This is a genomic window from Streptomyces lichenis (assembly GCF_023218175.1).
In the GTDB taxonomy this organism is placed as follows: Bacteria; Actinomycetota; Actinomycetes; order Streptomycetales; family Streptomycetaceae; genus Streptomyces; species Streptomyces lichenis.
The window spans coordinates 227,352-285,022 of the sequence record NZ_JALPTH010000006.1 but is presented as its reverse complement, the minus strand read 5'-3'; the positions used below and the strand labels follow the sequence as shown (position 1 = coordinate 285,022).

General features: G+C 72.8%; 39 protein-coding genes and 1 pseudogene. 23 read left to right on the top strand and 17 right to left on the bottom strand.

Going from position 1 to position 57,671, the window contains the following annotated elements; translation table 11 throughout:
* Nucleotides 1-62: 62 nt before the first annotated feature.
* From M1O15_RS09150 to M1O15_RS09135, 4 genes are all read right to left on the bottom strand, one after another.
* Nucleotides 63-953, bottom strand: coding sequence for a CopD family protein (locus M1O15_RS09150; protein WP_372499406.1), 891 nt, complete (start codon nt 951-953; stop codon nt 63-65).
* 80 nt (nt 954-1,033) lie between these two features.
* On the bottom strand, nt 1,034-1,258 hold the full coding sequence (locus tag M1O15_RS09145) for an EF-hand domain-containing protein (protein ID WP_248632767.1): 225 nt from the start codon (nt 1,256-1,258) through the stop codon (nt 1,034-1,036).
* Nucleotides 1,259-1,663: 405 nt separating this feature from the next.
* Nucleotides 1,664-2,203 (bottom strand): ATP-binding protein, encoded by a 540-nt coding sequence (locus tag M1O15_RS09140; protein WP_248632766.1) that lies wholly within the window; start codon nt 2,201-2,203, stop codon nt 1,664-1,666.
* 274 nt (nt 2,204-2,477) lie between these two features.
* Nucleotides 2,478-3,245 (bottom strand): enoyl-CoA hydratase/isomerase family protein, encoded by a 768-nt coding sequence (locus M1O15_RS09135; protein WP_248632765.1) that lies wholly within the window; start codon nt 3,243-3,245, stop codon nt 2,478-2,480.
* Between the two features lie 212 nt (nt 3,246-3,457).
* Here M1O15_RS09135 and M1O15_RS09130 point away from each other — a divergent pair, with 212 nt between their 5' ends.
* A complete protein-coding gene (locus M1O15_RS09130; protein WP_248632764.1) occupies nt 3,458-3,673 on the top strand; it encodes a hypothetical protein in 216 nt (71 codons plus the stop codon).
* Nucleotides 3,673-3,906, top strand: coding sequence for a hypothetical protein (locus tag M1O15_RS09125; RefSeq protein WP_248632763.1), 234 nt, complete (start codon nt 3,673-3,675; stop codon nt 3,904-3,906). The genes M1O15_RS09130 and M1O15_RS09125 overlap by 1 nt, the downstream gene beginning before the upstream one ends.
* A gap of 120 nt (nt 3,907-4,026) precedes the next feature.
* Here the strand turns inward: M1O15_RS09125 and M1O15_RS09120 are convergent, their stop codons facing one another.
* Nucleotides 4,027-5,280 (bottom strand): L,D-transpeptidase, encoded by a 1,254-nt coding sequence (locus M1O15_RS09120; protein WP_248632762.1) that lies wholly within the window; start codon nt 5,278-5,280, stop codon nt 4,027-4,029.
* Nucleotides 5,281-5,570: 290 nt separating this feature from the next.
* Nucleotides 5,571-6,794 (bottom strand): L,D-transpeptidase, encoded by a 1,224-nt coding sequence (locus M1O15_RS09115; protein WP_372499405.1) that lies wholly within the window; start codon nt 6,792-6,794, stop codon nt 5,571-5,573.
* A gap of 304 nt (nt 6,795-7,098) precedes the next feature.
* Between M1O15_RS09115 and glgX the strand changes: the two genes are divergently transcribed.
* The 6 genes from glgX to M1O15_RS09085 all read left to right on the top strand — a co-directional run bounded on the left by glgX (nt 7,099) and on the right by M1O15_RS09085 (nt 17,808).
* The gene (gene glgX, locus M1O15_RS09110; protein WP_248632792.1) at nt 7,099-9,288 is read left to right on the top strand and encodes a glycogen debranching protein GlgX; all 2,190 of its coding nucleotides are present in this window, start codon (nt 7,099-7,101) and stop codon (nt 9,286-9,288) included.
* A 115-nt stretch (nt 9,289-9,403) separates the two neighbouring features.
* Nucleotides 9,404-11,248, top strand: a complete 1,845-nt coding sequence (locus M1O15_RS09105; protein ID WP_248632761.1) for an ABC transporter ATP-binding protein — start codon at nt 9,404-9,406, stop codon at nt 11,246-11,248.
* Nucleotides 11,245-13,158, top strand: a complete 1,914-nt coding sequence (locus M1O15_RS09100; RefSeq protein WP_248632760.1) for an ABC transporter ATP-binding protein — start codon at nt 11,245-11,247, stop codon at nt 13,156-13,158. The genes M1O15_RS09105 and M1O15_RS09100 overlap by 4 nt, the downstream gene beginning before the upstream one ends.
* Nucleotides 13,159-13,517: 359 nt before the next feature.
* Nucleotides 13,518-14,030, top strand: a complete 513-nt coding sequence (locus M1O15_RS09095; protein WP_248632759.1) for a hypothetical protein — start codon at nt 13,518-13,520, stop codon at nt 14,028-14,030.
* Nucleotides 14,031-14,262: 232 nt separating this feature from the next.
* Nucleotides 14,263-14,958, top strand: a complete 696-nt coding sequence (locus tag M1O15_RS09090) for a hypothetical protein (protein WP_248632758.1) — start codon at nt 14,263-14,265, stop codon at nt 14,956-14,958.
* Between the two features lie 813 nt (nt 14,959-15,771).
* Entirely contained in the window at nt 15,772-17,808 is a 2,037-nt protein-coding gene (locus tag M1O15_RS09085) for a M4 family metallopeptidase (RefSeq protein ID WP_248632757.1), read from the top strand.
* An 87-nt stretch (nt 17,809-17,895) separates the two neighbouring features.
* Here M1O15_RS09085 and glgP read toward each other — a convergent pair whose 3' ends face one another.
* The gene (gene glgP / locus M1O15_RS09080; RefSeq protein ID WP_248632756.1) at nt 17,896-20,532 is read right to left on the bottom strand and encodes an alpha-glucan family phosphorylase; all 2,637 of its coding nucleotides are present in this window, start codon (nt 20,530-20,532) and stop codon (nt 17,896-17,898) included.
* 610 nt (nt 20,533-21,142) lie between these two features.
* Here glgP and M1O15_RS09075 point away from each other — a divergent pair.
* From M1O15_RS09075 to M1O15_RS09050, 6 genes and pseudogenes are all read left to right on the top strand, one after another.
* Nucleotides 21,143-23,137, top strand: a complete 1,995-nt coding sequence (locus M1O15_RS09075) for an alpha-1,4-glucan--maltose-1-phosphate maltosyltransferase (RefSeq protein WP_248632755.1) — start codon at nt 21,143-21,145, stop codon at nt 23,135-23,137.
* A pseudogene (gene treS, locus M1O15_RS09070) lies at nt 23,134-24,825 on the top strand (maltose alpha-D-glucosyltransferase); the annotation flags it as partial. The gene M1O15_RS09075 and the pseudogene treS, both read left to right, overlap by 4 nt.
* 483 nt (nt 24,826-25,308) lie before the next feature.
* Nucleotides 25,309-26,697, top strand: a complete 1,389-nt coding sequence (locus M1O15_RS09065; RefSeq protein ID WP_248632754.1) for a maltokinase N-terminal cap-like domain-containing protein — start codon at nt 25,309-25,311, stop codon at nt 26,695-26,697.
* A 73-nt stretch (nt 26,698-26,770) separates the two neighbouring features.
* The gene (gene glgB, locus M1O15_RS09060; protein WP_248632753.1) at nt 26,771-29,149 is read left to right on the top strand and encodes a 1,4-alpha-glucan branching enzyme; all 2,379 of its coding nucleotides are present in this window, start codon (nt 26,771-26,773) and stop codon (nt 29,147-29,149) included.
* A gap of 128 nt (nt 29,150-29,277) precedes the next feature.
* Nucleotides 29,278-30,687, top strand: coding sequence for an SWIM zinc finger family protein (locus M1O15_RS09055; RefSeq protein WP_248632752.1), 1,410 nt, complete (start codon nt 29,278-29,280; stop codon nt 30,685-30,687).
* Nucleotides 30,684-33,416, top strand: coding sequence for a DUF6493 family protein (locus tag M1O15_RS09050; protein ID WP_248632751.1), 2,733 nt, complete (start codon nt 30,684-30,686; stop codon nt 33,414-33,416). The genes M1O15_RS09055 and M1O15_RS09050 overlap by 4 nt, the downstream gene beginning before the upstream one ends.
* A gap of 123 nt (nt 33,417-33,539) precedes the next feature.
* Here the strand turns inward: M1O15_RS09050 and M1O15_RS09045 are convergent, their stop codons facing one another.
* The 4 genes from M1O15_RS09045 to M1O15_RS09030 form a co-directional block, all read right to left on the bottom strand.
* The gene (locus M1O15_RS09045; RefSeq protein ID WP_248632750.1) at nt 33,540-35,828 is read right to left on the bottom strand and encodes a HelD family protein; all 2,289 of its coding nucleotides are present in this window, start codon (nt 35,826-35,828) and stop codon (nt 33,540-33,542) included.
* A gap of 350 nt (nt 35,829-36,178) precedes the next feature.
* Nucleotides 36,179-36,565, bottom strand: coding sequence for a hypothetical protein (locus tag M1O15_RS09040; protein ID WP_248632749.1), 387 nt, complete (start codon nt 36,563-36,565; stop codon nt 36,179-36,181).
* A 91-nt stretch (nt 36,566-36,656) separates the two neighbouring features.
* Complete coding sequence (locus tag M1O15_RS09035) at nt 36,657-37,664, bottom strand: phosphotransferase family protein (RefSeq protein ID WP_248632748.1); 1,008 nt, start codon at nt 37,662-37,664, stop codon at nt 36,657-36,659.
* 75 nt (nt 37,665-37,739) lie between these two features.
* On the bottom strand, nt 37,740-39,413 hold the full coding sequence (locus M1O15_RS09030; RefSeq protein WP_248632747.1) for an MFS transporter: 1,674 nt from the start codon (nt 39,411-39,413) through the stop codon (nt 37,740-37,742).
* A gap of 167 nt (nt 39,414-39,580) precedes the next feature.
* Here M1O15_RS09030 and M1O15_RS09025 point away from each other — a divergent pair, with 167 nt between their 5' ends.
* Entirely contained in the window at nt 39,581-40,183 is a 603-nt protein-coding gene (locus M1O15_RS09025; RefSeq protein ID WP_248632746.1) for a TetR/AcrR family transcriptional regulator, read from the top strand.
* A gap of 482 nt (nt 40,184-40,665) precedes the next feature.
* Here the strand turns inward: M1O15_RS09025 and M1O15_RS09020 are convergent, their stop codons facing one another.
* Nucleotides 40,666-42,030: a cation:dicarboxylate symporter family transporter gene (locus M1O15_RS09020; protein WP_248632745.1), complete on the bottom strand. Its 1,365-nt coding sequence runs from the start codon at nt 42,028-42,030 to the stop codon at nt 40,666-40,668.
* Between the two features lie 130 nt (nt 42,031-42,160).
* Between M1O15_RS09020 and M1O15_RS09015 the strand changes: the two genes are divergently transcribed.
* The 3 genes from M1O15_RS09015 (at nt 42,161) to M1O15_RS09005 (ending at nt 45,404) form a co-directional block, all read left to right on the top strand.
* Entirely contained in the window at nt 42,161-43,861 is a 1,701-nt protein-coding gene (locus M1O15_RS09015; protein WP_248632744.1) for a sensor histidine kinase, read from the top strand.
* Nucleotides 43,858-44,562 (top strand): response regulator, encoded by a 705-nt coding sequence (locus tag M1O15_RS09010; protein WP_248632743.1) that lies wholly within the window; start codon nt 43,858-43,860, stop codon nt 44,560-44,562. Before M1O15_RS09015 ends, M1O15_RS09010 begins: the two co-directional genes overlap by 4 nt.
* A 155-nt stretch (nt 44,563-44,717) precedes the next feature.
* Nucleotides 44,718-45,404 (top strand): helix-turn-helix domain-containing protein, encoded by a 687-nt coding sequence (locus M1O15_RS09005; protein ID WP_248632742.1) that lies wholly within the window; start codon nt 44,718-44,720, stop codon nt 45,402-45,404.
* Nucleotides 45,405-46,481: 1,077 nt separating this feature from the next.
* Here the strand turns inward: M1O15_RS09005 and M1O15_RS09000 are convergent.
* Nucleotides 46,482-47,507, bottom strand: a complete 1,026-nt coding sequence (locus M1O15_RS09000) for an ATP-dependent 6-phosphofructokinase (RefSeq protein ID WP_248632741.1) — start codon at nt 47,505-47,507, stop codon at nt 46,482-46,484.
* Nucleotides 47,508-47,908: 401 nt separating this feature from the next.
* Here M1O15_RS09000 and pta point away from each other — a divergent pair, with 401 nt between their 5' ends.
* The 4 genes from pta to M1O15_RS08980 all read left to right on the top strand — a co-directional run bounded on the left by pta (nt 47,909) and on the right by M1O15_RS08980 (nt 53,504).
* Entirely contained in the window at nt 47,909-49,981 is a 2,073-nt protein-coding gene (gene pta, locus M1O15_RS08995) for a phosphate acetyltransferase (protein WP_248632740.1), read from the top strand.
* A 56-nt stretch (nt 49,982-50,037) separates the two neighbouring features.
* The gene (locus tag M1O15_RS08990; RefSeq protein WP_248632739.1) at nt 50,038-51,303 is read left to right on the top strand and encodes an acetate kinase; all 1,266 of its coding nucleotides are present in this window, start codon (nt 50,038-50,040) and stop codon (nt 51,301-51,303) included.
* A 136-nt stretch (nt 51,304-51,439) separates the two neighbouring features.
* Nucleotides 51,440-52,870 (top strand): pyruvate kinase, encoded by a 1,431-nt coding sequence (gene pyk, locus M1O15_RS08985; RefSeq protein WP_248632738.1) that lies wholly within the window; start codon nt 51,440-51,442, stop codon nt 52,868-52,870.
* Between the two features lie 130 nt (nt 52,871-53,000).
* The gene (locus M1O15_RS08980; protein ID WP_248632737.1) at nt 53,001-53,504 is read left to right on the top strand and encodes a hypothetical protein; all 504 of its coding nucleotides are present in this window, start codon (nt 53,001-53,003) and stop codon (nt 53,502-53,504) included.
* A 69-nt stretch (nt 53,505-53,573) separates the two neighbouring features.
* Here M1O15_RS08980 and M1O15_RS08975 read toward each other — a convergent pair whose 3' ends face one another.
* Nucleotides 53,574-54,038 carry a MarR family winged helix-turn-helix transcriptional regulator gene (locus M1O15_RS08975; protein ID WP_248632736.1) on the bottom strand — a complete coding sequence of 155 codons (465 nt, stop codon included), beginning with the start codon at nt 54,036-54,038 and terminating at the stop codon, nt 53,574-53,576.
* A gap of 82 nt (nt 54,039-54,120) precedes the next feature.
* Here M1O15_RS08975 and M1O15_RS08970 point away from each other — a divergent pair, with 82 nt between their 5' ends.
* Nucleotides 54,121-54,489 (top strand): VOC family protein, encoded by a 369-nt coding sequence (locus M1O15_RS08970; protein WP_248632735.1) that lies wholly within the window; start codon nt 54,121-54,123, stop codon nt 54,487-54,489.
* Between the two features lie 195 nt (nt 54,490-54,684).
* On the opposite strand, the gene M1O15_RS08965 is transcribed toward M1O15_RS08970, so the two are convergent.
* From M1O15_RS08965 to M1O15_RS08955, 3 genes are all read right to left on the bottom strand, one after another.
* Nucleotides 54,685-56,034 carry a prolipoprotein diacylglyceryl transferase gene (locus M1O15_RS08965; protein ID WP_372499409.1) on the bottom strand — a complete coding sequence of 450 codons (1,350 nt, stop codon included), beginning with the start codon at nt 56,032-56,034 and terminating at the stop codon, nt 54,685-54,687.
* Nucleotides 56,024-56,560, bottom strand: a complete 537-nt coding sequence (locus M1O15_RS08960) for a DUF6114 domain-containing protein (RefSeq protein WP_248632733.1) — start codon at nt 56,558-56,560, stop codon at nt 56,024-56,026. The genes M1O15_RS08965 and M1O15_RS08960 overlap by 11 nt, the downstream gene beginning before the upstream one ends.
* Before the next feature lie 100 nt (nt 56,561-56,660).
* On the bottom strand, nt 56,661-57,305 hold the full coding sequence (locus tag M1O15_RS08955) for a DUF6230 family protein (RefSeq protein WP_248632732.1): 645 nt from the start codon (nt 57,303-57,305) through the stop codon (nt 56,661-56,663).
* Nucleotides 57,306-57,671 lie beyond the last annotated feature (366 nt).

The window sequence follows — 57,671 nt, the reverse complement described above, 5'->3', positions numbered from 1 at the left end:
CCAGTTTCAGATCCCCGTAAGCCCTGTCAGGGTTTCTTCAACCCCACCGGTCACCTGGGACCTCAGCGCAGGCTGAGCCAGTGCGGGTCGGGCACCACGGTGAGCACCGCCGAGACCGCCACGACGGCCGCCAGCGCCACCAGTTCGGCGCGGGCCGGGGCGGCGGCGCCGTCCGGGTCGCGGTGGCGGCGCAGCCGGCGGTGGGCGGCCAGGGCGTAGGCGCTGACCACGGCCATCAGCAGCAGCTTGGCCATCAGCACCCGGCCGTAGGCGGTGGAGAACACCACGTCGGCGGGGAGCCTGCGCAGGGTGGAGCAGAGGCCGGTGGCGGCCAGCGCGGCGTACAGCCAGCCGGCGAGCCGGGCGTACCGGGTGAACATCCGCCACCGCCCGTCGCCGTCCGGGCGCAGCCGCAGGGTGCGCAGTACGTACAGCAGCCCGCCCACCCAGAGCGAGGCGGCGGTCAGATGGACGACGGTGAGCGCGGCCCCGTACTCGGGGGTGTACGCCTCGGGGTGGGCGCGCCAGGCCTCGGCGACGACCACCAGGGCCAGCGGCGCCACCGCCCAGGCCGGCCGGCGCGGTCCGGCAGCGGCGGCGGCCAGGGCGAAGCCGTTGGCGGTGGCGAGCAGCAGCCCGCCTTCCCGCGTGCTGTACGCGGCCATGAGGTCCAGGCGGCTGACCTGGGCCAGTACGGCGATCTGGCCGAAGCAGGCGGCGGCTCCGAGGAGCGCGGCCCCTCGTCCCCAGGGGTGGGGCAGCGGCCCGGGGCCGGCGATCCGGGCCCCAGCGAGTTCGCCGAGGTGGACGGCGAGGGTGGCGAAGACGGCGGCTCGCAGCAGGGTGGTGGCGCCGCCGCCGGGGATGCTCAGCTCACCGGTGCCGTACCCGGCGAGGGCCGCCCCACCGTAAGCCAGGGCGGCCACCGCGAGCAGGGCGCCGAGGACCGGCACCCTCCGGGCGCCCCGCCGGCGCTCCGGCCGCCGCCGGGTGCGGGCGGCGTGCCGGGGCCGGGCGGGCGCTGGCAAAGCGGTCAGGCCTGGCCGGACTTGTCGAGATGCGCCCAGAACTCGTCAAAGCTGAGCTGGCCGTCCTTGTCGCCGTCCCGGGTGTTGATGACGGCCTGGGCGACCGTCTCGGTGACGTTGAAGTCGCCGAGCTGGGCCATGACGCTCTTGTACTCGGCGGCCGTGATGTAGCCGTCGCCGTCCACGTCGTACCGCTCGAACGCCCTGCGGGCCGCCTCGATGTCCGCCACTGGGTCCCACCCTTCTTGGTGCCTGACTGATGACGGTCAGATTATCGGCCCTCCTCCGCGCCCCACGCCGGACCCCTCCCTCACCCCACCCCGCCCTCCACCATCGAGGATTCAATCCTCCACCTCCATATTTATTCACAGATTACAAGGTCAGTGACCGACCTCACCTGCGATCCACCTCCCCTTCGCCCCTTTTATCCCTCAATCCACCCCTTCGCCGCTTGGCAACCGGGGCGCCCCTCTGCCATAGTCGGAGCCACGACCCCCTCTGACCCGGGCCAGGTCGACGACGTACGTGGAAACACCCCTTATGTCCACGACGTACCACGCAGAAGCCCCCGCGGCGCCGCACTCCGGCGCGACGGGGGCTTCTGGGGTTCGTACAGGCCGCTGCGGGCCGCCGGCTCAGCGCTCGGAAGTCCCGCCCCCCGGCCGTCCCCCCTGATCCCCCACCCGCATCTCGAACCAGGTGGTCTTGCCGCGCGGCAGCAGATCCACGCCCCAGCGGTCGGAGAGCGTGTCCACCAGGAACAGCCCCCGGCCGCTGATGTCCGTCTCCCGCACCGGGAGCAGGCAGGGCAGCCCGCGCGAGGGGTCGCGGACCTCCACCCTGATCGAGCCGCGACGGCGATGCATCCGCAGCCCGAAGACCCGGGCGCCGGTGTGGCGCACCGCGTTGCCGACGAGTTCGGAGACGAGCAGCACCGCGTGCTCGGTGGTCTGCGCGCCCAGCGACCACTCGCAGAACACCGCGTGCTGGGCGAGCAGCCGGGCGGTACGCGCCGACTCGGGCAGGGACGGCAGCTCCACCTCGGCGTCCGCCGGGCTGCCGAAGGCCTCGACCGCCGCGAGCGCCCCCTCGTCGTCGGCGGCCGGCACCCACTGGGCGGCGGTCACCCCGCCACTCCGCCGTGGTTGCCGCTCCGCGCCCTCCAGCCCCGCCATGCCCCCATCATGGCCGCCCGCCCGGCCCCACGGGGCCGTTCCACCGGATTGGGCGGCCGCCGCCACCGGCCCCCAGCACCCCCGCCCCGGCCGGCCGCCCCACCTCCCTCCCTCCCCACCACCCCCCTGAACTGCGGCAACACCCCGCAGCCCGGCGTGACTCGGATGCCCGGGCGGGCGACCGGCCCCCGGCAGCCTTAAGCCCCCGTCAAGGCGCCAAACCACCCGCACGGATGACGCCCGCCGCCCCCACCCTCCAGCAACAACCCCTACATCACACGAACTTGGCCTTGCCCGGCCCCTCCTCCACAAAGCTCCGCATCCCGATCTCGCGGTCCTCGGTGGCGAACAGCCCGGCGAACCAGTTGCGTTCGATGGTGAGCCCGGTGTCGATGTCGGTCTCCAGCCCGGCGTCCACGGCCTCCTTGGCGGCACGCAGCGCGATCGCCGGCCCCTTGGCCAGCTTCGCCGCCCAGGCGTGCGCCTGCTCGTACACCTCGCCGGCCGGGACGACCCGGTCCACCAGCCCGATCGCCAGCGCCTCCTCGGCCCTCACCTGGCGGCCGGTGAAGATCAGGTCCTTGGCGCGCGAAGGCCCGACAAGCCGGGCCAGGCGCTGGGTGCCGCCCGCGCCGGGGATGAGCCCGAGCAGGATCTCCGGCTGCCCCAGCTTGGCGTTGTCGGCGGCGATCCGGATGTCGGCGCAGAGCGCCAGCTCGCAGCCGCCGCCGAGCGCGTACCCGGTGACGGCCGCCACGACGGGCTTGGGGATGCGGGCGACGGCGGTGAACGAGTCCTGGAGCGCCTTGGCCCGCAGCACCATCGCCGCGTGGTCCATGTTCTGCATCTCCTTGATGTCCGCCCCGGCCGCGAACACCTTCTCCCCGCCGTAGATCACCACGGCCCGCACATCGTCCCGCCGACCCGCCTCCTCGGCGAGCTCCTTCAGCCGGTCCTGGGTCGCCACATCGAGCGCGTTCATCGGCGGACGGTCCAGTCGGATGGTGCCGACACCTTCGGAGACTTCAAGCGTTGCGGTCATACCCGGCAGATTAGCCCCCGGGTTAGCCGGCGTTAACAGCGCCACCAGACCACACGGCGGTGCCACTCATGGCAGCGACGCCCCTGGTCCGACCCAGGGGCCTTCTCGTGCCGGTCCTCCTCCGATCCGGTGTACGAGCGCGGACTTGCGCTCCTCAGCCAGACCGTGACGGCTAAGGTCACGAACCCACCGACCACCAGGAGGTACGAGCCTTGGCAGCGACCCTGACGCCCTACGAGATCATCGAGGAGCTTCCGACCGACGCGGAGTTCCGGGCCTTCACGGACGGTCTGCGTGAGCGGCTGCTCGAAGCGGCCGAGGACCTGAACCTCAAGCCGGTCGAAGAGTTCGTCCAGCGGTACAGCGACATGATCACCGAGCGGCTTGACGCCGGGAAGGCCTCGACAGCGGACGGGGGCGGCGCCTGATGGCGACCTACACGATCCGCTACACCAACCGGGCGGAAGCGAAACGGGACCAGGTCCTGGCGGGGCCGCGTCGTACGGCGTTCCTGTCGGCGATCGACGGCTTACGGCAGGACCCGCGCCAAGGCGCCACCGACCTCGGTGACAACTCGTGGGCGAAGAAGTTCTCCGGCGGCCAGATCGTCTACGTCATCGCGGACAGGTACATCACCGTCAGCGTGATCGACATCCGCTGAGGCGCCCCACCCGCCCCCACCCCCTCCGGACACACACGGGCCCGGTGCCGTCTCACACGGCACCGGGCCCGCCCGTACACAACTCCCCACAGCCGTACGACTCCGTACAGCCGGCGGCTGCTACGCCTTCCACTCCGACCAGGACATGTTCCAGCCGTTCAGGCCGTTGTCCGGGGCGATCTCCTTGTCCTTGGAGTTCTTCACGATGATCACGTCACCGATCAGCGAGTTGTCGTAGAACCACGCGGACGGCATCCCCGGGTCCCCGCCGCCCCGGACGTCCCGCAGCCCGACGCAGCCGTGGCTGACGTTGGAGGACCCGAAGGTGTCGGCCGACGCCCAGTAGTTGCCGTGCACGAAGGTGCCCGACTGGGACAGCCGCATGGCGTGCGGCACGTCCTTGATGTCGTATTCGCCGCCGAAGCCCACGGTGGCGCCGTTCATCCGGGTCACCTTGTACTTCTCGCTGATCACCATCTGGCCGTTGTACGTGGTGGTGGAGGGCGCGCCCGCGGTGATCGGGACGTTCTTCAGCAGCTTGCCGTCCCGCACCACCTTCATGGTGTGGGCGCCGGCGTCCACCGTGGACACCTGGCTGCGGCCGATGGTGAAGCGGATGGTCTTCGCCTGCTCGCCGTAGACCCCCGGGCGCCCCTCGACGCCGTCCAGGTCCAGCCGGACCGTCACCTTGGTGCCGGCGGCCCAGTACTTCTCCGGCCGGAAGTCGAGCCGGTCGTTGCCGAACCAGTGGCCCTCGATCGGCACCGACGGCTGGGCGGTCACCTTGACCGCCTTCTCCACGGCGGCCGGGTCGGTGATCCCCCGGTTGAACTTGATCGACACCGGCATGCCGACGCCGACCGTGGAGCCGTCCTCGGGCGTGTAGGTCCCGATGAAGGTGTTCTGCGGCACCAGCGTGGTGAAGACGGTGTCCTTGGCGGACTCCCGCCCGGACTCGTCCTTGGCCACCGCGTGCACCTTGTACTTGGTGGACGCCGCCAGATGCCGTACGGGGGTCCAGCTGGCGCCGTCCCCGGCGAGCTTCCCCTCGACCTTGTTGCCCTTGGAGTCGGCGACCTCGACCTCGGTCAGCTTCCCCTGCTCGGCGGTGACCTTCAGCGCCCCGCTGGTGGCGACCGACTCGGCACCGTCCTTGGGGGACACGGTGACCACGGCGTCGGAGGGGCCGTCGGCCACCTGCCCCGCCTGGCCTTTGCCCTTGCCGCCCTCCCCGCCGGTCCCGGCGCCGGAGTCAGAACCCCCGCACGCCGTCACCAGCAGCAGCAATGCCCCCAGCAGCACCGCGAGCAGTCCTCTGCCCGTACGCCCCGCACCCGCCCCGGCCGACGCACCGGATATCGGCGACCCGTTCACTTCGGTGTTCTCCCCTCGCACGGCCCGATCCCAGGGCCCGCACTCCCCCAGCGCTCAGAATTGCGCGCTCGGCGATAGATAATCACACCGGGAGCGACGCGAAGAGTGCACGCATGTCACCGTTCAGTCCCGAATGTGTCCGCGCCGAGCGGAGATCATGCGCGCAGGCCGCGGAGGCGGCTCCAGGCGCCCGTCACCGCAGGCGGGGGCCGCAGGGGCCGCCCCACCCCAACGTCCAGCAACCAAGGGACGGCCCCCGCCCACCACTCCCCCCCCATCCCCCCACCCCCTCACCTCAGGGCCGACCCCGCCCTCCACCTCCCCCAGTCCAGGTTCCAGCCGTTCAGCCCGTTCCCCGGATCGACCGTCCGGTCCGCCGAGTTGACCACCTCCACCACGTCCCCGACCAGCGTGCGGTCGAAGAACCAGCCGCCCGGGGCGTCGGCGCTGCCGCCCTTCACGTCCCGCAGCCCCACACAGCCATGGCTCACGTTCGAGGAGCCGAACACATCCGGCCGCGCCCAGTAGTTGCCGTGCAGAAAGGTGCCCGAGTCGGTGAGCCGCATCGCGTGCGGCACGTCCTTGATGTCGTACTCGCCCTTGCCGTCCGCGTCGGTGAAGCCGACCGTCGCCCCGTTCATCCGGGTCACCTCGTACATCTCGGTGACCACCATCTTCCCGTTGTACGTGGTGCTCTTCGCCGCCCCCGCGGTGATCGGCACGGTGGCGAGCAGCTCGCCGTCCCGCCGCACCTCCATGGTGTGCGCCCTGGCGTCCACCCGGGAGACCTGGTGGCGGCCCACCGTGAAGGCGATCCGCTTGTCCTGGATGCCGTACACCCCCGGCGCCCCCTCGACGTCCCGCAGCCGGACGTCCACCGAGACCTTCGTCCCGGGCCGCCAGAACTCCCTGGGCCGGATGTCCAGCCGGTCGTCGCCGAACCAGTGCCCGGCCGTCTCCACCGCCGGGTCGGCGGTCACCCGGATGGCCCGCTCCACGGCCGCCCGGTCGCGGACCGGATGGCTGAAGGAGAAGGACACGATCATGCCGGTGCCGACGGTCGAGCGGTGCTCGGGCTTCCCGTAACCGATGAAGCGGTGCTCGGGCACGGCGGTGGCGAACGAGGTGTGCCGGGCCGAGCGGCGGCCGTGCCCGTCCAGCGCCACCGCCTCCACCCGGTACGTGGCCGAGGTGGCCAGCCGGGTGCCGCGCGCGGGCCGCCAGCGCAGCCCGTCCTCGCTGACCGAGCCGGCCACCGGCTCCACCCGGGCGTCGGCCACCTTCACCACCCGCACCCGCTCCAGGCGCCCACTGGGCACCCGTACCTCCAGCCGGTCGTCCGGGGCGACACCGGTGGCCCGGTCGGCGGGAACCACCCGGATGGCGTCATCCGGCCCCCGCCCCTTCGCCCCGCCGGCCCCCAGGTCCCAGCCGCCGTCGGTGGTGCAACCGGCCAGTGCCACGGCGGCGACCAGCAGCCACGCCCTCGGCACCCTCGTCCACAGTCGTCTCATGCCCGGCCAACGACGACCCTCCGGCACGGGAAACGTGACCTCCACGGATGTTGGGAGCCCTGGCCGCCCGGGAATGAACACAGAGCAAACCCCGACCGGCGGGGGCGTACGTGGAGCACATCGCACGAACAACAACCGGAACAGGCGGGTGCGGGAGGCGCGGCAGGGACGCCGCGCCTCTCGCGCACGTCCGACCGGACGAGCCGCGGGAGGCCGGCAGGTGTCGAGCGCAGCCGAACAGCAGGCAGTGCAGCGTGCGGGAGCAGGGCCCGCCCCCGCGGCGGCGCGGCTCCTCGGGCCGGACATGACCGTGGCGGACGCGACCGCGGCCCGCACCGGTGCCTCGCCGACCCCGGTGTGGCCCGGGGCGCCCACCCCCCTCGGCGCCCGCTTCCGCGCCGGCCCGCGCGGCGCCGAGGGCACCAACTTCGCGCTCTGGGCCGGGGGCGCGGAGGCCGTCGAGCTGTGCCTGTTCGGCCCGGACGGCACCGAGACCCGGCTGCCGCTGACCGAGCTGACCCACCAGATCTGGCACGGCTTCGTACCCGGGGTGCGGCCCGGCCAGCGGTACGGCTACCGGGTGCACGGCCGCTGGGACCCCTGGACCGGGGCCCGCTGGAACCCGGCGAAGCTGCTGCTCGACCCGTACGCGCGGGCGGTGGACGGCGACTTCCGGCTGCCGCCGGAGGTATACGGGCATGTCCGCGACTGGCCCGACCAGCCGGTGGCGGACACCGTACGCGACACCCGGGACTCCGCCCCTCACGTCCCCAAGGGCGTCGTCGTCCACGATGACGACGACTGGTCCGACGACCGCCGCCCGAAGACCCCTTGGGCCGACTCGGTCATCTACGAACTCCACGTCCGCGGCTTCACCAAACGCCACCCCGGCATCCCCGAGCACCTGCGCGGCACCTACGCGGGCCTGGCCCACCCCGCCGCCATCGACCATCTCACCACCCTCGGCGTGACCGCCGTCGAACTGCTCCCCGTGCACCAGTTCGCCCACGAGGACCACCTCCTCCGCCGCGGCCTGAAGAACCACTGGGGCTACAACTCCATCGGCTACTTCGCCCCGCACGCCGCCTACAGCGCCTCCGGCACCACCGGCGGGCAGGTCGGCGAGTTCAAGCGGATGGTGAAGGCGCTGCACGCGGCCGGGATCGAGGTCATCCTCGACGTGGTCTACAACCACACCGCCGAGGCCGGCGAACTGGGCCCGATGCTCTCACTGCGCGGCATCGACAACCGCGGCTACTACCGCCTCCAGGGCGACGCCCGCCGCTACGCCGACTACACCGGCTGCGGCAACACCCTGCACGTCGTCCAACCCCACGTCCTGCGCCTCATCACCGACTCGCTCCGCTACTGGGTGACCGAGATGGGCGTGGACGGCTTCCGCTTCGACCTCGCCGCGGCCCTGGCCCGCTCCATGCACGACGTCGACATGCTCTCCCCCTTCCTCGCCGTCATCGCCCAGGACCCGGTACTCCGCCGTGTGAAACTCATCGCCGAACCCTGGGACGTGGGCAGCGGCGGCTACCAGGTCGGCGCCTTCCCACCCCTGTGGGCCGAGTGGAACGACCGCTACCGGGACGCGGTACGGGACTTCTGGCGCGGCGCGCTGCCCGACGTACGCGACCTCGGCTACCGCCTCTCCGGCTCCAGCGACCTGTACGCCTGGGGCGGCCGCCGCCCGTACGCCTCGGTCAACTTCGTCACCGCGCACGACGGTTTCACCCTGCGCGACCTGGTCTCCTATGAGCAGAAGCACAACGAGGCCAATGGCGAGGGCAACCGGGACGGCACCGACGACAACCGCTCCTGGAACTGCGGCACCGAGGGCGAGACGGACGACCCCGCTATCAACACCCTCCGCAACCGCCAGATCCGCAACCACCTCACCACCCTCCTCCTCTCCACCGGCGTCCCGATGCTGGTCGCCGGCGACGAGATGGGCCGCACCCAGAACGGCAACAACAACGCCTACTGCCAGGACAACGAGATCGGCTGGCTGGACTGGTCGCTCCCCGACGACCCCGGCCGCCGCGCCCTCCTCGACCTCACCACCCGCCTCCTCACCCTCCGCCACACCCACCCCGTACTCCGCCGCCGCGTCCACTTCTCCGGCCGCCCGCAAGCGGTGGACGGCCTACGGGACCTGGCCTGGTTCACCCCGCACGGCACCGAGATGACCGACGCCGACTGGTGGGCGCCCACCGCCACCCTCGCCATGTACCTCTCCGGCCGCGACATCCCCGGCCGCGACGCCACCGGCGCACCCGTCACCGACGACAGCTTCCTCGCCATCCTCCACGCCGGCGCCGACCCCACCCCTTTCCACCTCCCCGGCACCCCCTGGGCCCGCTCCTACGAGCTGATCGTCGACACCTCCGCCGAAGACCAGTCCACCGCCCCCGCCACCCTCCACCCCGCCGACCACCCCCTCACCACCCCACCCCGCTCGGTCCTGCTCCTCAAGGTGCACGGCTGAGTCGCGAGGCCACCGCGCAAGGCCCGCGGTACCGCGTCCTTCTCGCGGGCCCGTCCCCCGCCCCGGCCGAAAACCACATGAGGCCTGTCAGCCGCAAACCGTAGGCTCGGTGCTGATGGCCACCTCACACTCCCCCACCGCGCCCAAGGCCGCCAAGCGGTCCGCCGTCCGTTCACTGCTGCGGCTGTGGCCGTACCTCCGCCCGGTGCGGGCGCGGATCGGCGTCGCGGCGGTGGTCGCGGTGGCGGCCTCGTTGCTCAGCCTGGTCATTCCGCTGGTGCTCAAGTGGCTGGTGGACGGGCCGGTGGCGGACGGGGATCCGGGCGGGGTCTGGCTGGGCGCGCTGGTGGTGCTGGTGCTGGGCATCGCCGAGGCGCTGCTGTTCGGGTTGCGCCGGTGGCTGGTGGCCCGGCCGCTGGCGTCGGTCGAGGCGTCGATGCGCGGTGCGCTGTACGCGCGGTTGCAGCGGCTGCCGATCACGTTCCACGACCGCTGGGCGTCGGGGCAGTTGCTGTCCCGGGCGACCACCGATCTCGCGCTGATCCGGCTGTTCTTCGCCTTCCCCATGACGTTCCTGTTCGTCAACGGGGTGACCATCCTGATCGGTTGCGTCCTGCTGCTGGCGCAGGACTGGGTGCTGGGGGTGGTGGTGCTGCTGCCCGCGGTGCCGCTGGTCATCGCCTCGTCGATGTTCGAGACCCGGTACTCCACGGTGGCACGCCGGGCGCAGGACCAGGTGGGCGATCTGACCACGCTGGTGGAGGAGAGCGTCCTCGGCATCCGGGTGATCAAGGGCTTCGGCCGACACCGCAGCCAGGCCGAGACGTTCCGGGCGCTGGCCGGGCGGCTGCGGGGCACCGAGTTGCGCAAGGCCAGGCTGCTGGCATGGATCTGGACGATCATCACCCTGATCCCCGAACTGGCGATCGGCGCGGCCCTGGTGCTGGGCTCGCTGCGGGTGGCCGACGGCGGGCTGTCGGCGGGCACCCTGGTGGCGTTCCTGTCCCTCGCCCTGGCGCTGCGCTGGCCGGTCGAGTCGATCGGCTTCCTGCTGGCGATCAGTCAGGACACGGCGACCGCGGCGGACCGCTTCTTCGAGGTGATGGACGAGCCCGAGGAGGACGCCGGGGACGCGGCGGCCAGGGACCGGCCGGCCGGGGGAGGAAGGACCGACGGCGGCGGGCTGCGCTTCGACAACGTCGTCTTCCGGTATCCGGACGCCCCCGCGGACGCCCCACCCGTGCTGGCCGGAGTCGATCTGCACATCCGCCCGGGCGAGACCATGGCGCTGGTCGGCGCGACCGGCTCGGGCAAGACCACGCTGACCGCGCTGGTACCCCGGCTGCACGAGGTCTCCGGCGGGCGGGTGCTGCTGGACGGCGAGGACATCACCGCGATGGACCGGGAGCGGCTGCGCGCCCTGGTGGCGGTGGCCTTCGAGGAGCCCACGCTCTTCTCGGCGACCGTCGCGGAGAACGTGCTGATGGGCGCGGCGGAGGGCGCGGGCGAGGCGGAGTTGCGGCGGGCGCTGGAGGTGGCGCAGGCCGGTTTCGTCCACGAGCTGCCGCAGGGCGCCGCGACCGAGGTCGGCGAGCAGGGGCTGAGCCTGTCGGGCGGTCAGCGGCAGCGACTCGCGCTGGCCCGGGCGGTGGTGGGCAGGCCGTCGTTCCTGGTGCTGGACGATCCGCTCTCCGCGCTGGACGTGCACACCGAGGCGCTGGTGGAGGCCGCGCTGCGGGAGGTGCTGCGGGACACCACCGCGCTGGTGGTGGCGCACCGCCCCTCCACCGTACTGCTGGCCGACCGGGTGGCGCTGCTCTCCGGCGGCCGGATCGCGGCGGTCGGCACCCACCAGGAACTGCTGCGGGAGAGCGTGGAGTACGCCTGGCTGATGTCGGGCGCGGAGTCGGCGGACGCGGCCGAGGCCGCCGGCGGGGTGCGGACGGAGGGCGTGCGATGACGGATACGACGACGGGGCCGGGTACGGAAGCGAGTACGGGTCCGGGCGCGGGCGCCGGCGTGGTGGACGAGCAAGCGGTCCGGCCGGCCGAACCCACCCGGGTCCAGGTCCCCGGTGACGACTTCGACCGGGACGAGCTGCCGGTGGCCAAGGGGGCGACCGGCCGGCTGCTGCGGTCGCTGCTGGCCCCGCGGCGCCGCTGGGTGGTGCTGTCCGCACTGCTCCTGCTGATCCAGCAGGCCGCCGTGCAGGCGGGGCCACTGCTGGTGGCGTACGCCATCGACCGGGCCGTACCGGCGCTGCGGGCCGACGACAGCGGGCCGCTGGTACTGGTGGCGGTCGGCTTCGCGCTCTGCGCGGTGACGGGCGCCGGGTTCCACTACGCCTTCATCCGAGCCGCCGCCCGGGTCAGCCAGGACGTACTGCTGGACCTGCGCGGGCGGATCTTCCGGCACGCCCAGGCGCTGAGCGTGGACTTCCACGAGCGCTACACCTCGGGGCGGCTGATCTCCCGCTCGACCGCGGACGTGGAGTCGCTGCGCGAGCTGCTCGCCGAGGGGCTGCAGGAACTCCTGGGTGTGGTCCTCTCCTTCGCCTACATCTCGGCCATGCTGCTCTGGCTGGACCTGGGCATCGGCGCGGTCGCGGTGGCCTCCTTCATCCCGCTGTACCTGTTGGTGCAGCTCTACCGGCGGCGGGCGGAGGTGGCCTTCAGCGCCCGCTCGACGGCGATCGCCTCGGTCATCGTGCGGCTGGCGGAGACGGTCAACGGGATCCGGCCGGTGAAGGCGTTCCGCCGGGAGCGCGCCGACGAGGAACGCTTCGGGCGGCTGAACCGGGGCCATGAGCGGCGCAACGGGGACGCCATCCTGGAGATGGCCCGCTATGTGGTCGGCTCCCGGCTGACCGCCAACACCGCGGTGGCCGGGATGGTGCTGTGGGGCGCCTGGCGGGTCGCGGACGGCACCCTGGCGCTCGGGGTGCTGGCGGCGGCGGTGCTCTACATCCGCCGGCTGTACGACCCGATCGACCGGCTGGGGATGTTCCTCAACTCCTGGGAGTCGGCGGCGGCCTCGCTGGCCAAGATCGCCGGCCTGCTGGCCCAGACGCCCTCCGTGCCGGAGCCGGCCTCGCCGCGCGAGCTGCCGCCCCTCCCGGCCGAGGCCCCCGGCCGCGAGATCGTCTTCGAGGCCGCCGGCTTCGCCTACCGCACCGGCGGTGAGGTGCTGCCCCGCTTCGGTCTGACCGTCCCGGCCGGCCAGACGGTGGCCGTGGTCGGCTCCACCGGCGCCGGCAAGTCCACCCTGGCGAAGCTGCTGGCCCGCTTCTACGACCCGACCGGCGGGCGGGTGCTGCTGGACGGCGTCGACCTGCGGGACCTGTCGGTGCCCGAACTGCGGCGCGGGGTGGTGATGGTGACCCAGGAGGCGTTCCTGTTCTCCGGCACGGTCGCCGAGAACATCGCCATCGGCCGGCCCGACGCCACCCGCGAGGAGATCGAGCAGGCCGCCAAGGCCATCGGCGCGCACGACTTCATCATCTCCCTCCCGGACGGCTACGACACCGACGTACGCAAACGGGGCGGCCGGATCTCCGCCGGCCAGCGCCAACTGGTCGCCTTCGCCCGGGCCCTGCTCGCCGACCCCGGCGTGCTGATCCTGGACGAGGCGACCAGCTCCCTGGACATCCCCGGCGAACGGGCGGTGCAGCGGGCCATGGACACCGTGCTGCACGGCCGCACCGCCCTGGTGATCGCCCACCGCCTCTCCACCGTCGAGATCGCCGACCGGGTGCTGGTGATGGAGCACGGCCGCATCATCGAGGACGGCGCCCCCGCCGACCTCATCGCCGCCACCGACGGCCACTTCGCCGGCCTGCACCGCGCCTGGCGGGAGAGCGTGGTGGGCTGACACGGCCACGCAGGACGCGGCTTCGTCCGAGTCCTGCCCGGCGCGGTGTGCTTCGATGAACTGCGGCCGTACACACGGGTCGCGTGCGGGCTTCTTGAGGCGTTCAACGCCATGTGCGGGCCCGCCTCACAGGCGGGCCCGCGCTGAGATGAAGCACCCGGGGTGCGTGCCACATGTCAACTCGGGACACCAGGGATTCACTCTTAAATCTCGGGCAACTCCTTCCGTTCGGCAGGTCGTGCTTCAAGAGGGAAATCCCTTACACCATAAGAGATTTGATTCTTTTTTGAGTGCAGAATCAAGCTTGCGACTGCTCCTGCGCTGGAGGCATGCCACCCATCACGCGAAGTACCACTCACATGAGCCGTTACCTTCGCGTCAAAGCGACAGGGGAAGTGATGGTTCACAAGACGTACTTGCTGTCCAGCGCACGACAGCTCGACGAGTTGGCGCGCTACGACGCCCGGCTGGTGAGCGAGGCGGTCGAGGGCGTGCGAGCCGCTCAACTCCATCTGGAGCAGGTGACGCTGCGTGCAGACGCGTCACAGAGAGCCCTCACTGCCGTGCGTAAGCGGTTGCACGACCTGACCCCAGCCGCGGGCGGCGAGCAGGACGAGCTGTTCCGCACCCCCCCGAAGGGTGACGAAGCAGAGGCGGCCAGGACGACGTTCGCCGTCGCCATCCGGGACTTCGTGCGCTCCCAGAAGCGCACTACACGGAGCGACATCATCCGGCATGTGCAGGAGCTCCACCCCGGTTCCAAGACCACGAGCATCAGCTCCGAGGTCGCCCGCCTGGCGCGCAGAGGGCGCCTGGTCCGGCTCCAACGGGGCGTGTATGTGATCGGCGACGACCGGCCGGAGAAGGACTGAGCGGAGCGACCCCGGACGAGCCGGGAAATGCGAGCACCGCCGGCTTCGCCCGCCGACGGTGCTCAATGCGCCGAACAAGCTCTCAGCCAGAGACTTCCACTTACTCCGCGCGTCGTCACTATAGCGAGGCGTACGACGGCGACTCTTCCCCATAGTTCCTCGATCGAGAAACAGGACTGATGTTCCCCTTGCCAGTTGCCACGCCCCCGTGCCGAAACCCTCGAGGTGTCGCATGACGACTCACAACACCAGGGAAGGCGGCGCCGAGCGTGTTCTTCCGACCAACCGCACCGCTTTCCCGCATCAGCTGACCATTCTCTCCGCCGCCGTCCGGCTGAGCGGCCCCGAGCTGTTGACGATCAGGAGTTCACAGGTCGCCACCGAGGTGGACCTGGGTGCGGAGACGGTCACCGAGTGCCTGCGCTTCTTCGGGACCGTGGGCCTCGTGACGGGCGCGCGGGGCCGGTACGCGGCCACTGTCGCCGGCATCACGTGGGCAGAGGTGCACCACGTGGACACCACCCGAGGGCGACTCGCGTTGCACGGACTGTTCAGGAACCACTGGTCGGCCAAGGCCGCCCTCACGGCGCTGACCGACGGGCCGGTGAGTTCGGAGGCGCTGGCCCAGTATCTGGGGGACGGGCTTCCGGGGGCGCCTCGGCGCGCCTCGTTCCTGGTGGACTGGCTGGTGGAGGCACTGGTCATCCACCGCGACCGCTTCGGCCGAGTGCACGCACCGGCCAACGGAGAGATGCCGGACTCGCTCACCCTCCCACCGCTGACCACCAGAGAGCCCGTACGCGACGACAACTTCCTGCTCGGGATGAGCACACAGGACCTCAAGCACCTCAGTCACGCGAGGTACGTGTCACTGCTCGACACCTTCGTCACGATGCTGGACGAAGTGTCCACGGACAGCCCCCACTGACACGGCGGCCGCTGCAACTCCGTCTCACCATCTCGCAGTCGTCAGCCGCTTCTCCCTGCCGGTCGGCCCGGATGAACCGCGTCAGGCGGTCCACTCCCGCATCCGACCGCCAAGCGCCGCGTGCCACCGGAAACGCACCGAGCCGAGCGGGAGAAGCCCGTATCAGAAGGTTCACACCCATGAAGCCCGACACTCCACCTGGAGCGCATCCGCGCGCCTGGGTGACCATCGTCGCCGCCGCCGTATCCGGGGTTCTTCGAGCCGTCGTCGGATGGCTGCTCCGATCCTTCGGCGGCGAAGGGGGTCCTCTCCGCTAGAGCGTCCACACCCCTGCGGCGCGTGCAGAACCACCTCTCTTGATGCCGGTCCGGGCACCGCCCCGGGCCGGCATCGCGGTTCGCGCCGGCACGCCGACGCGTCCGGAACGTATGCCTCCGGGTGCGGGATCCGGCCAGCCGTGGAGGTGCGGAACGATCACCTCCGAGGGGGTGTGGTAGCGGGCGGAGGGGACGGCCGGTGCGGCGGAGGGGCCTGGAGTGACGGGTGACGTGGTGTCGGGGCGGGGTGGGCGGCCACACCGCTGAAACGTTCGCTTAACGAACACGAGGCTGCGGGCAACGGACGAATTTTGGCCAAGTTCTTGACGCGCTCCTGACAGGGATGGCGGACGGCTGCCACTCTTTCGCCGTTCCACGCACCACCCGTTCGACCCGCGTTCGCCTGTTCGTCCACGGGTCGTCGAACGGGTCCGCTCCGCCCGGGCCGGCCACCCCAGCCGCGCTCGGTAACCCCCCATCGCACGAAGGAGTCCGCGTGAGACCCACGCCAAGCCGTCGCGCCACCGCGACGGGCGCTCTGATCGCCGCCGCGGCCATGCTCGCCGTCGGTGTCCAGACCGGATCCGCCACCGCCGAGGCGCCCCAGGCCGCGCCGAAGGCGCAGGTCGCCGGCAACGCCGACCCGGGCGCACTGCCCGCCGTCCTCTCACCGGCCCAGCGCGCCGCGCTGATCAAGGCCGCCGACGCCGACAAGGCGGAGACGGCCAAGGAGCTGAAGCTCGGAGCCCAGGAGAAGCTGGTCGTCCGGGACGTGGTCCAGGACCGCGACGGCACCACCCACACCCGCTACGAGCGCACCTACGCCGGGCTCCCGGTGCTCGGTGGCGACCTGGTCGTCAGCGAGAGCAAGGCCGGCCGCACCGAGGGCGTCTCCAAGGCGTCCCGGGCCGAGCTGAAGAACGTCGACACCACCGCGGACATCGCCCCGGCGGCCGCCGAGAAGCAGGCCGTGGGCGCCGCCAAGGCGGAGGGCTCCAAGGCCAAGGAGGCCTCCCAGGCCCCGCGCAAGGTGGTCTGGCTGGCCCAGGGCAAGCCGGTGCTGGCGTACGAGACCGTGGTCGGCGGCCTCCAGCACGACGGCACCCCGAACGAGCTGCACGTGGTCACCGACGCGGCCACCGGCGCCAAGCTGTTCGAGTGGCAGGGCGTGCACGAGGGCACCGGCAACACCCAGTACAGCGGCCAGGTCACCCTGGGGACGAGCGGCAGCGGCTCCTCGTACAGCCTGACCGACACCGGGCGCGGCAACCACAAGACGTACAACCTCAACCGGAGCACCTCCGGCAGCGGGACGCTGTTCACCGGCCCGGACGACGTCTGGGGCGACGGCACCCCGCAGAACGCGGAGACCGCCGGCGCGGACGCCCACTACGGCGCGGCCCTCACCTGGGACTACTACAAGAACGTGCACGGCCGCTCCGGCATCCGCGGTGACGGCGTCGGCGCGACCTCCCGGGTCCACTACGGCAACAACTACGTCAACGCGTTCTGGCAGGACAGCTGCTTCTGCATGACGTACGGCGACGGCGACGGCAACGTCAAGCCGCTGACCTCGATCGACGTGGCCGCGCACGAGATGACGCACGGCGTCACCTCGGTCACCGCCAAGCTGGTCTACAGCGGCGAGTCCGGCGGCCTCAACGAGGCGACCTCGGACATCTTCGCCGCCGCGGTCGAGTTCAACGCCAACAACGCCCAGGACAAGGGCGACTACCTGGTCGGCGAGAAGATCGACATCCGCGGCAACGGCACGCCGCTGCGCTACATGGACAAGCCGAGTAAGGACGGCTCGTCCAAGGACGCCTGGTACTCGGGCATCGGCAACATCGACGTCCACTACTCCTCCGGCCCGGCGAACCACTGGTTCTACCTGCTCTCCGAGGGCAGCGGCGCCAAGACCATCAACGGCGTCAACTACGACTCGCCGACCTCCGACGGCCTGCCCGTCACCGGCATCGGCCGCGACAAGGCGGCGCTGATCTGGTACAAGGCGCTGACCACCAAGTTCAACTCCACCACCAACTACGCGGGCGCCCGTACCGGCACCGTCGCGGTCGCCACCGAGCTGTACGGCGCGGGCAGCGCCGAGGTGAAGGCCGTGGAGAGCGCCTGGGCCGGCATCGCGGTCGGCGGACGCCCCGGCGGCGGCGACCCGGGCACCGGCAAGGTGTTCGAGAACTCCGCGGACGTGTCCATCCCGGACAACGGCGCGGCCGTCACCTCGGCGGTCAACGTCACCGGCATCGCGGGCAACGCGCCCTCCGCCCTCAAGGTGGACGTGGACATCGTCCACACCTGGCGCGGTGACCTGGTCGTGGACCTGGTGGCGCCGGACGGCTCGGTCTACAACCTGAAGCCGTACAGCTCCTCCGACTCGGCCGACAACGTGAAGGCCACCTACACGGTGAACGCCTCCAGCGAGGTCGCCAACGGCTCCTGGAAGCTCCGCGTCCAGGACAAGGCCGCGCAGGACACCGGCTACATCAACAACTTCAAGCTGACCTTCCCGTAAGGGGAGGGAGCCGGAAGGCCGGATACGAAGCGAGCCGCCCGGGGACCTGGTCCCCGGGCGGCTCGCCCGTTTCCACGACGGATCGCGTCAGCGCATCAGCACGCCCGCGCCCTCCCCCGTCGCCTCGGTCGGCAGGGCGACCAGGCCGAGGTCGGCGCCGGCGGGCAGCAGGCGGTGGGTGGGCAGTATCCGGACGGTGTAGCCGAACGGGCCGGTACGGTCCAGGGTGAGCGGGCCCTCGTAGACCCAGCGGCCCTGCTGGTCGGGGCCGCCGGCCGGCTTCAGGGGGACGCTCTGGGCGTCGGCCAGCCGGTCGCTGGTGTCCACCCGGCCGGCGACCGCCTGCACCTCCACGTCCTCGGGGGTCAGCTCCCCGAGCGCGACCCGGACCCGCAGACCCAGGGTCGCGCCCAGCTCGGCCACCCCGGACGCCTCGTCCACCTCGACGTGGTCCACCGCGACCTGCGGCCAGGCGGTGCGCACCCGGGTCTTCCAGGCGGCCAGTTCGGCGGCGCCGGGGACGTCCAGGGCCCGGTGGGCGTGCGCGGCCGGGGCGTACAGCCGCTCCACGTACTCCCGTACCATCCGCCCCGCGAGCACCTTCGGCCCCAGGTCGGCGAGGGTGGAGCGGACCATCTCGATCCACCGCTCGGGCAGCCCGTCGGCGTCCCGGTCGTAGAAGCGGGGCGCGACCCGCTGCTCGATCAGCTCGTAGAGGGCGCCTGCCTCCAGGTCGTCCCGGCGGTCCTCGTCCAGCCCGTGGCCGTCGGCGGTGGGGATGGCCCAGCCGAAGTCGGGCTGGAACCACTCGTCCCACCAGCCGTCCAGCACCGAGAGGTTGAGGCAGCCGTTGAGCGCGGCCTTCATCCCGGAGGTGCCGCAGGCCTCCAGCGGGCGCAGCGGGTTGTTCAGCCAGACGTCGCAGCCCGGGTAGAGCTTCTGCGCCATGCCCATGCCGTAGTCGGGCAGGAAGACGATCCGGTGGCGGACCCGGGGGTCGTCGGAGAACCGGACCAGCTCGCGGACCAGGCGCTTGCCGCCGTCGTCGGCGGGGTGGGCCTTGCCGGCGACCACGATCTGCACCGGGCGGTCGGGGTCCAGGAGGAGCCGGGTGAGGCGCTCGCGGTCGCGCAGCATCAGGGTGAGCCGCTTGTACGACGGGACGCGGCGGGCGAAGCCGATGGTGAGGACGTCGGGGTCGAGCACCCCGTCGATCCAGCCGAGCTCGGCGGAGCCGGCGCCGCGTTCGCGCCAGGAGGCGCGCAGCCGGGTGCGGACCTCGATGACCAGCTGCTCCCGGAGGTCGCGGCGCAGCTCCCAGATGTCGGCGCCGGGGATGTCGGTGACCGAGTCCCAGCGCAGTGAGCCGCCGACGCTCAGGGCCTCCTCGGCGCGCTCGGCGCCGATCTGCCGGGCGCCGAGCGCCCGTACCTCGGGCGCCACCCAGGTGGGGGCGTGGACGCCGTTGGTGATGGAGGTGATGGGCACCTCCTCGGGGTCGAACCCGGGCCAGAGGCCGGCGAACATCTCCCGGCTGACCGCGCCGTGCAGGGTGGAGACGCCGTTGGCGCGCTGGGCCAGCCGCAGTCCCATCACGGCCATGTTGAAGACGTTGGGATCGCCGCCGGGGTAGGTCTCCCGGCCGAGGGCGAGGATGCGGTCGGTGTCGACGGCGGGCAGTTCGGCGCCCTCGCCGAAGTGGCGGGCGACCAGGTGCCGGTCGAAGCGGTCGATTCCGGCCGGGACCGGGGTGTGGGTGGTGAAGACGGTGCCGGCCCGTACCGCCTCCAGCGCGGCGTCGAACTCGGTGCCGTCCTGCTGGAGTTCGCGGATGCGCTCGAGGCCGAGGAAGCCGGCGTGGCCCTCGTTGGTGTGGAACACCTCGGGGGCGGCGTGACCGGTGAGGGCGCAGTACGCCCGTACGGCCCGGACACCTCCTATCCCCAGCAGCATCTCCTGCAGGAGCCGGTGCTCGCTGCCGCCGCCGTAGAGCCGGTCGGTGACGTCCCGCTCGGAGGGGCCGTTCTCCTCCACGTCGGAGTCGAGCATCAGCAGCGGGACGCGGCCGACCCGGGCGACCCAGATGTGGGCGTACAGGCTGCGCCCGCCGGGCAGCGCGAGATGGACGCGGACGGGGGTGTCGTCGGGCTGCCGGAGCAGGGTGACGGGCAGCTCGTTGGGGTCGAGCAGCGGGTAGTGCTCCTGCTGCCAGCCGTCCCGGGAGAGGGACTGGCGGAAGTAGCCGTGCCGGTAGAGCAGGCCGACGCCGATCAGCGGGACGCCGAGGTCGGAGGCGGACTTGAGGTGGTCGCCGGCGAGGATGCCGAGGCCGCCGGAGTACTGCGGCAGCGCGGCGGTGACGCCGAACTCGGGCGAGAAGTAGGCGATGGCCGCGGGCAGCTCGGCCGCCTCGCCGCCGCCCGAGGACTGCTGCTGGTACCAGCGGTCGCCGCTCAGGTAGTCGTCGAGGTCGGCGGAGGCGGCGCTGAGCCGGGCCAGGAACTGCTCGTCACGGGCGAGTTCGGCGAGCCGCCCGGCCGGGACGGAGCCGAGCACCCGGACCGGGTCGCCGCCGGCGGCACGCCAGCCGTCGGGGTCGACGGACCGGAACAGCTCGCGGGTCTCGGGGTGCCAGGACCAGCGCAGGTTGCGTGCGAGGTCGCTGAGCGGTCGGAGGGGTTCGGGGAGGACGGGGCGCACGGTGAATCGACGGATTGCCTTCACGTGTTCCACCTTCGCAGGACAGGTACGGATCCGGGTGGACGCACCACGCTGTGCGTCCGCCTTCACCCCCCGCACGGTAGTCGGCGGTGGTCCGCCGGGGCCACGGCGCACTGGGCGGCGCGCGCCCGCCGAATGACGGGGTGGCAGGTGGACGCCTTGCCGGGCCCGCGGTGGGGGCGGTGGGGGCCGTACCCAGAGAGACCGCGGGCGCGGGGGAAAGCGGCGGCTGACGGCGTGTCGGCCACCGGGCGGGGACGGTGGCCGATTCCGTACGGGCCGGGCGGGTGGTCCGCCACCGGACCGGCCGCGCCCCCCGCCGTCCAGCGGGGAGCATCCCGGCAGCCCCGCCGCTCACCTGAACGCCACCGGACACACCCGAGCGCGAACCGGTGGGTGAACTTCACCCGAACGGGGCTGGTTATCGCCCCTCCGTATCAGCCAAAAGAGTTAACAAATCACCGTGTTGAACATCCGGAAGGTATGGGAAGGCTCAACCGGTACCCGCCCACCCGAGTGAACGCGTCCGGGGGCGACCCTGCCGGCGACGTCCCCCTTGTCAACGGAGCGGCTACAAAGAGCGCTACCCCGCAAGCAACCATCAGGTGATGCCGTGAACCCGCAGATCGGTCGCATTCCCGTCCTCGACGTCTCCCCGCTGGTCGACTGCGGGAGAAGGCCCGCCAAGGCGGTGACGGGCGAGACCTTCCAGATCACCGCCACCGTGTTCCGCGAGGGGCACGACGAGGTGGCCGCCAATGTCGTCCTGACCGACCCCTCGGGGCGGACCGGGCCGTTCACCCCGATGCGCGAGCTGGCACCGGGCACCGACAGATGGGGTGCCGAGGTCACCCCGGACAGTGAGGGGCGGTGGACCTACGCGGTGGAGGCGTGGAGCGACCCGCTCGCCACCTGGCGCCACCACGCCGCGATCAAGATCCCGGCCGGGATCGACACCGAGCTGGTGCTGACCGAGGGCGCCGAGCTGCACGAGCGGGCCGCCGAGGGCGTACCGAAGAGCGAGGGCCGGGAGGCCGTGCTCGCCGTGGTGGACGCCCTGCGGGACGTCCGGCTGGCCCCCAGGGAGCGGCTGGCGGCCGCCTACGCGCCGGAGGCGGTGGCGGCGCTCGCCGCCCACCCGCTGCGCGAACTGGTCACCTCCTCGCGCCCGTTGCCGCTCCAGGTCGAGCGGGAGCGGGCGCTTTTCGGTTCCTGGTACGAGTTCTTCCCGCGCTCCGAAGGGGCCCGCGAGGAGGGCGGGCGACTCATTTCGGGCAACTTCCGCACCGCCGCCGAGCGGCTGCCCGCGGTGGCCGCGATGGGCTTCGACGTGGTCTACCTGCCGCCCATCCACCCCATCGGCACCAGCCACCGCAAGGGCCGCAACAACACCCTCACCCCGGGGCCGGACGACCCGGGCGTGCCGTGGGCGATCGGCTCGGCGGAGGGCGGCCATGACGCCATCCACCCGGAGCTGGGCACCATCGAGGACTTCGACGCCTTCGTGGCCCGGGCCCGGGAGCTGCGGCTGGAGGTGGCGCTGGACTTCGCGCTCCAGTGCTCCCCGGACCACCCGTGGGTGGCCAAGCGGCCCGCCTGGTTCCACCACCGGGCGGACGGCTCCATCGCGTACGCGGAGAACCCGCCGAAGAAGTACCAGGACATCTACCCCATCGCCTTCGACCAGGACATGCGCGGCATCGTCCGGGAGACGCTGCGGGTGCTGCGGTACTGGATGGCGCACGGGGTGCGGATCTTCCGGGTGGACAACCCGCACACCAAGCCGGTGGTCTTCTGGCAGAAGGTCATCGCGGCGGTGAACAAGAGCGACCCGGACGTGATCTTCCTGGCCGAGGCGTTCACCCGGCCCGCGATGATGCGGACCCTGGCGGCGGTCGGCTTCCAGCAGTCGTACACCTACTTCACCTGGCGCAACAGCAAGCAGGAGCTCACCGAGTACCTGACCGAGCTGTCCCGGGAGACGGCCGCCTACATGCGGCCCAACTTCTTCGTGAACACGCCCGACATCCTCCCGGGCTACCTCCAGCACGGCGGGCGGAACGCCTTCATGGTGCGCGCGGTGCTGGCCGCCACGATGTCCCCGACCTGGGGCATGTACGCCGGCTACGAGCTGTGCGAGAACACGCCGCTGAAGCAGGGCGGTGAGGAGTACCTCGACTCGGAGAAGTACGAGATCAAGGTGCGGGACTGGGAGGCGGCCGAGCGCGAGGGGCGCACCATCACCCCACTGGTCACCGACCTCAACCGGATCCGCCGGCGCAACGCCGCGCTGCGGCAGCTGCGTTCGGTCCACTTCCACCACGCGGACAACGACGCCGTCATCGCGTTCAGCAAGCGTTCGGGCTCGAACATTGTTCTGACGGTCGTCAACCTCGACCCGCGCCACACCCAGGAGGCGACGGTGTCGTTGGACATGCCGGAGCTCGGCCTCGACTGGCACGAGTCCGTGCCGGTGCGCGACGAGCTCACCGGCGAGACCTATCACTGGGGCAGGGCCAACTACGTGCGCCTAGAGCCGGGCGTCACGCCCGCGCACGTCCTCGTCCTGCGACCGTCCCCGCCGATCGGAGGGTCACCCACATCATGATCGTCAACGAGCCCGTCCACGACACCTTCGAGGACACGCCCGCCAAGGACCGGGATCCCGACTGGTTCAAGCGCGCCGTCTTCTACGAGGTACTGGTCCGCTCCTTCCAGGACAGCAACGGCGACGGCGTCGGCGACCTGAAGGGGATCACCGCCAAACTGGACTATCTGCAATGGCTCGGGGTCGACTGCCTCTGGCTGCCGCCGTTCTTCAAGTCCCCGCTACGAGACGGCGGTTACGACGTCTCCGACTACACCTCGGTGCTTCCCGAGTTCGGCGACCTGGCCGACTTCGTGGAGTTCGTGGACGCCGCCCACCAGCGCGGCATGCGGGTGATCATCGACTTCGTGATGAACCACACCAGCGACCAGCACCCGTGGTTCCAGGAGTCGCGCAACAACCCCGAGGGCCCCTACGGCGACTACTACGTCTGGGCCGACGACGACAAGCAGTACCAGGACGCGCGGATCATCTTCGTCGACACCGAGACGTCCAACTGGACCTTCGACCCGGTGCGCAAGCAGTACTACTGGCACCGGTTCTTCTCCCACCAGCCCGACCTCAACTACGAGAACCCGGCCGTGCAGGCGGAGATCATGTCCGCGCTGCGCTTCTGGCTGGACCTGGGCATCGACGGCTTCCGGCTGGACGCGGTGCCGTACCTGTACCAGGTGGAGGGCACCAACTGCGAGAACCTCCCGGCCACCCACACCTTCCTCAAGCAGGTCCGCAAGGAGATCGACGCGGCCTACCCGGACACCGTGCTGCTGGCCGAGGCCAACCAGTGGCCGGAGGACGTCGTCGACTACTTCGGCGACTTCGCCTCCGGCGGCGACGAGTGCCACATGGCGTTCCACTTCCCGGTGATGCCGCGCATCTTCATGGCGGTCCGCCGGGAGTCCCGCTACCCGGTCTCCGAGATCCTGGCCAAGACCCCGGCGATCCCGGCGGGCTGCCAGTGGGGCATCTTCCTGCGCAACCACGACGAGCTGACCCTGGAGATGGTCACCGACGAGGAGCGCGACTACATGTACGCGGAGTACGCCAAGGACCCGCGGATGCGCGCCAACATCGGCATCCGGCGGCGCCTGGCGCCCCTCCTCGACAACGACCGCAACCAGATCGAGCTGTTCACCGCGCTGCTGCTGTCGCTGCCCGGCTCGCCCGTCCTGTACTACGGCGACGAGATCGGGATGGGCGACAACATCTGGCTCGGCGACCGCGACGCGGTGCGCACCCCGATGCAGTGGACCCCGGACCGGAACGCGGGCTTCTCCTCCTGCGACCCGGGCCGGCTCTACCTGCCGACGATCATGGACCCGGTCTTCGGCTACCAGGTGACCAATGTGGAGGCCTCCATGGCCTCCCCGTCGTCGCTGCTGCACTGGACCCGCCGGATGATCGAGATCCGCAAGCAGAACCCGGCCTTCGGCCTCGGCTCGTACAACGAGCTGCCGTCGTCCAACCCGGCCGTCCTCGCCTTCCTCCGGGAGTACGGCGACGACCTGGTGATGTGCGTCCACAACTTCTCGCGCTTCCCCCAGCCCACCGAGCTGGACCTGAGCGAGTTCAACGGGATGCACCCGGTGGAGCTGATCGGCGGGGTGCGCTTCCCGGCCATCGGCGAGCTGCCGTACCTGCTCACCCTCGCGGGTCACGGCTTCTACTGGTTCCGGCTGCGCAAGGACACCGTGAAGAAGACCGCCACCGGCCGGAAGGTCACCGGGACCGGGGCGGCGCTGCCGCCGGGTCCGGTGCCGCCGACCCCGGGCGTGCCGCCGGTCGGCGCGGCCCCGGGTGCCGCCGCCTCCCCGGGCGCGGCCCCGGCGGCGGCCACCCAGCGGCCTCCCGGCTCCCCCGGCTCCTCCGGCGAGGCGGTCACCCCGCTGCGCAAGCCGGCGTAGCCCGTTCGGCCGAGCCCGGTGCCCCTTCCGGAGGGGAGTGGCGCCGGGCCGTCAACTCGGCGCCTACCGTCACCCGATGGGGGTAGGAGGAGGGCGGGGCGTACGCACGCAGGGCCATCGGCTCGCTTTCCTGCATACGTCGATTCGGGTCTATCTGGACTGTCCCCCGCCCGACACGTCCCGCACATCCGGACAGCAATCGCCGCATTCCGGGACACTCTGCACGTTATGTGCATTTCGTAGTGCCCGGGGAAAGGACGCGCTGCCATGTCGGAGACCGCATCCACCGCCCGGGCCCCGGTCGCCCTGCTCCCCTCCCTCGTCCCGCTGCTCCACGAGTGGCTGCCGCGCCAGCGCTGGTTCGCCGGCAAGGGGCGGCCGGTGACCGGCTTCCAGCTGGTGTCGGCGACCGAGCTGCTGCCGGTCGACACCGCCGGGCCCGGACTGGTGCACCTGCTGGTGCGGGTGCAGCAGCCGGGGCCGTCCGGCGGCGCCCAGGGCGACTGCTACCAGCTGCTGCTGGGCGTACGCGGCCAGCTGCCGCCGGGGCTCGCGCACGCCCGGATCGGGCGGGTGGCGGACGGGCCGCTGGCCGGCCGGATGGTCTACGAGGGGCTGAGCGATCCGCGCCTCGCGTCCCTGCTGATGGAACGATTGCGCACCCCCGGACCACTGGGTCCGCTGCGCTTCGCCCGCACCGCCGTCATCCCGGACGGACTGGCCCCCCGGGTGCTGGACGCCGAGCAGTCCAACTCCTCGCTGGTGTACGGCGACACCTACATCCTGAAGGTGTTCCGCCGGGTCTGGGCGGGCGCCAACCCGGACCTGGAGCTGCCGCTGGCGCTGGCCCGGGCCGGCTGCGGCCGGGTGCCGGCGCCGGTCGCCTGGTACGAGACGGGGGGCGGCGGGCGGGGCGGCGAGGCCAGCACCCTGGGCGTCCTCCAGCCCTTCTTGCGCGGCTCCCAGGACGGCTGGAAGCTGGCGCTGGAGGCGCTCGCCTCGGGCCGGGAGTTCACCGAGGAGGCCCATGCGCTGGGCCGGGCCACCGCCGAGGTGCACACCGCGCTGGCCGCCGCGCTGCCCACGGTCGCCCTCGGCCGCCCGGCCACCGAGCACCTGGTGGAGGGGATGAACCGCCGGCTGGACGCGGCCGCCCAGGCGGTGCCCGCGCTGATGCCGTACGTCCCCGGGCTGCGGGCCGCCTTCGACGCGGTCGGCGACTGCACCGAGGACGACCTCGCCTGCCGGGCCCAACGGGTCCACGGCGACCTCCACCTGGGCCAGGCCCTGCGCTCCCCGGACGGCCAGTGGTCGGTGATCGACTTCGAGGGGGAGCCCGCCAAGCCGCTCGCCGAACGGCGCCGCGAGCAGCCACCGGTGCGGGACGTGGCCGGGATGCTGCGCTCCTTCGACTACGCGGCCGCCTCGCACCCCGGCGCGAAACCCGAGTGGGCCGAGCGGTGCCGGGACGCCTACTGCTCCGGCTACGCGGAGGCCTCCGGCTCCGATCCCAGGTCCGCACCGGCGCTGCTGCGGGCCTATGAGACGGACAAGGCGGTGTACGAGGTGCTGTACGAGGCACGGCACCGCCCCGACTGGCTGCCGGTGCCGATGGCGGCGATCCGCCGGCTGGCCGGGCAGACCGCCCACCCCTGACCGGCCGCACCCGCACCCCCTGTGAACCGAGCATCCACGAATGAGAAGACGCCCCTGAAGGAGGCACTTCCCCGTGACCCCCCGTCGCCCCACCCGCAATCCCGCTCCCCTGGCCGAGCAGCCCGCCAAGGGCGCCGAAGCCGTGCCGCCCCGTACGGCGCCGGCCGAGCAGCCGCCCGCCAAGGGGCCGGTGGCGTCGGACGCGAAGGCCCCGCTGCCCCAGTCCGCACCGCTGACCGCGCCGCCCGCCGGGGCCCCGCCCCAGCCCCGTAGCAGCGCCGAGTCCACCGCCCCGGCGCCCCGGCTCGACGGTGCCGACCGGGGGCGGCTGCTGGCCGGCGAGCACCATGACCCGCACGGGCTGCTCGGCGCCCATCCGGTGGCCGGCGGGCTCGCGGTGCGGGTGCTGCGCCCGCACGCGGTGGGCGCGGCCGTGGTGGTGGACGGCCACCGCACCGAGCTGCACGACGAGGGCGACGGCCTGTTCTCGGCGGTGCTCCCGGGCCTCGCCTCCGTACCCGACTACCGGCTGCACATCGCGTACCCGGACGGGCAGACGGTCGAGGCCGACGACCCGTACCGCTTCCTGCCGGCCCTCGGCGAGCTGGACCTGCATCTGATCGGTGAGGGCCGGCACGAGGAGCTGTGGAAGGCGCTGGGCGCCGAGCCGATGGTCCACCAGGGCGTGGCCGGCACCCGCTTCACCGTCTGGGCGCCCAACGCCCGAGGGGTGCGCCTGGTCGGCGCCTTCAACTACTGGGACGGGGCCAGCGGGCTGCCGCTGCGCTCGCTGGGCTCCACCGGGGTGTGGGAGTTGTTCGTGCCCGGCCTGGGCGAGGGCGAGCTGTACAAGTTCGAGGTGGTCGGCCCGGACGGCGGCCACTCGCTGCGCGCCGACCCGATGGCCCGGCGCACCCAGTGCCCCCCGGAGACCGCCTCCATCGTCACCGCCTCGCACTACAGCTGGCAGGACGAGGAGTGGATGGCGCACCGCGGCGACCGCCCCGTCCACGAGGCCCCGTTCTCGGTCTACGAGCTCCATCTGCCGTCCTGGCGCCCCGGGCTGACCTACCGCGAGCTGGCCGAAGAGCTGCCCGCGTACGTCAAGGAGCTCGGCTTCACGCACGTCGAGCTGATGCCGGTCTCCGAGCACCCCTTCACCCCGTCCTGGGGCTACCAGGTCACCTCCTACTACGCGCCGACCGCCCGGCTCGGCTCCCCGGACGACTTCCGCTTCCTGGTGGACGCCCTGCACCGGGCCGGCATCGGGGTGATCGTGGACTGGGTGCCCGCGCACTTCCCCAAGGACGACTGGGCGCTGGCCCGGTTCGACGGCACCCCGCTCTACGAGCACCCCGACCCGCGCCGGGCCGAGCACCCCGACTGGGGGACGCTGGAGTTCGACTACGGCCGCACCGAGGTGCGCAACTTCCTGGTCGCCAACGCGGTCTACTGGTGCCAGGAGTTCCACATCGACGGGCTCCGGGTGGACGCGGTCGCCTCGATGCTCTACCTGGACTACTCGCGCGAGGGCGGCGAGTGGCTGCCCAACGAGCACGGCGGCCGGGAGAACTACGACGCGGTCGGCTTCCTCCAGGAGATGAACGCCACCGTCTACCGCCGCTGCCCCGGTGTGGTCACCATCGCCGAGGAGTCCACCGCCTGGGAGGGCGTGACCCGCCCCACCGACTCCGGCGGCCTCGGCTTCGGCCTGAAGTGGAACATGGGCTGGATGCACGACTCCCTCGTCTACGTCTCCAAGGAGCCGGTGCACCGCAAGCACCACCACAACGAGATGACCTTCTCGATGGTGTACGCCTACAGCGAGAACTACGTGCTGCCGATCTCGCACGACGAGGTGGTGCACGGCAAGAGCTCGCTGGTCACCAAGATGCCCGGGGACTGGTGGCAGCGGCGCGCCAACCAGCGCGCCTACCTGGGCTACATGTGGGCCCACCCCGGCAAGCAACTGCTCTTCATGGGTCAGGAGTTCGCCCAGGGAGCCGAATGGTCGGAGGCGCGCGGCCCCGAGTGGTTCCTCACCTCCGACGACTACCACTCGGCCGGTGACCACCGCGGGATGCAGGCCCTGGTGGCCGAGCTGAACCGTGTCTACGCGGCCACCCCGCCGCTCTGGGAGCGGGACACCGACCCGCGCGGCTTCCAGTGGTCGCTGGGCGACGGCGCCGAGGACAACGTCTTCGCCTTCCTGCGGTACGACGCGCAGGGCGCCCCGCTGCTGGCGGTCAGCAACTTCTGCCCGGTGGTGCGCGAGGAGTTCCGCCTCTGGGTTCCGGAGGACGCGGCCGCGCAGTGGGTGGAGGTGCTCAACACCGACGAGGAGCGGTTCGGCGGCAGCGGGGTGCGCAACTCCGAGCCGGTGAAGACCGAGGGCGACGGCATCCGGCTGACCCTGCCGCCGCTGGCGACGGTGTGGCTGCGGCCGGCGTGAGCTGAGGCAGCCTGAGTCTTCGGGACGTAAGGGGCGGTGACCGGTGAGGACCGGTCACCGCCCCTCCCGCTTCCCGCGTGGAAGCGCGATTCGAGGCGTTGTCAGTGGGTGCCTCTAGCGTTTTCCCCATGAGCCGATCCGTACAGGCATTCGCCTACGCACGCCCTTCCGCCCTGGTCGCCGGGGCCGGCAGTACCGCCCTGGGCCTGGAGACCGCGGGCGGGCTGACGCCGGTCGGCGCGGAGGCCCATCCGAGCTTCTTCGCCGGGTTCCTGACCTCGCCGCAGGTGGCCGCCAAGGGGCTGCTGGCCGTGGCCGACGTGGCCGCGGCCCGCTACTACCAGCGCACCCTGCGGGCCTCGCTGGACCCGGTGGTCACCGGCAACGGCGACCGGCTGCGCTTCGAGTCCTTCTCCGGCTGCTGCGGGGTGTACGCCCGGCTGGACATCCTCCGGGAGGGGCTGGACGGCGCCGACACCGGCCACGGCACGACCAATGTGGACGTCAACAACCCGCTGCGGGAGGCGCTGTCCCGGCTGGCCGGGGACGAGCCGATGCATCTGCGGGTCGGCCCGGACGAGTTGGCGGTGACCACGATGGACGGTCCGGTGGTGGAGAAGAAGGTGCCGCTGCCCGACCGCTGGCTGCGCGGCTTCGCCGAGTCCCAGGTGGTCTCGGCCGGCTTCGACCTGCGGGCCGAGCTGAGCGCCGCCGAGGCGGTGCGCTTCCTGCGCTCGCTGCCGCGCTCCTCTTCCGGTACGGGACGGGGCCCCATGTGGGTCGTCCCGGCCGGCCGCACCCTGCGCCCCACCACCCGGCCGGCCCCCGGCGCGGTCTGCCTGCCCGGCCCGGAGCGGCTGGTGGCCCTCCAGCGGGTGCTGCGGCACGCCACCGCGCTGCGGGTGTACGGGCCGCCGGCCGGCGGGGCCGACGGGGCGGGCGTGTCCGCCGCCTGGGAGGTGGCGCTGCCCGGGATGCGGCTCACCCTGACCCTGTCGCCGGACCCGGCGCGCGGCTTCTCCGGGGAGGGCGGGGTGCTGGAGGCGCTGGCCACCGACGAGGCGGCCGCCGACGCGGAGCTGATCTCGGTGCTGCTGGCCTGGGAGCCGCGGATCGACCCGGCCGAGCTGGCCGAGCAGTCCGGGCTGAGCACGGCCCGGGTGCGCGCCGCGCTGACCCGCCTCGGCACGGCCGGCCGGGTCGGCTACGACATCGCCGACGCGGCCTACTTCCACCGCGAGCTGCCCTACGACTCCGGGCGGGCCGAGCGCCACAACCCCCGCCTGGTGAACGCCCGCGCGCTGCTCGCCGAGGGGGCGGTGACCCTGGGCCCCGAGGGTGTCGCCCAGGTGCGCTCCGGCGAACTGCGCTACCAGGTACGGGAGTCGGCGGGCGGGGTGCTGAGCTGCACCTGCCCCTGGTGGGCCGACTACCGCGGCCGGCGCGGCCCCTGCAAGCACGCCCTCGCCGTGCGCCTCGCCCGCCGGGCCGCCACATCCGGCACGGTCACCGACACCTCCGCCGGAGCCACCCGATGAGCCAGACCACCGAGACCACCGCCACGGACGACGCCCCCGGCGCGCTCGGGTACGTGATCGATGCCATCCGGGCCGGCCGCCACGCGTCCATCGCCTCCCTGGTCGCCCGCCTCTCCCCGGCCCGGCGCCGGGAGCTGTCCGGCGAACTGCCCGCTCTCCGCAAGGAGCTGCGCGACCTCGGCTGGAACGACTGGGAGCGGCGGGACGGGATGCGTGTCGCGCTGCTGCTGGCCGGTGCCGGATGCCACACCGGCGCCGCGACCGCCGCCTCCTGGCTGGGCTCCCGGGTGCTGCGGGACTGGAACGGCCTGCCCACCGAGCGGCTGCTCGGCGTCCTCGCCGACCGCGACCCGGCCTGGCTGGGCGATGTCGCCCACCGGCTGGCGGCCAGGACGAGCACCGCCGAGGAGGACTACCCGCTGATCCGTGCCCTGGTCCGGCTGGCCGGCTGCCCGCTGCCCACGAGCAGCGACGGCTTCGTCCACGGCTGGGCGCAGGACATGGCCTGGCTCAACGTCAGAGACCGTCCTCGGGCCCGGCGGCTCAGCGAGGCGCTGCGCGCGGACCCGGCCGCGCCGGAGCTGGTGGCGCGGCTCTTCGAGACGGTGGAGCCGGCCGACGCGCTGCTCCGCTTCGGCGACCCGGAGCAGCACGAGCACTGGCCGGCCGTGCTGGCCCGGCTCGCCGCCGACGGCACCCTGGACCGGTCCATGCTGGTCCGGGGGACCGTCTCCCGGCTGGTGCGCGGCGGCCGCCCGCAGCACCTGCGGGTCTTCACCGCGCTGCTGCGCACGCTGGACCTCACCGCGGAGGAGGAGCGGGAGCACACCGCCGACTGGATGGCCCTGGCCGCCGACGGCCCCTCCCCGGTGGCCGCCGACGCCCAGCAGGTGCTCACCCGCCTCTGGCAGTCCGGGGAGCTGCCCGCCGAGCGGCTGGCCGAGCTGGCGGAGGCGGTGCTGTTCCGCCCGGAGAAGAAGCTGGTCCGCGCCCAACTGGTGCTTCTCGGCAAGGCGCTGCGGCGCGACCCGAAGGCCCGGCACGTGCTGCTCCCCGCCACCGCCGCCGCCTTCAGCCACCAGGACACCGCCCTCCAGGAGCGCGCACTGGCCCTGGCCGCCCGGTACCTCCGCCCCGAGGACACCGCCCTGCGGGAGGAGCTGGCCGGGCAGGCGGAGCTGCTGAGCCCGACCCACCAGGCGGCCGCCGCCGAGCTCTTCGGCACCCGGCCGGACGGAGTTGCCGACGACGAGCCGTACGAGGAGGTCCTGCCGCCTGCCCCGGTGACCCGCCGACTGCCGCCCGCGCCGGACACGGTCGCCGAGACGGTGGAGCTGGTGGTGGCACTGGTGCGGGCCGGGCAGTCGGACGCCGCCGAGTTCGAGACCGCCCTCGACGGGCTGGTCCGGCACGCCCACCGCGACCGGCCGGCGCTCGCCGAGGGCCTGGCCGGGTTGCTCGCCGACGGCTGGCGCTGGGAGACCGGCACGCACGGCATGGTGGACATCGACCGGCTGGACTGGCTGGAGGTGGTGGCCGCGGCGGTGCTCGGCCGGTTGCGGCCGACGGACCTGCCCGACCGCCCCGCGCCGCGCAGCCACCGGCGCGGGGGCTGCGTGCACGAGGCGCGGGATCAGGTGCTGCGGGCCCGGGTCTACGAGGCGGCGCACCGCGTGCTGACCGCTCCGCTGCCCTTCCTGCTCGCCACCCCGACCTGGGAGACCGGGACCATCGACCCGGAGGAACTGGTCGGGCGGCTGGCCGCCTACGCCCGCGAGGGCCTGGAGCCGACCCCCGCCGATTTCGCCCAGGCCCTGCTGCGGGTCCGCCGCGACCCGGCCGCCGCGCCCTCGGCGGCGGGCCTCGGCACACCGGCCGGAAAACGCCTGGCGGAGTGGCTGGCCTCCCCCGCCGAGGCGGGCGACCGGCTGGTGCGCCAGACCAGGGAGCCGGCGGTGGACAATGTCCGTCCATGGAACCGCGCCCGCGAGGGGGTCCGCCGACTGGTGGTGGAGATCGGCGGGTGGCTGGCGCCGCAGCATCAGTTCCCCCCGGGGTTCCATACGCTCGCCCGCCCCCGGAGTGGCACCATCGAGCGCTGCTGGCACTGGCACCGGATGGACGGCGTACACCGGGCGATGCTCCCGGAGGACCGGGAGACCCAGGCCGCCTGGGCCCTGCCCGAGGTGACGGCCTGCGCCACCGCCGACGAGTCGGGCGGCTGCGCCATGCTGCCCCCGCTGGCCGAGCTCGGCGGCGAGGCGGGCCCGGTGCTGCATCTGGCCGTCGCCACCGGCCTGGGCGCCCGGCACACCGAGGACCGGCTGGCGGCGGTGGACGCGCTGCTGGTGCTGGCCGCCCGGGGCGACCTGGACACCGACAGGATCGGCCGGGACCTCGCCGAACTGCTGGGCCTCGGCACGGTCAAGCCCACCCGTCTGGCCGACGCGGCCCGGACGGCGGCCGCCACCGGCGCGTACGCCACCACCTGGGCGGTGCTGGCCCCCGCGCTGCCCGCCCTGCTGACGGACCCGGCCGCCGGTCCGGCCCCGCGCGGGGCGGGCGAACTGCTGGCCGTGGCCGCCGACTGCGTCGAACGCTGCGGCACCACCGGGCCCTACCCGGAGGGTTTGGACGCCGCGGCGGACCGCAAGGGCTCCTCGCAATACGTCAGCCAGGCCCGGCGACTGCGCACGGCACTGGGCGGGGCGGTGGGCGGGGCGGGGTGAGCGTCGGTCGGCGGCCGGGGGGTGGTCGGGCGAGGTGAGGCGGGGAGGGGTGAGGCGGGGCGTCAGTCGGTGGCCGGGGCCCGGCTCGGGCGGGCTCGGGCTGAGACCCGGACGCCGGGCTCGTCAGCCGTCGGCCGCGCGGATGACGCCGAGGCGCTGGGTGGCGCGGGTCAGGGCGACATAGAGGTCGTTGACGCCGTGCGGGCCGGCGGTGGCGATGGCATCGGGGTCGCAGACCAGCACGGTGTCGAACTCCAGTCCCTTGGCCTGGCGGGGTTCCAGGACCACCACGGCCCGGGTCAGGTCGGGGGCGGCGCCGTGGGCGGCCTCCGGGAGCGCGGCGGTCAGGGCGGGGACCCGGGCGGGTGGGGCGATGACGGCGAGGCGGCCCTCGGCGGGCAGGTCCCGGCGTACGGCGGCCGCGGTGTCGGCCACCGGGTCCTCGGAGACCGTCTCCCAGGGCGGCACCCCGGTGGAGCGGACCGAGCGGGGCGGGGTGAAGTCCGGGTCCTGGGCGCGCCGCAGCTCCGCGGCGACGGCCATGATCTCGGCGGGGGTGCGGTAGTTGACGCCGAGCACCACATGCTCGTAGCGGTCGCCCACGTACGGTTCCAGGATGTCCTGCCAGGAGCCGCAGCCTGCCCCGTCACCGGTCTGGGCCGGGTCCCCGACCAGGGTCATCGAGCGGGTGGGGACGCGCCGCATCAGCAGCCGCCAGGCCATCGCGGACAGCTCCTGCGCCTCGTCCACGATGACATGGCCGAAGGCCCAGGTGCGGTCGGCGGCGGCCCGTTCGGCGGCGCTGCGGTGGTCCTCCTCCTCGTGGCGCTCGGCGAACCGCTCGGCGTCAATGACGTCATGGGCGGAGAGCAGCTCGGACTCCTCGTCCTCGAACTCGTAGGTCCGCGAGGCGTAGGAGACGTCCAGCACGCCCTGCGCGTAGGCGATCCGTTCGGTGCGGGCGCGTTCGGCGGCGGCCCGGGCGGCCGAGTCGTCCTCGCCGAGGATCTCGGCCGCCTCGTCCAGGAGGGGGACATCGGCCTCGGTCCACGGCCCGCCGGCCGGGCCGGGCGCGGGCTCCCGGCGGACGAACTCGGCCTCGCCGTCCGGCAGATACCGCTCCGGCTCGGCCAGGAAGGCCGCCACCAGGTCCTGCGGCGCGAGGCTCGGCCACAGCTCCTCGATGGCCGCGTGCACCTCGTGGCTGGCGGCGACCTCCTTGCCGATCTGGGCGATGTCAGAGGCGTCCAGCAGATTGGGGCCGCCGTAGGGGTCGGCGCCCAGCCGCTCCGTCAGCTGCACGGTGAGGGCGTCGATGATCCGGGTGGCGAACCGGGGCCGGGCCAGGTTGTGCGGCAGCCCGGTGCCACGGGCGTCCCAGCGCGCGTCCTCGGCCATGTTCCGGTCGAGCAGCAGGGTGCCGTAGTCCTCGTGGTCGATCTCCAGGGGATGGGCGGTGGCGGGCACCGTCTGGTGGTCGCGCAGCACCTGCCGCAGCACCTCGGCCATCCCGGCCCGTCCCTTGATCTCGGCGGCCTCCGGGGTGTCGATGGCGGTGACCGAGACGCCTGGGAACAGCTCGCCGAGGGTGGCCAGCAGCACTCCGGTCTCACCGAGCGCGGGCAGCACCTCGCCGATGTAGCCGAGGAAGGCCGGGTTGGGGCCGACGATCAGCACGGCCCGCTTGGCCAGCTGCTCCCGGTGGGCGTAGAGCAGATAGGCGGCGCGGTGCAGTGCGACGGCGGTCTTGCCGGTGCCGGGGCCGCCCTCCACGACCAGCACCCCCTGGTGCGGGGCGCGGATGATCCGGTCCTGCTCGGCCTGGATGGTCTGCACGATGTCGGTCATCCGGCCGGTCCGGGCGGCGCCGAGCGCGGCCAGCAGTACGGCGTCGGCGTCCGGGTTCTCGTGGCCGGTGCGGGTGGGGTCGCCGAGGTCGAGCAGTTCGTCGTGGAGGGCGGTGACCTCGCGGCCCCGGGTGGTGAGGTGGCGCCGGCGGCGCAGCCCCATCGGGTGGTACCCGGTGGCCAGGTAGAACGGCCGGGCCACCTCGGCGCGCCAGTCGATGACCAGCGGGGTGCGCTCGGCGTCGTCCTCCCGGATGCCGACCCGCCCGATGTGGTGGTCCCGCCCGTCGCGGAACTCCAGCCGCCCGAAGCACAGCCCGTGCTCACCGGCCTCGTACCCGGCGAGCAGCGCGGACTGCTCGGCCACCAGCACATCCCGCTCCTGCCGCGCCTGGAAGCTGCTGCCACCGGCCTTGAGCGCCGCCTTCAGCGCGTCGGCGGCCTGCTCGCGGAGCCGGTCCAGCCGCGCGTACAGCCCGTCGGTGAACGCCTGCTCCGCCCGCAGCTCGTCCGTCCTCGCCGTGTCCCCCGCGGTCGGCGTTCCGGCCGTCTCCGACTGCCGCATCTCCGGCTCCTGCGCTTGCGTTGACAATCCCACTCCCGGCGCGGTATGTTCCGTGAACTGAACTTCCGTGTGCGGCTTCGCCATGCCTGCGCGCACCCGTACACGAACCATGAAGCTTACGCGAAGGGGAGCCCCCGCCGCCACCGCGGCGGGGGCTCCCCTTTCCCATGCCCGTCCTCAGGGGCCGGTGGCGGACGCGGGCCACCTGCGGCGTGCCGCCGAGTCCTCGGCCAAGCGGCTGGCGCCCACCCCACCCCGGGTGCCAGCCGCCCCGAGGCGGCCCGCGACTCGGCGGCGGGCCGTCGATCTGGTGCTGGACGAGCGGGAGTTGGCACTGCTGAAAGGGCAGGTCAGAGGTTCTTGGCGCTGTGGGGTGGCAGGACCGCGTGGGCGGCGCGGTGCTCCTGGAGCACGACCACGGCGTCCGGGCTCGCGCTCCGGGCGACCGCGCGGGCGATCGACTGCCGACGTTCGGCGCAGGAGGGGCAGTCCGGCTCCCAGTCGGGCAGCAACTCCTCGTGCGCCATGGCCATATGGCGGATCATGGCGATCATGGAGCCGACCTGGCTGTCCATCGGGTCGTAGTCGACGCCCTTCTCCCCGGTGAAGTGCATCTCCCACATCATGTCGGTGATGCGCTTCATCCGCCCGTACAGCCGGACGCAGTCCTCGCAGTCGAACATCCAGGCCGGCGGCAGCGGCCACTGGACTCGGGGGTCGCACTGGTCATCGCTCATGCGGCGGACGGTACCGCCGCGGCGGCCGCGGCACCGGAGGGTTCACCGAACTTTGAGCAGAGGGGGCGGGCGGACGGTGGTGAACGGCCCCCTACACCTCCGGTTCGTCGGCGAGCCTGAGCAGCCAGCGGGCGGCGTCCGGGGCGCCGGTGGCGGCCTCGGCGGGGAAGAAGCGGCCGTAGGAGTGGGCGCGGTGCAGAGGGGCGAGGCGCCAGGCGAGGGTGGCGGCGCGGCGGAGGCTGGGAGCGGGGAGGTGGGGGGAGGTCCAGGGTTCGAGGTAGGCGTCGCGCAGGCGGGGGAGGGCGGCGGGGCCGTGGAGTTCGGCGGCGCGGCGGAGTGGGACCAGGAGGCAGCCGAAGGGGTGGGAGACGGCGGCGTCGCCCCAGTCGAAGAAGGTGAAGTGCGGCGGGGCCCCGGGGGTGGCGCGGTGGAAGAGCTGGCCGTCGTGGAGGTCGGTGTGGTCCAGGGTGTCGGGGACGCCCACGGCGGCCAGTTCCTCGGACCAGTCGAGGAGTTGGGGGCGGAGTGCCCGTAGCCGCCGGCGGCCCTCGGGGAGGAGGGCCGGGTTGTCGGCGACCAGCCGGTCGAAGAGGGCGGGGAGTTCGAGGGTGCGGGCGCTGGGGACGCCGAGGGTGAGGAGGGAGTCGGCGTACGGGACGAGAGCGTGCTGGGTCTCCGCGTACTGGTGGAGGAGCCGCTCCCAGGCGGCGAGGGGGACGGGGCCGCGGGCCAGGACGTCGCGGAAGAGGTCGCCGCCAGGTGGCAGCAGGGACCAGCCGCGGTCGGCATCCAGGGCGAGCGGGGTCAGGACGTGACCGGGGACGCGGCGGGCGAGGGCGGCGGTCAGCGGGCCCTCGAAGCGGCTGCCGGGCGGGTTGGCCTTGAACCAGCGGACGGCGGAGTCCTGGACGGGCAGGCGGAGGAGGACCGACCAGGGGCGGAGCCGGATGCGGTCCGGGCCGGGGGTGCGCAGGCCGTGCGCCGCGAGGCTCGTGGTGATCCAGTCGAGGGCGGCGGCCCGCCAGTCGGGGTCCTCCCAGGGGGTGACCGCGTCCGGGTAGCCGGTCCGGTCGACGGTGGCCGTCTTCACGCTGTCCATGGCGCCATCCCAGCACCGCGGGCCCCGGGACGTCATACCGTTTTCCCGGGGCCCGCGGGTGTGGAGGGGGCGTGGTCAGACGCCGGCCGGTTCGCGAGGGTGCTCGGTCTTCCGGACAGGCGCCGGGGTGGCGTCCGGGCGGGGGCGGCGGGGCAGCAGCAGCGCCACCAGGAGGGTGCCCGCGCCGAGGACGATGGCGCCGACCAGGCTGGTGTGGGCGACCGCGTCGGAGAAGGCGGCGGTGACGGCGTCGGCCATCTGGCGCGCCCCGTCGGAGAGTTGCGCGGCCTGCGCCTTGAGCTGGGCGGCCTGCTCGGGATGGGCGGCGGCCTGCTGGAGCAGGGCCTGGGCCTTGTCGCCGACGCCCTGGGCGACCGCGTAGCCGGCGCCGACCGAGTCCTGGGCGGTGTCCAGGGCGGAGGCCGGCAGCCCGCTGCCACCGGCGGCGTCGGCGAGGTGGTCGGAGTAGGAGGAGGCGAGGACGGAGCCGAGTACGGCGATGCCGAGCGAACCGCCCAGCTCCAGGGAGGTGTCGTTGACCGCGCCGCCGACGCCGAGTTCGGACTCGGGGAAGGCGCCCATGATGGCGTCGGTGCAGGGCGAGAGGGCCAGCCCGATGGCGGCGCCGAGGACGATCAGCGGGGCGACCAGGTCCCCGTACCCGCTGCCCGCGTCCACCCGGGTCAGCAGCGCCAGCGCCAGCGTGCCGAGCGCCATGCCCGCGGTGACCGTCACCTTCATGCCGAGCCGCGGGGTGAGGTAGCCGGTGAGCGCGGAGCCGACGAAGACGGCGCCGGCCAGCGGCAGCATGCGGACACCGGTGTCCAGCGGGTCGTAGCCCAGGACGAACTGGAGGTGCTGGGTCAGGTAGTAGAAGGCGCCGAAGACGGCGAGGAAGAAGAGCGCCACGGCCAGGTTGGACCCGGCGAAGGCCCGGTTGGCGAACCGGCGCACGTCCAGCAGCGGGCGCGGGTGGCGCAGCTCCCACAGGGTGAAGGCGAGCAGGGCGACACCCGCGACGACCGCCGAGGTGACGGCCTTGGCGTCCCAGCCGAAGTGCGGCCCCTGGATGATCGCGTAGACCAGCGCACCCGCCCAGACCACGGACAGCAGCCCGCCGACGTAGTCGATACGGCCGTGCCGGGCGGCCTTCGACGGCGGTACGAGGGTGAGGGCGCCGACGAGGGCGAGCGCGGCCACCGGCACGTTGATCAGGAAGGTGGAGGCCCAGCCGTGGTTCTCCAGCAGGGCCCCGGCGACCAGCGGCCCGGCGGCGATGGCCAGCCCCGCGGTGGCGGTCCACAGCACGATCGCCCGGGCGCGTTCGGCGCGCGGGAAGGTGGCGGCCAGCAGGGAGAGCGTGGCCGGCATGATCATCGCGGCGCCGACGCCCATCGCGGCCCGGGCGGCGACCACGCCGGAGGAGGAGTCGGTGAGCGAGCCCGCCACCGAGGCGGCGCCGAAGACGACCAGGCCCAGGACGAGTGCGCCGCGCCGGCTGTACTTGTCGCCGATCGCGCCGAGCAGCAGCATCAGCGCCGCGTACGGGACGGTGTAGCCGTCGATGACCCACTGGAGGTCGGAGCTGGTCAGCCCGAGGTCCCGGGTCATGTCGGGGGCGGCGACGGTGAGGGCGGTGTTCGCCATCACGATGATGAGCAGGCTCAGGCAGAGCACACCCAGCGCCCACCAGCGCTGGGGATAGGGCCGGGACTCGGACTCCACCGGCTGGTTCCTGATGAGGCGCATGGCCTGAACACCCTCCGTTTCGCTTCTCACCCAGCCACTTGCACATGGGTGTGTAAATGCACAGCACTGTGCAAGTTACGTGACTGCACAGCCATGTGCAAAACGAGGTGCAGAATGAGGGGGTGACTTCTTCGGATGTGACTCCTTCCGGCGCGACGCCCGCGGGCGTGGCTCCTTCTGGCAGGGCGGACGCCAATCGGCGCCGTATCGAGCAGGTCGCCCTCACCGAGCTGCTGCGCGACCCGGACGCCTCCATGGACCAGATCGCCCGGGCCGCCGGGGTGGTCCGGCGCACCGTCTACGGCCACTTCCCCAGCCGCGAGGCGCTGATCGCCGCCCTGGTGGACAGCGCGGTGGAGTCGGTCGCCCAGGCGCACGCGGCCGGACGGGACGGGGTGGACGACCCGGCGGAGGCGGTCGCCCGGGCCACCCTGAACGCCTGGCGGGTCGCCGACCGCTACCGGCTGCTGGTCGCCCTCGCGCAGCGGAGCGTCACCATGGAAGGGATCAGGCAGCGGCTCGCCCCGGTCCGGCGCAGTTGCGCGGACCTGCTGCAACGAGGCCTGAACGAGGGGGTGTTCAGCTCCCCGCTGCCCGCGGCGGCGCTCGCCTACGTCCATGAGCAGGTGCTGTTCGGGCTGATGGAGGCGGTCAACGCGGGCACCCTGCCGCCCGGCAAGGCCGGCCGCTCCGCCGCGGTGACGGTACTGATCGCGGCGGGCGTCCTCCCGGAGCGGGCCACCGAGCTGGTGGCGGGGCTGGTGGAGTGAGACGGCGACGGCTCAGGGCGTAAGCGGCTCACCGCGCGCCCGGACATCGGCGCCGGCGCCGGAACAGGCGTGAGCGGCCGCGCGGGAGGGGGGATCCCGCGCGGCCGCGTATCGGGGCGGGGCCCGCGGCCCGGGGGGCCGTCAGCCCGGCGGCCGCAACCCTCGGGGCCGTACCCCCGAGAGGTGGCGTCGAGCCCCGGCCGGACCCCCGCCGGGCGGCGTCGGGCCTCGGGGCCGTACCCCGGCGAGGTGGCGTCGGGCCCGGGCCCGTACCCCGGCGAGGCGGCGTCGAGCCTCGGGGTCGCCCCCGCCGGGCGGCGTCGGGCCCCGGGGCCGTACCCCCGAGAGGTGGCGTCAGGCCCCGGGGCCGTAGAACCGCAAGGTGGCGTCGGACCCCGGCCGGACCCCCGCCGGGCGGCGTCGGGCCCCGGGGCCGTACCCCGCCGGGTGGCGTCGGGCTCCGGCCAGCTCCCCCGCCGGGGTCAGACCTTGGCCGGCTCTCGGCGGTCGGGGGTGCCGCCCTCATCGTCGGGGGCGGGGGCCGTGTGGGGTGTGTCGCCGTGTTCGTCCATCAGGGTGCGCTCGTCGAAGGGCACCCGGCCGGCCAGCACCTCGGCGGCGCGCTCCTTGTCGATCTCCTTGGTCCAGGTGCCGACCAGCACCGTGGCCACCGCGTTGCCCGCGAAGTTGGTCAGCGCGCGGGCCTCGCTCATGAAGCGGTCGATGCCGACGATCAGGCCCACCCCGTCCACCAGGGCCGGCTTGTGCGACTGGAGGCCGCCGGCCAGGGTGGCGAGCCCGGCGCCGGTGACGCCCGCCGCGCCCTTGGAGGCGATGACCATGAAGACCAGCAGCGAGATCTGCTCGCCGACCGAGAGCGGGTCGCCCATCGCCTCGGCCACGAAGAGCGAGGCCATGGTCAGATAGATCGCGGTGCCGTCCAGGTTGAAGGAGTAGCCGGTCGGGACGGTGATGCCGACCACGGGCTTGCTGACGCCCATGTGCTCCATCTTCGCGATCAGCCGCGGCAGCGCCGACTCGGACGAGGAGGTGGAGAGGATCAGCAGGAACTCCCGCCCCAGGTACTTCAGCAGCGCGATGACGCTGATGCCCGCCACCAGCCGCAGCAGCGTGCCGAGCACCAGGAAGACGAAGATCGCGCAGGTGGCATAGAAGCCGATCATGATGATGGCCAGCGACTTCAGGGCGTCCACGCCGGTCTCCCCGACCACCGCCGCGATCGCGCCGAACGCGCCCACCGGCGCGGCCCACATGATCATGGCGAGGATGCGGAAGACCAGCCGCTGGATGTGCCCGATCCCGCGCAGCACCGGCTCACCGGAGCGGCCCATCGCCTGGAGTGCGAAGCCCGCGAGCAGCGCGACCAGCAGGGTCTGGAGCACCTCGCCCTCGGTGAACGCCGAGACGATGGTCTTGGGGATCACCCCGAGCAGGAAGTCCACCGTGCCCTCGCTGGCGCCCGCCGCCTGCTGCTCGCCCACCTTCGCGGCCTCGTCGGTCAGCTTCAGGCCGGCGCCCGGCTCCAGCAGGTTGCCCACCACCAGGCCGATGGCCAGCGCCACCGTGGACATGACCATGAAGTAGCCGAGGGCCAGACCGCCGACCGCGCCGACCTTGGCGGCCTTGCGGACCGAGCCGACGCCCAGCACGATCGTGCAGAAGATGATCGGTGAGATCATCATCTTGATCAGGTTCACGAAGCCGGTGCCCAGCGGCTTGAGCTCCACCGCCACCCCGGGGGCGAGGAAGCCCACGGCGATGCCGAGGACCACCGCCGCGATGACGGCCAGATAGAGATAGTGGGTACGGTCCCGTCGTGCGGCCACGGGGTCCTCCTACGGATGAGTCGCTCCACGTCCCGGTGGATCCCGGAGACCATCTCTCACCTTGTGCGGCCGGTCACCGTTGCGTACGTTTCGTTCACGCCGCCCGTACTCCTCCTCTCCCGTCTGCGCTATGCACCTTTCCCTTCGCCCCCTCCGCCGAGGCACCGGCCGCCGCCCGCCGCGCAGCCTGGCCGGCCAGCTGTTCGCCATGCAGGTGGTGCTGGTGGCCGCGATCGTCGCGGGTTGCGCGGTCTTCGCGTACCTCACCGACCGCGGGCAGGCCGAGGAGACCGCGCGCCGCCAGGCGACCGCCACCGCGACCGCGGTGGCCCGCTCCCCGGCCGTGGTGGCGGCGATCCGCTCCGGCGAGCCGACCGCCGCGCTCCAGCGGTACGCGGTGTCGCTGACCGGGCAGGAGGGGGTCGACTTCGTGACGATCATGTCGCCGGACGGCATCCGCTGGACGCACCCGGACCCCGCGCAGATCGGCCGCCCCTACCTCGGTCATATCGAGCAGGCGCGGCAGGGGCGGACGTCCTCGGAGACCTACCCCGGCACCCTCGGCCCCTCGGTGCGGACCCTGGTGCCGGTGTACGACGGGCAGGGGGTGGTGGGCCTGGTCAGCGCGGGCATCACCATCGAGCGGATCAGCGCGCAGATCCGGGGCCAGCTGACCGCGCTGCTCGGGATGGCGGGCGCCGCCCTCGCGCTCGGCGGCCTCGGCACGTATGTCATCAACGCCCGGCTGCGGCGGCACACCCATGGGATGAACGCGGGCGAGCTGAGCCGGATGCACGACTACCACGAGGCCGCGTTGCACGCGGTGCGCGAGGGGCTGGTGATGCTGGACGGGCAGCGCCGGATCGCGCTGGTCAACGACGGGGCGTGGGAGCTGCTGGGGCTGGCCGGCCGGGAGGTGGTCGGGGCCCGGGTGGACGAGCTGGGGCTGCCGGCCTCGCTCACCGGGGCGCTGCTGAGCGGCGGGCCGCGGGTGGACGAGCTGCATCTGACCGCCGACCGGCTGCTGGTGGTCTCCACCCGGCCGGTGGTCGGCGGTGAGCGGCGCGGCACGGTGGTGACGCTGCGGGACCACACCGAGTTGCAGGCGCTCTCCGGGGAGCTGGACTCGGAGCGCGGCTTCACCCAGGCGCTGCGCTCGCAGGCGCACGAGGCGGCGAACCGGCTGCACACCGTGGTCTCGCTGATCGAGCTGGGCCGGGTGCAGGAGGCGGTGGAGTTCGCCACGGCGGAGCTGGAGCTGGCCCAGGCGCTCACCGACCGGGTGGTGGACGCGGTCGGCGAGCCGGTGCTCGCGGCGCTGCTGCTGGGCAAGGCGGCGGAGGCCAACGAGCGGGGCGTGGAGTTCGTGCTGACCGAGGACAGCCGCATCGACGACGGCCTGCTGCCGCCGACCCTGCCGTCCCGGGACCTGGTGACCATCCTGGGCAATCTGGTGGACAACGCGCTGGAGGCGGCGGGGCGCTCCGAGGCCGGCTCCCGGGTGACGGTGACCGCCCGCGCCGACGCGGACGAGCTGCTGCTCAGCGTCGCCGACACCGGCCCGGGCATCGGCCCCGGCGACCGGGACGCGGTCTTCGAGCGCGGCTGGTCCACCCGGGGCGCCGGCCGCGGCCTCGGCCTCGCCCTGGTCCGCCAGGCCGTACACCGCGGCGGCGGCACCATCGAGCTGGGCGCGGACACCGGTACCAGGTCGGGCTCCGGTACGCGTACGGGTACGGGCTCCGGCGCGCGGTTCACCGTACGGCTGCCGCTGCGGACCCCCGAGGCGGCCGCCGCCCCGAGCGCCCCCTCCCCGGAGGCCCGCCCATGACCGGTACCCAGGCGCCGGGGCCCATCCGGGTGCTGGTGGTCGAGGACGACCCGGTGGCCGCCGACGCGCACGCGCTGTACGCCGGGCGGGTGCCGGGCTTCTCCGTCGTCGGCACCGCCCACTCGCGGGCCACCGCGGCCCGGCTGCTGGAGCGGACCCCCGTGGATCTGATCCTGCTGGACCTCTACCTGCCCGACGGCCACGGGCTGCACCTGCTCCGCTCGCTGCGGGCGGCCGGGCACCACGCCGATGTCATCGCCGTCACCTCGGCCCGCGACCTGTCCGTGGTCCGGGAGGGCGTCTCGCTCGGGGTGGTCCAGTACGTGCTGAAGCCCTTCACCTTCGCCACCCTGCGGGACCGGCTGGTGCGGTACGCCGAGTTCCGGGCCGCCGCCGGGGAGGCCTCCGGTCAGGAGGAGGTGGACCGGGCGCTGGCCGCCCTGCGCACCCCGCGGCCGGCCGCCCTGCCCAAGGGGCTGAGCGCCCCGACCCTCACCGCGGTGACCGGCGCCCTGCGCGCCTCGGACACCGGGATGACCGCCGCCGAGGCCGGCGCCGCCGTCGGCATCTCCCGCATCACGGCCCGCCGCTATCTGGAGCACCTGGTCGACGCCGGCCGCGCCGACCGCAGCCCCCAGTACGGGCAGGTGGGCCGCCCGGAGTTCCAGTACCGCTGGGTCAGCGGCACCCCACGGCCATGAGGGAGACCTCTTTCCGGCGTCCGCGCTGGTTCGAACGAGCCGGTGGATTACCGACAGGTAGGCGACAGGTGGGGCGTTCTGGACGTTCCTACGACTTCCGGCCTTGGGTGAACACACCGTAGCCAGCTGTCACCGTGCGCTCCTACCGTGTGCGCGTGCACCCCTCCCCACCTTCACCACCGTTCAACGCCCTCGCCGCGCGTCGGCTGCGCGAGGCGCTGGGTATGGCTCCCGCGCATGTGGCGTACGGGCTTCGGGCGCAGTACGGACTCGGTGTCGCGCCCGAGACCGTGATCGCCTGGGAGCGCGGCCACGCCTCGCCCGACGCCCGGGAACTCAGCGCCCTCGCCGGAGTGCTGTGGTGTTCACCGGGCGAACTGCTGGCCGCCGCGACCACCCTGCGGGAGCACCGGATCGCCCGCGCGGTCGCCCCCGCGGACCTGGCGCGCCGGCTGGGCATGGACCTCAAGGCATACCTCCGGGTGGAGGAGACCGGCCGCTGGCGCGGCACCGAACGCCAGACCGCCGCGCTCGCCGAAGCCCTGTCGCTCGGGCCGCGCGAGCTGCTGGAGGCCACCGGCCGCTCCGAGGAGCTCTCCGACCTGCTACGCAGCGCGGCGACCACCCGCTGGCAGGCCTATGTGAAACCGATCGCCAAGCTGCTGCCGATCCCCCGCCACCGGCTGGAGGAGGTGCTCCAGCGGCTGCACGCCGACTACCAGGCGCGGATGGTGTCGACCAACAGCTGGGGCTCGGACGTGACCGGTGGCAGCGGCGGCGAGGCCGGCCGCGAGTATCTGGCCCGGGTGGTGGACCACTTCTGGGAGCACGCGCGGATGTGATCCGGGGAGGGGCGCGGACGGCACCGGGCTCTCCGGGGGCACCGGATGACCGGCCGCGTCCCCCAGGACGTACAGCACGACGGTGGTGACGGCTATCAGCAGCGCGACCACGGCCAGCACCGGTATCAGCACGGTGTCCCACCGGCCGGGCTCCGGCGGGATCCCGGGCACCCGGTCCACGTCCTGGTCCTGGTCCGGCGGCCGGAGTGGGAGGTCGGAGAGGTCCCAGACGACCGGCCCCGGTCGATCCTCCGGAATCAGTTCCTCCTGGTCGCCGGAGTCCGCGGCGGAGGGGTGGCTTCGACCGGGCTCCCCGGCCTCGGGGCCCTGCCCGGGGCCGCACCCGTCCGCTCGTCCACCGGCCATCCGCCCGCCCCTTCAGCCTCCGCCCCCGTCCGGCACAGCCTGCGACCGGGGCGGGCCGCGCTCAAGAGGGGAACGCGCCGATTCGGCCACCGGAAACGGGCCGGTCACCGCCTTGCGGACACCCGGAACGGGACCCCCGGCGTACGGACACGGAAAGACGGCCTCGACCGACCAACCACGGACCGAAAGCCGGCCCCGCGAACACGCACGCCCCACCACGAGGGGCCCGCCCCCCCCATCGCGCCCGCGCGACGAGGCACGGCCGGAAGCCAGACCGGCCCCCGCGGACACGCGCACCCCGCGACGAAACCCCACGGACCGGCAACCGACCCCTGCGAACCCCCACACGCCCGGACCCCGCAAAGCCCACCCGCACGGCCCCAAGCCACCGGCACGGGCCCGCCGCCCCGCACGCCCAAACCCCGCAAGCCCGCAGGCACGGCCCTGTCATCCCGCACGCCCGGACCCCGCAAGCCCGCGCGCCCTGGCCCCGCAAGCCCACAGGCCCAGGCCCGTCGCCCCACACGCCCTGGCCCCGCAAGCCCGCACGCCCTAGCTCCGCAGGCCCAAGCCCCGCCAGCCCACAGATACGGGCCGCGCAAGTCCCCAGGCACGAGCCCGCCGCCCCGCAAGCCCCAGCCCGGCAAGCCCGCAGGCCCCACCGCCGTCCCGCCCGCGCTATCCCGTCCCCCGTCGCGCCCGCGCGACCCCTCAGAAGACCGACTCGGCCTCGTACATCCGGTCCTCCGGCACCGTCTTCAGCCGGGTCACCGCGTGTGCCAGCGGGGCCATGACGACGTCGGTGCCGCGCAGTGCCGTCATCTTGCCGAACTCGCCCCGGTGCGCCGCCTCCACGGCGTGCCAGCCGAAGCGGGTGGCGAGGACGCGGTCGTACGCGGTGGGAGTGCCGCCGCGCTGGACGTGGCCGAGGATCACCGGGCGGGCCTCCTTGCCGAGGCGCCGCTCCAGCTCCTTGGCCAGCCGGTTGCCGATGCCCTGGAAGCGCTCGTGGCCGAACTGGTCGATGGCGCCCTTCTCGTACTCCATCGAGCCGCTGGCCGGGTGCGCGCCCTCGGCGACGCAGATGACCGCGAACTTCTTGCCGCGGGAGAAGCGCTCCTCCACCATCTTGACCAGGTCGTCCACCTGAAAGGGCCGCTCGGGCAGGCAGATGCCGTGCGCGCCGCCCGCCATCCCGGACTCCAGGGCGATCCAGCCGGCGTGCCGCCCCATGACCTCGACGACCATCACCCGCTGGTGGGACTCGGCCGTGGTCTTCAGCCGGTCTATGGCCTCGGTGGCCACCATCACCGCGGTGTCGAAGCCGAAGGTCCGGTCGGTGGCGGAGATGTCGTTGTCGATGGTCTTCGGCACCCCGACGACCGGCATCCCGGCCTCCGAGAGCATCCGGGCGGCGGTCAGCGTGCCCTCGCCGCCGATCGGGATCAGCACGTCGATCCCGTACCGCTTCTGCAGCTCGTCGCAGTTCTCCGCGGCCTCGCGCAGCCGGGCCCGCTCCAGCCGGGCGGAGCCGAGGATGGTGCCGCCGCGCACCAGGATGCCGCTGACCGCGTTGAGGTCCAGCGGCCGGTAGTGGCCGTCCAGCAGCCCCTTGAACCCGTCCTCGAAGCCGATGACCTCGTCGCCGTGGCCGGTCATGGCGCGGTGCACGACCGACCGGATCACCGCGTTCAGACCGGGGCAGTCGCCGCCTGCCGTGAGGACTCCGATGCGCATCGTGCGTCTCTCCCGCTGGGTAGGGATCGGGTGGGGATGATCAGTAGGAACACAGGGATCGCGGGCGCGTACGGCCTCGGTTGGGGAACGTACGGGCCTCCCCGAATTGTCCCACGGCGGGCGGGCGGGCCGTGCCCCCGGACCCCCGTGTCCGGCCGCCCGGCGGGGCCCCGGCGACCGCCCTGGCCAGGGCGCGCCCTACTCAGCGCCAGGGGTATTGTCAAGGGGGTATTTGCCCTCCGAAGCCTCCGCAGGCCGCGTACGGCGTCCTTCCGGGCGTCCGGTGACCGGGTGCCGCCGGGCACCGGCCGGGGCCCGGGGTAGCCGGCCGGGCCCCCGGGTACCCGGGTCCGCCGGAGCGCTTCGGGAGGCGCATCGAGAGACGCGACGGGAGAGCTTGCGTGGCGCGCAGCGTGTACGTGACCGGGATCGACCGCGGGGACGGCCGCCAGGTCGTGGAGCTGGGAGTCATGGAGCTCCTGACCCGCCAAGTGGACCGGGTGGGGGTGTTCCGGCCGCTGGTGCACGACGGGCCGGACCGGCTGTTCGACCTGCTGCGGGTGCGCTACCGGCTGTCCCAGGACCCGGCCACCGTCTACGGGATGGACTACCACGAGGCCACCGCGCTCCAGGCCGAGCGGGGCATCGACGAGCTGGTGTCCACGCTGGTGGATCGGTTCCACCGGGTGGCGCGGGAGTACGAGGTGGTGCTGGTCCTCGGCACCGACTTCGCCGGCACCCAGCTGCCCGAAGAGCTGGCGCTCAACGCCCGGCTGGCCAACGAGTTCGGCGCCGCGGTGATAGCCGTGGTCGGCGGCAAGGGGCAGAGCGCGGAGTCGGTGCGGGCCGAGACCCGCAACGCCTTCCGCGCGTACGAGAGCCTGGGCTGCGACGTCATCGCCATGGTCGCCAACCGGGTGGCCGCCGCCGACCGGGCCGCGATCGCCGAGCGGCTGGAGTCGCAGCTGCCGGTGCCCAGCTACGTACTGCCGGACGAGCCCGCGCTCTCCGCGCCGACCGTCTCGCAGATCGCCCACCATCTGGGCGCCGAGATCGTGCTCGGCGACGACTCGGGGCTGGCCCGGGACGCGCTGCACTTCGTCTTCGGCGGCGCGATGCTGCCGAACTTCCTCAACGCGCTGACCCCGGGCTGCCTGGTGGTCACCCCCGGCGACCGGGCCGATCTGGTGGTCGGGGCGCTCGCCGCGCACTCGGCCGGTACGCCGCCCATCGCGGGGGTGCTGCTCACCCTGGACGAACGGCCGCCCGCCGAGGTGCTGACGCTGGCCGCGCGGCTGGCGCCGGGCACCCCGGTGCTGTCGGTGAGCGGCACCAGCTTCCCGACCGCCGCCGAGCTGTTCTCGCTGGAGGGCAAGCTGAACGCGGCCACCCCGCGCAAGGCGGAGACCGCGCTCGGGTTGTTCGAGCGGCATGTGGACACCGGGGCGCTGCTGAAACGGTTCTCGGTGGCCAGCAGCGGCCGGGTGACCCCGATGATGTTCGAGCACACCCTGCTGGAGCAGGCCCGGGCGGACCGCCGCCGGGTGGTGCTGCCGGAGGGCACCGAGGAGCGGGTGCTGCGCGCGGCCGACGTCCTGGTGCGCCGGGCGGTGTGCGATCTGACCCTGCTCGGCCCGGTGGAGGCGGTCCGCAAGAAGGCCGCGGACCTCGGGATCGACCTGGGCGCCACCCAGATCATCGACCCGGCCACCTCCGAGCTGCGCCAGCGCTTCGCCGAGCGGTACGCGGAGCTGCGCGCCCACCGCGGGGTCTCGGTGGAGCTGGCGTACGACGTGGTCTCGGACGTCAACTACTTCGGCACCCTGATGGTGCAGGAGGGCCTGGCCGACGGGATGGTGTCGGGCTCGGTGCACTCCACGGCGGCCACCATCCGCCCCGCCTTCGAGATCATCAAGACCAAGCCGGGGGCCTCCATCGTCTCCTCGGTCTTCTTCATGTGCCTGGCCGACGAGGTGCTGGTGTACGGCGACTGCGCGGTCAACCCGGACCCGAACGCCGAGCAGCTGGCCGACATCGCGGTGCAGTCGGCGGCCACCGCGGCGCGCTTCGGGGTGGAGCCGCGGATCGCGATGCTCTCGTACTCCACCGGCACCTCCGGCACCGGCGCGGACGTGGACAAGGTGCGCGAGGCGACCGAGCTGGTGCGCGCCGCCCACCCGGAGCTGCGGATCGAGGGCCCGATCCAGTACGACGCGGCGGTGGAGCCCTCGGTGGCGGCGACCAAGCTGCCGGACTCGGAGGTGGCCGGGCGGGCCACGGTGCTGATCTTCCCGGACCTCAACACCGGCAACAACACCTACAAGGCCGTGCAGCGTTCGGCCGGGGCGGTGGCGGTCGGGCCGGTCCTCCAGGGTCTGCGCAAGCCGGTCAACGACCTCTCGCGGGGCGCGCTGGTGAGCGACATCGTCAACACGGTCGCCATCACCGCGATCCAGTCCCAGGCCGCCTCATGAGCGCCCCGACCTCAGAGAACGGCACCCCCGCCCCCGTACCAGAAGGCCACCGAACCGTGACTGACTCACCCTCCTCCCCCACCCGCGTCCTCGTCCTCAACTCCGGCTCCTCCTCGCTGAAGTATCAGCTGCTCGACATGGGCGACGGCACCCGGCTGGCGGCCGGACTGGTGGAGCGGATCGGGGAGGGCTCCTCGCGGATCGCGCACACCCCGCTGGGGCCGGACGCCGGGGAGAAGCGGGAGCGGACCGCGCAGGTGCCCGACCATGAGGCGGCACTGAAGGCGGTCGCCGAGGAGCTGTCGGCGGACGGGGTGGGCCTGGACTCCCCCGAGCTGGCGGCGATCGGCCACCGGGTGGTGCACGGCGGGCTGAAGTTCTCCGAGCCGACCGTGGTCACCGACGAGGTGCTGGCCGAGATCGAGCGGCTGGTGCCGGTGGCGCCGCTGCACAACCCGGCGAACATCACCGGGATCCGTACCGCGATGGCGCTGCGGCCGGACCTGCCGCAGGTGGCGGTCTTCGACACCGCCTTCCACACCACGATGCCGGAGTACGCGGCCCGGTACGCGATCGACACCGAGACCGCGGACGCGCACCGGATCCGGCGCTACGGCTTCCACGGCACCTCGCACGCGTATGTCTCGGCCCGTACCGCGAAGCTGCTGAACCGGGACCCCGCCGAGGTCAACGTGATCGTGCTGCACCTGGGCAACGGCGCCTCGGCCTCGGCGGTGGCGGGCGGCCGGTGCCTGGACACCTCGATGGGGCTGACCCCGCTGGAGGGGCTGGTGATGGGCACCCGCTCCGGCGACCTGGACCCGGCGGTCGTCTTCCACCTGGAGCGCAACGCGGGAATGTCCAACCAGGAGATCGACGCCCTTCTGAACAAGAAGAGCGGCCTGGTCGGGCTCTGCGGCGACAACGACATGCGGGAGATCCGGCGGCGGATCGACGAGGGCGACGAGCGGGCGCGGCTCGCTTTCGACGTCTACATCCACCGGCTGAAGAAGTACATCGGTGCCTACTACGCGGTGCTGGGGCGGGTGGACGCGGTGGTGTTCACCGCCGGGGTCGGGGAGAACGCGGCGGAGGTGCGGGCGGCCGCGGTGGAGGGCCTGGAGGAGCTGGGGCTGGCGGTGGACGCGGGGCTGAACGCGGTGCGCTCGGGCGAGCCGCGGCTGATCTCCCCGGAGTACGCGCGGGTCGCGGTGGCCGTGGTGCCGACCGACGAGGAGCTGGAGATCGCCCGGCAGAGCTACGCCCTGGTGCGCGGCGGCGGCGACCTCCGGGACCGAGGCGCCCGGCACGGCAAGGAGTGAGTTCCCCGGGCGGCGGACAGCAGCATCAGCAGAACCGGATAAAGGGAAGAGGGCACGAGTGAGCGACCTCACGCCCATTTGTACATTCCGCTAGACGGAATATTCCGCGCTGAAACAAACCGATAGGATCCGCCTTATGCGCCGTTCCAAAATCGTCTGCACACTGGGCCCCGCCGTCGACTCGTACGAGCAGCTGAAAGCGCTCATCGAGGCCGGTATGAACGTGGCCCGCTTCAACATGAGCCACGGATCCCACGCTGAGCACGAGGAGCGGTACCACCGCGTCCGGCAGGCCGCCGAGGACACCGGCCGCGCGGTGGGCGTGCTGGCGGACCTCCAGGGTCCGAAGATCCGCCTGGAGACCTTCGCCGAGGGCCCGGTCGAGCTGGTGCGCGGTGACGAGTTCACCATCACCACCGAGGACGTCCCCGGCGACAAGTCGGTCTGCGGCACCACGTACAAGGGTCTGCCGGGGGACGTCTCCAAGGGCGACCAGGTGCTGATCAACGACGGCAACGTCGAGCTGCGGGTGGTCGAGGTCGAGGGCCCGCGGGTGAAGACGATCGTCGTGGAGGGCGGCGTCGTCTCCGACCACAAGGGCATCAACCTGCCCGGCGCGGCGGTGAACGTCCCGGCGCTGTCCGAGAAGGACGTGGACGACCTGCGGTTCGCCCTGCGGATGGGCTGCGACCTGGTCGCCCTCTCCTTCGTGCGGGACGCCAGTGACGTCAAGGACGTGCACAAGGTGATGGACGAGGAGGGCCGCCGGGTCCCGGTCATCGCCAAGGTGGAGAAGCCGCAGGCCGTCGAGAACATGGCGGACGTGGTCATGGCCTTCGACGGGGTGATGGTGGCCCGCGGCGACCTGGCGGTGGAGTACCCGCTGGAGAAGGTCCCGATGGTGCAGAAGCGGCTGATCGAGCTGTGCCGCCGCAACGCCAAGCCGGTGATCGTGGCGACCCAGATGATGGAGTCGATGATCACCAACTCTCGGCCGACCCGCGCCGAGGCCTCCGACGTCGCCAACGCCATCCTGGACGGCGCCGACGCGGTGATGCTCTCCGCCGAGTCCTCGGTGGGCGCCTACCCGATCGAGACCGTCAAGACGATGTCCAAGATCGTCTCCGCGGCCGAGGAGGAGCTGCTCTCCAAGGGCCTCCAGCCCCTGGTCCCCGGCAAGAAGCCGCGCACCCAGGGCGGCTCGGTCGCCCGCGCCGCCGCCGAGATCGCCGACTTCCTGGACGGCAAGGCGCTGATCGCCTTCACCAAGTCCGGCGACACCGCCCGCCGCCTCTCCCGCTACCGCGCGGGCCAGCCGATCCTGGCCTTCACCACCGAGGAGGCCACCCGCAACCAGCTCGCCCTGAGCTGGGGCGTGGAGTCCTTCGTCGTCCCCCACGTCGACAACACCGACGCCATGGTCGACCTGGTCGACGCCGAGCTGCTGAAGCTCCAGCGCTACAACCAGGGCGACACCATGGTCATCACCGCCGGCTCGCCCCCCGGCGTCCCCGGCACCACCAACATGGTGCGGGTGCACCACCTGGGCGGCGAGAAGCAGGCCTGACCCCTTGCAGTGATGGGGTGGTGCCCCGGTCCGGTACGACCTCGCGTACGGGACCGGGGCACCGGCCTGTCCGGTCATACCATCAGGGCCGGCGAACACGTTCACATCGCCGCGGGGAGGCAGAAGGCCGATGGCGGACGCCGTCACCCCTGTCCCCCCGTGCACCCCGGAACTGCGGCAGGCCCTACGAGACCTGGCCCAGGAGCTCGGAACCCCCCTCCCGCCCGGCCTGGACGACGGCCATGCCCGCTGGGAGCTGTACCGCGCCGCGCTCCGCTCGGAGACGGCCCGCCCCCTCCTGCCGGCCGCCGTCCGCGCGGAACCGGACGGCGCCCTCGCCTCGGGGGTGGTCGGCGAGGCACTGGAGCGGCTTCCGCGCCCCGAACGGGACACCTGGGTGGCCGCGCTGCCGCCCGCGGTACGCGCCTTCAGCGAGCGCCGGGCCCGCGAGCTGGCCACCCTGGAAGCCCTCCGCGCCGGGACTCCCGTACAGGTGACCGACGTGTCCGACTGGAGCGACTGGCTCCAGCTGCGCGCCGCCACCGAGGTACGGCACCCGGAGGTGCTGAGCGCCCTCGCCGACGCGGGCCGCACCAAACGGATCCGGCGCACCGCCCGGGAGTCGCTGGGCTGACGCCGACGGCGGCGGCCTCCCCGCTTCCCCGGCGGGGAGGCCACGGTCCCTCACGGGCCAGACCGACGGCTACTCGGCCTGAAGCGCCCGCGTGATCCGCCCGAAGTCCTCCAGCAGCGCGTCCAGCCGGCCCGGCGGGAGCACGGCGACCATCCGGCTCTCGATCGCGTACACATCGGCCTGCGCAGCCCGCAGCCGCCGCACCCCCTCCTCGGTGAGGGTGGTGGGCCGCGAGCGACCGGTGGCGGCCGCGTCCGGCCGGGTGAGCAGCCCTTCGCCCTGCAACCCGCGCAGGACGACGTTCATGGACTGCCGGGTGACGAAGGTGGCGCGGGCCAGCTCCGAGTTGGACAGGCCCGGTCGGGCGGCCAGCACCTCCAGACAGGAGTACTGGGGCACGGTCAGGCCGTGCTCGCGCAGCGCGGTGTCCATGGCGCCGCGCAGCGCGGCATGCGCCTGCTTGAGCCGGTAGCCCACGTGTTCGAGGACGTCTGCGGCCGGGTGGGGCGGTTCGACGTGCGGAGCATCTCGCATGTCCACATTTTGACACCCAGGATGACTGGCCGTACCGTCGGAGATGTCAACACCCTGACATGTATCTCCAAGGAGGGACCCCATGTCCATCGGTATCGACGGCCCGGACTTCATCGCCCTGCAGGTCCGCGACCTGGAGGCCGCCGCCGAGTTCTGCGAGCAGCACCTCGGCCTCCGCCGCACCCCCGCCTCCCCGCCCGGCGCGGTCGTCTTCGACACCAAGCCCTGCCCCCTCGCGGTGCGCGAGCCGCTACCCGGAACCGACCTGGACGCCGGCCGCCCCGGCCTCGGCGTCGCCCTCTGGTTCTCCACCCCCGACGCCACCGCCCTGCACGACCAGCTCACCGCGGCCGGGATCCGCATCCTGACCCCCGTCAACGACGGCCCCTTCGGCCCCTTCTTCTCCTTCGAGGGCCCCGAGGGCTACGTCCTGACCGCGCACGGAGCCTGACCTGGCGGGCGGGCGCCTGCGGCAACGGCGGCCGACTAGTCGACCTGCCCCGACTGGACGGGGAACCCAGGTGGCCAGGGCGGATTGCCGCCCACGACGAAGCCGTCCCCGTCCGGTTCCAGGCGAGCAGAAAGGTGCCCCACCGCTTCCGGTGGGGCACCTCTCCTGTGCGTACGCCGTGGACTCGGCCCCTGGTCAGCCGTCGACGTAGTTCCGCAGTCCCGGCACGGTGAGATTGCCGCCGAACTGGCCGGCCTGGACGACCTCCACGTCGGTGAAGATAGCCAGGGGGACGTTGAGCGGGGGCGGGGTCTCGGGGCTGAAGGTGACCGGGATCAGCCCGAAGAGGTTGCCCTTCAGCTTCTCCGTGTACATCGTCACGGTGCCGCCCTCAATGGTGGACGTCTTGCCGGGGGTGGACTTCACATGGCCGGTGTGCCCCTCGGAGTGGACCGTGAGCTGGTGCAGGTCCTTGATGCCCACGTAGTCGGCGGTGAACTTCAGCGCCTTCTTGATCTTGCCGCTGTAGGTCTTGACCTCCACGATGCCGTGGTAGTCCAGGCCGGTGAGGGTGAGCTTCGTACTCTCCAGGCGCCAGGGGTCGTCCGGCAGCAGCGGGATGCCCGGCTCCAGCTCGGCGGCGGCCAGTGCCTCCGGGTCGGCGGTCGGGCAGGGGAAGCGCGGCTTGGCGCCGTCGGGTATGTCCTCGTCCTTCGTGGGGTCGAGTCCCTTGGCGTCCTCGGGCAGTTCCTCGGTCTCGGCGCCGGCCTTCTCGGCGGCGTCCTTGATCGCCTGCTTGGTCTTGTCGGCGGCCGTGTCCTCCTCGTCGCCCCTGTCCTTCGAGGCCTCCTCGGCGGGCTTGTCCTCGGGCTTCTCGGGGGACTTGTCGGGCTTCTCGCTCGGCTTGGTGGAGGACTCCGAGGGCGAGGGGGTGTCGCTCGACGGGGTCTTGGTCGGCTCGGCCTTGTCCTTGCCGCCGATGCCGCCGAAGAGGTCCTCCAGAGCGTTGCCCACGCCCAGCGGGTCCAGCGGGTGGCGGGACTCCGACTCGGTGGGCTCGGGGGACGGGGCCTTGTCGGGCTCGGTCGCGCCCTGCTCACCCTTGCCGTCGGGCTCCTTGGCCGACTCGTCCGCGGAGGGGCTCTCGGCGGGGGTGGGCTTCTCGTCCGCCTTGCCGGGCCTGGCGGTGTCCTCCGCGGGCTTCTGCGCCGCGCTCTCGCTCTCCGAGGGCTCGGGTGAGGGTGAAGGAGAGGCGGTGTCGGAGGGCTTGGGGGACTGCGACTCCGAGGCGGACGGGGACGGGGACTCGGACGCCTCCGGCTCGTCGGAGCGGGTCACACAGGGGCCCGGCGCGAAGGGGATGTCCTTGTCGTCGGCCATCGCCAGCTTGGGCGTGAGGCCGAACCCCACGAGTACGGCGGTGGGCATCGCCGCCAGGGCCATCGCCTTGCCGGCCGGCGCCTGGAGCTTGCTCAGCAGCGACTTCCGCGGAGCCGCGTGGCGCGGCCTCCTTCTCGTCGCGGGCTGGTTCTCGTCACCCCGCACTGTTCCTCCCGCCATGGGCGTCGGTGGTGTTGGTGGGGGCGGCCACGGCCGACAGCTCGTCGTCGGTGCGGGGCCGCTCGGCTACCGCGTCGTCGTCATCGGACAGCGGCTCGCCTGCGGGCAGTTCCTCCGCCGGTACGCCCGGTGCCCAGGAAACGGACAGGGCTCCTCCGATCAGCGAGAAGAGGAAGCCGATCAGGAATCCGCCGATGTTGGACATCGGCAGGGACACCAGGCCCAGGATGATCGCCGCGATACCCGCGAACACACGGGTGTTGGGCTGGAACCACATGGTCAGACCCAAGGTGATCAACAGCACGCCGATGATCAGCGAACCCGCCCCCGCCGTGGTCTGCATGGCGAGGGTCATGTTCCCGAGCCGCATGTCGGCGTAGGGGAGGTAGGCGATCGGCACTCCGCCGAACATGGTGAACAGCCCGCCCCAGAACGGCCGGTTGCCCCGCCACGCACAGAAGCGAAGCCGCCAGTGGGTGAATCCGCGGGAACCAGTGGACTCGGCGCTCATGGAAAACAGCTCCCTGGAAGCGGTGGTGCAGAAAGAGGGTGAGCGAAGCCCGGGCGGGCGGGACGCACGGTGATCCGGCACCCCACCCGCTCGGTCGCTGCTAGTCGACGAAGCACTCCTTGCCCTCACCGCTGCCGCGGAGGAGCTTCAGGGAGAGGTCCGGGAGCTTGAAGGAGGCGGCCGTGGTGGCCCATGCCTTCTGCTCCACATTGCTCAGCGTCGCCTTCTTGGCCTGCTGGGCGAACCCGAAGGGGTTGGCCTTGGTACCGGGCTGGATGCCCGGCTTCTTCGTCTTGCCCGCGGCCACACCGATGTCGATGTTGTCGAACTTGGCGTCGGCCTTGAGGTCCGAGACATCCAGGTAGATGTCGTCGGCGACGACCTTGTCCTTACCGGTGCCCGCCGTCAGGCGCAGCGTGATGGTGCCGACCAGCGGCACGTTGGGCGTGACCACCGACTGGCACATGTTGGAGATCGTGGCGTGCGTGAAGCCCGACACGGCCACCGGTGCGGCGAAGTCCTCACCCTTGAGGTTCTTGCCCTCGGCGTAGCTGCCGTACTGGACGAAGTCATCGCCCACCAGCGAGTCGGCCTTGACCTTGAACTCCTGGCCGGAGATGGCGAACGACGCCGCCAGCGCTCCCTGGGCCAGGCCGATGCCCACCGCGGCCGCGGCGGCCACGCTCGGCACCATCACCACGGCGAACCGCTTCCATCTGGTCCCACCGCGAACCTGGGACTTCATAGGATTCCTCCTTCTCGGACGTACATCTCCGGAAGGGGCGTCAGGCCCCGTCCTTCAGATGGGAGAAGTGCTACGTCCTCGGGAAGGAGAGCGCCGTACGGGCAGGCGCGACGTGCGTCCGAACCACCGGCGATCACCCCCGAGCGACAACCACTGGCCGCGCGTCGACGCGGCCCTGGGGTGGACAGGCCCTGCCGGCTGGGCAGGAACCCCCCTGTCCGCGGCCGGCGTTGTGATCGCCGGCCGGCTCGGTGGGGACCCTCGTCCGACCGGCGCGGCTGGTTTGCCGGGCTGGTGCGGAATCGGACCGAGCGTGGCCGATCGTGGTCCATTCGCCGCCGCCGCACAAGGGGTTCGTTACTGGCT

Bases quoted from the DNA above. Each gene is read 5' to 3' on its own strand.
- pyk (WP_248632738.1), top strand. From the start codon at position 51,440: ATGCGCCGTTCCAAAATCGTCTGCACACTGGGCCCCGCCGTCGACTCG.
- M1O15_RS09125 (WP_248632763.1), top strand. From the start codon at position 3,673: ATGGCGACCTACACGATCCGCTACACCAACCGGGCGGAAGCGAAACGG.
- M1O15_RS08970 (WP_248632735.1), top strand. From the start codon at position 54,121: ATGTCCATCGGTATCGACGGCCCGGACTTCATCGCCCTGCAGGTCCGC.
- M1O15_RS09090 (WP_248632758.1), top strand. From the start codon at position 14,263: ATGACGACTCACAACACCAGGGAAGGCGGCGCCGAGCGTGTTCTTCCG.
- M1O15_RS09105 (WP_248632761.1), top strand. From the start codon at position 9,404: ATGGCCACCTCACACTCCCCCACCGCGCCCAAGGCCGCCAAGCGGTCC.
- M1O15_RS09050 (WP_248632751.1), top strand. From the start codon at position 30,684: ATGAGCCAGACCACCGAGACCACCGCCACGGACGACGCCCCCGGCGCG.
- M1O15_RS09035 (WP_248632748.1), bottom strand. From the start codon at position 37,664: ATGGACAGCGTGAAGACGGCCACCGTCGACCGGACCGGCTACCCGGAC.
- M1O15_RS09135 (WP_248632765.1), bottom strand. From the start codon at position 3,245: ATGACCGCAACGCTTGAAGTCTCCGAAGGTGTCGGCACCATCCGACTG.
- M1O15_RS09140 (WP_248632766.1), bottom strand. From the start codon at position 2,203: ATGGCGGGGCTGGAGGGCGCGGAGCGGCAACCACGGCGGAGTGGCGGG.
- M1O15_RS09095 (WP_248632759.1), top strand. From the start codon at position 13,518: ATGAGCCGTTACCTTCGCGTCAAAGCGACAGGGGAAGTGATGGTTCAC.
- M1O15_RS09000 (WP_248632741.1), bottom strand. From the start codon at position 47,507: ATGCGCATCGGAGTCCTCACGGCAGGCGGCGACTGCCCCGGTCTGAAC.
- M1O15_RS09010 (WP_248632743.1), top strand. From the start codon at position 43,858: ATGACCGGTACCCAGGCGCCGGGGCCCATCCGGGTGCTGGTGGTCGAG.
- M1O15_RS09065 (WP_248632754.1), top strand. From the start codon at position 25,309: ATGTCGGAGACCGCATCCACCGCCCGGGCCCCGGTCGCCCTGCTCCCC.
- M1O15_RS09115 (WP_372499405.1), bottom strand. From the start codon at position 6,794: ATGAGACGACTGTGGACGAGGGTGCCGAGGGCGTGGCTGCTGGTCGCC.
- glgX (WP_248632792.1), top strand. From the start codon at position 7,099: ATGACCGTGGCGGACGCGACCGCGGCCCGCACCGGTGCCTCGCCGACC.
- M1O15_RS09045 (WP_248632750.1), bottom strand. From the start codon at position 35,828: ATGCGGCAGTCGGAGACGGCCGGAACGCCGACCGCGGGGGACACGGCG.
- M1O15_RS09040 (WP_248632749.1), bottom strand. From the start codon at position 36,565: ATGAGCGATGACCAGTGCGACCCCCGAGTCCAGTGGCCGCTGCCGCCG.
- M1O15_RS08960 (WP_248632733.1), bottom strand. From the start codon at position 56,560: ATGAGCGCCGAGTCCACTGGTTCCCGCGGATTCACCCACTGGCGGCTT.
- M1O15_RS08955 (WP_248632732.1), bottom strand. From the start codon at position 57,305: ATGAAGTCCCAGGTTCGCGGTGGGACCAGATGGAAGCGGTTCGCCGTG.
- M1O15_RS08980 (WP_248632737.1), top strand. From the start codon at position 53,001: ATGGCGGACGCCGTCACCCCTGTCCCCCCGTGCACCCCGGAACTGCGG.
- M1O15_RS09100 (WP_248632760.1), top strand. From the start codon at position 11,245: ATGACGGATACGACGACGGGGCCGGGTACGGAAGCGAGTACGGGTCCG.
- M1O15_RS09055 (WP_248632752.1), top strand. From the start codon at position 29,278: ATGAGCCGATCCGTACAGGCATTCGCCTACGCACGCCCTTCCGCCCTG.
- M1O15_RS09030 (WP_248632747.1), bottom strand. From the start codon at position 39,413: ATGCGCCTCATCAGGAACCAGCCGGTGGAGTCCGAGTCCCGGCCCTAT.
- M1O15_RS09015 (WP_248632744.1), top strand. From the start codon at position 42,161: ATGCACCTTTCCCTTCGCCCCCTCCGCCGAGGCACCGGCCGCCGCCCG.
- M1O15_RS08975 (WP_248632736.1), bottom strand. From the start codon at position 54,038: ATGCGAGATGCTCCGCACGTCGAACCGCCCCACCCGGCCGCAGACGTC.